The 57,671-nt window shown below is 56.0% G+C and carries 54 protein-coding genes (2 of these 54 cut by a window edge); 21 read left to right on the plus strand and 33 right to left on the minus strand.

Going from position 1 to position 57,671, the window contains the following annotated elements:
• Positions 1-420: the final stretch of an ammonium transporter gene (locus MJ923_RS11405; protein ID WP_338092232.1), read on the plus strand. The gene continues 783 nt to the left of window position 1, outside the view; 420 of the gene's 1,203 nt are visible here — the last part of the coding sequence; its start codon lies beyond the left edge, outside the window; its stop codon occupies positions 418-420.
• A gap of 98 nt (positions 421-518) precedes the next feature.
• On the opposite strand, the gene yqfB is transcribed toward MJ923_RS11405, so the two are convergent.
• Positions 519-830 carry a N(4)-acetylcytidine aminohydrolase gene (gene yqfB, locus MJ923_RS11410; RefSeq protein ID WP_240591189.1) on the minus strand — a complete coding sequence of 104 codons (312 nt, stop codon included), beginning with the start codon at positions 828-830 and terminating at the stop codon, positions 519-521.
• 210 nt (positions 831-1,040) lie between these two features.
• On the opposite strand from yqfB, the gene MJ923_RS11415 reads away from it, so the two are divergent.
• Positions 1,041-1,838, plus strand: a complete 798-nt coding sequence (locus MJ923_RS11415) for a MerR family transcriptional regulator (protein WP_240591190.1) — start codon at positions 1,041-1,043, stop codon at positions 1,836-1,838.
• A 46-nt stretch (positions 1,839-1,884) separates the two neighbouring features.
• Here the strand turns inward: MJ923_RS11415 and MJ923_RS11420 are convergent, their stop codons facing one another.
• The gene (locus tag MJ923_RS11420; RefSeq protein WP_240591191.1) at positions 1,885-2,451 is read right to left on the minus strand and encodes a MarR family winged helix-turn-helix transcriptional regulator; all 567 of its coding nucleotides are present in this window, start codon (positions 2,449-2,451) and stop codon (positions 1,885-1,887) included.
• Positions 2,452-2,542: 91 nt separating this feature from the next.
• Between MJ923_RS11420 and MJ923_RS11425 the strand changes: the two genes are divergently transcribed.
• A complete protein-coding gene (locus tag MJ923_RS11425) occupies positions 2,543-3,289 on the plus strand; it encodes a hypothetical protein (protein ID WP_240591192.1) in 747 nt (248 codons plus the stop codon).
• Positions 3,290-3,299: 10 nt separating this feature from the next.
• The gene (locus tag MJ923_RS11430; RefSeq protein ID WP_240591193.1) at positions 3,300-3,866 is read left to right on the plus strand and encodes a peroxiredoxin family protein; all 567 of its coding nucleotides are present in this window, start codon (positions 3,300-3,302) and stop codon (positions 3,864-3,866) included.
• 77 nt (positions 3,867-3,943) lie between these two features.
• Here MJ923_RS11430 and MJ923_RS11435 read toward each other — a convergent pair whose 3' ends face one another.
• Complete coding sequence (locus MJ923_RS11435; RefSeq protein ID WP_240591194.1) at positions 3,944-5,584, minus strand: DEAD/DEAH box helicase; 1,641 nt, start codon at positions 5,582-5,584, stop codon at positions 3,944-3,946.
• A 209-nt stretch (positions 5,585-5,793) separates the two neighbouring features.
• Here MJ923_RS11435 and MJ923_RS11440 point away from each other — a divergent pair, with 209 nt between their 5' ends.
• Positions 5,794-6,318, plus strand: coding sequence for a hypothetical protein (locus MJ923_RS11440; RefSeq protein ID WP_240591195.1), 525 nt, complete (start codon positions 5,794-5,796; stop codon positions 6,316-6,318).
• A 1-nt stretch (position 6,319) separates the two neighbouring features.
• On the opposite strand, the gene MJ923_RS11445 is transcribed toward MJ923_RS11440, so the two are convergent.
• The 5 genes from MJ923_RS11445 to nirK form a co-directional block, all read right to left on the minus strand.
• Entirely contained in the window at positions 6,320-7,093 is a 774-nt protein-coding gene (locus MJ923_RS11445) for a Crp/Fnr family transcriptional regulator (RefSeq protein ID WP_240591196.1), read from the minus strand.
• 217 nt (positions 7,094-7,310) lie between these two features.
• Positions 7,311-7,799: a copper chaperone PCu(A)C gene (locus MJ923_RS11450; protein WP_240591197.1), complete on the minus strand. Its 489-nt coding sequence runs from the start codon at positions 7,797-7,799 to the stop codon at positions 7,311-7,313.
• Between the two features lie 24 nt (positions 7,800-7,823).
• Positions 7,824-8,450, minus strand: coding sequence for an SCO family protein (locus tag MJ923_RS11455; protein ID WP_240591198.1), 627 nt, complete (start codon positions 8,448-8,450; stop codon positions 7,824-7,826).
• A gap of 19 nt (positions 8,451-8,469) precedes the next feature.
• The gene (locus MJ923_RS11460) at positions 8,470-9,378 is read right to left on the minus strand and encodes a hypothetical protein (protein WP_240591199.1); all 909 of its coding nucleotides are present in this window, start codon (positions 9,376-9,378) and stop codon (positions 8,470-8,472) included.
• Between the two features lie 73 nt (positions 9,379-9,451).
• Positions 9,452-10,633, minus strand: coding sequence for a copper-containing nitrite reductase (nirK, locus tag MJ923_RS11465; protein ID WP_240591200.1), 1,182 nt, complete (start codon positions 10,631-10,633; stop codon positions 9,452-9,454).
• Positions 10,634-10,923: 290 nt separating this feature from the next.
• On the opposite strand from nirK, the gene MJ923_RS11470 reads away from it, so the two are divergent.
• From MJ923_RS11470 to cydC, 3 genes are all read left to right on the plus strand, one after another.
• Entirely contained in the window at positions 10,924-12,186 is a 1,263-nt protein-coding gene (locus MJ923_RS11470) for a DUF3626 domain-containing protein (RefSeq protein ID WP_240591201.1), read from the plus strand.
• 186 nt (positions 12,187-12,372) lie between these two features.
• The gene (cydD, locus tag MJ923_RS11475; RefSeq protein WP_240591202.1) at positions 12,373-14,220 is read left to right on the plus strand and encodes a heme ABC transporter permease/ATP-binding protein CydD; all 1,848 of its coding nucleotides are present in this window, start codon (positions 12,373-12,375) and stop codon (positions 14,218-14,220) included.
• A complete protein-coding gene (gene cydC / locus MJ923_RS11480) occupies positions 14,217-15,944 on the plus strand; it encodes a heme ABC transporter ATP-binding protein/permease CydC (RefSeq protein WP_240591203.1) in 1,728 nt (575 codons plus the stop codon). Before cydD ends, cydC begins: the two co-directional genes overlap by 4 nt.
• Positions 15,945-16,031: 87 nt before the next feature.
• Here the strand turns inward: cydC and MJ923_RS11485 are convergent, their stop codons facing one another.
• The 5 genes from MJ923_RS11485 to MJ923_RS11505 all read right to left on the minus strand — a co-directional run bounded on the left by MJ923_RS11485 (position 16,032) and on the right by MJ923_RS11505 (position 22,472).
• Complete coding sequence (locus MJ923_RS11485) at positions 16,032-16,208, minus strand: helix-turn-helix domain-containing protein (protein WP_240591204.1); 177 nt, start codon at positions 16,206-16,208, stop codon at positions 16,032-16,034.
• Positions 16,209-16,327: 119 nt separating this feature from the next.
• Entirely contained in the window at positions 16,328-19,504 is a 3,177-nt protein-coding gene (gene putA / locus MJ923_RS11490; RefSeq protein WP_240591205.1) for a bifunctional proline dehydrogenase/L-glutamate gamma-semialdehyde dehydrogenase PutA, read from the minus strand.
• 274 nt (positions 19,505-19,778) lie between these two features.
• Positions 19,779-20,351 carry a TIGR04211 family SH3 domain-containing protein gene (locus MJ923_RS11495; RefSeq protein WP_420854460.1) on the minus strand — a complete coding sequence of 191 codons (573 nt, stop codon included), beginning with the start codon at positions 20,349-20,351 and terminating at the stop codon, positions 19,779-19,781.
• A 153-nt stretch (positions 20,352-20,504) separates the two neighbouring features.
• Entirely contained in the window at positions 20,505-21,776 is a 1,272-nt protein-coding gene (locus tag MJ923_RS11500; protein WP_126167883.1) for an inorganic phosphate transporter, read from the minus strand.
• A 15-nt stretch (positions 21,777-21,791) separates the two neighbouring features.
• Positions 21,792-22,472, minus strand: a complete 681-nt coding sequence (locus MJ923_RS11505) for a TIGR00153 family protein (protein WP_126167882.1) — start codon at positions 22,470-22,472, stop codon at positions 21,792-21,794.
• Between the two features lie 234 nt (positions 22,473-22,706).
• On the opposite strand from MJ923_RS11505, the gene MJ923_RS11510 reads away from it, so the two are divergent.
• Positions 22,707-24,170, plus strand: coding sequence for a CYTH domain-containing protein (locus MJ923_RS11510; RefSeq protein ID WP_240591207.1), 1,464 nt, complete (start codon positions 22,707-22,709; stop codon positions 24,168-24,170).
• A 103-nt stretch (positions 24,171-24,273) separates the two neighbouring features.
• On the opposite strand, the gene MJ923_RS11515 is transcribed toward MJ923_RS11510, so the two are convergent.
• The 8 genes from MJ923_RS11515 to MJ923_RS11550 all read right to left on the minus strand — a co-directional run bounded on the left by MJ923_RS11515 (position 24,274) and on the right by MJ923_RS11550 (position 31,019).
• Positions 24,274-25,086: a potassium channel family protein gene (locus tag MJ923_RS11515; RefSeq protein ID WP_240591208.1), complete on the minus strand. Its 813-nt coding sequence runs from the start codon at positions 25,084-25,086 to the stop codon at positions 24,274-24,276.
• Between the two features lie 29 nt (positions 25,087-25,115).
• Positions 25,116-25,445, minus strand: coding sequence for a hypothetical protein (locus MJ923_RS11520; RefSeq protein WP_126167879.1), 330 nt, complete (start codon positions 25,443-25,445; stop codon positions 25,116-25,118).
• Positions 25,442-26,089, minus strand: coding sequence for a DUF4178 domain-containing protein (locus MJ923_RS11525; protein WP_240591209.1), 648 nt, complete (start codon positions 26,087-26,089; stop codon positions 25,442-25,444). Before MJ923_RS11525 ends, MJ923_RS11520 begins: the two co-directional genes overlap by 4 nt.
• 86 nt (positions 26,090-26,175) lie before the next feature.
• Complete coding sequence (locus MJ923_RS11530) at positions 26,176-26,865, minus strand: PspA/IM30 family protein (RefSeq protein WP_126167877.1); 690 nt, start codon at positions 26,863-26,865, stop codon at positions 26,176-26,178.
• A gap of 11 nt (positions 26,866-26,876) precedes the next feature.
• Positions 26,877-27,290 (minus strand): YjfI family protein, encoded by a 414-nt coding sequence (locus MJ923_RS11535; RefSeq protein WP_126167876.1) that lies wholly within the window; start codon positions 27,288-27,290, stop codon positions 26,877-26,879.
• A gap of 101 nt (positions 27,291-27,391) precedes the next feature.
• Positions 27,392-29,119, minus strand: coding sequence for a polyamine aminopropyltransferase (locus tag MJ923_RS11540; protein WP_420854440.1), 1,728 nt, complete (start codon positions 29,117-29,119; stop codon positions 27,392-27,394).
• A gap of 1 nt (position 29,120) precedes the next feature.
• The gene (locus tag MJ923_RS11545) at positions 29,121-30,020 is read right to left on the minus strand and encodes a DUF350 domain-containing protein (RefSeq protein ID WP_240591210.1); all 900 of its coding nucleotides are present in this window, start codon (positions 30,018-30,020) and stop codon (positions 29,121-29,123) included.
• Positions 30,021-30,041: 21 nt separating this feature from the next.
• Positions 30,042-31,019 carry a hypothetical protein gene (locus tag MJ923_RS11550; protein WP_240591211.1) on the minus strand — a complete coding sequence of 326 codons (978 nt, stop codon included), beginning with the start codon at positions 31,017-31,019 and terminating at the stop codon, positions 30,042-30,044.
• Between the two features lie 197 nt (positions 31,020-31,216).
• Here MJ923_RS11550 and glnE point away from each other — a divergent pair, with 197 nt between their 5' ends.
• From glnE to MJ923_RS11565, 3 genes are all read left to right on the plus strand, one after another.
• A complete protein-coding gene (glnE, locus tag MJ923_RS11555) occupies positions 31,217-34,096 on the plus strand; it encodes a bifunctional [glutamate--ammonia ligase]-adenylyl-L-tyrosine phosphorylase/[glutamate--ammonia-ligase] adenylyltransferase (protein WP_240591212.1) in 2,880 nt (959 codons plus the stop codon).
• Complete coding sequence (locus MJ923_RS11560) at positions 34,093-34,746, plus strand: DUF6942 family protein (RefSeq protein WP_240591213.1); 654 nt, start codon at positions 34,093-34,095, stop codon at positions 34,744-34,746. The genes glnE and MJ923_RS11560 overlap by 4 nt, the downstream gene beginning before the upstream one ends.
• A gap of 204 nt (positions 34,747-34,950) precedes the next feature.
• Entirely contained in the window at positions 34,951-35,145 is a 195-nt protein-coding gene (locus tag MJ923_RS11565; RefSeq protein ID WP_126167870.1) for a hypothetical protein, read from the plus strand.
• On the opposite strand, the gene MJ923_RS11570 is transcribed toward MJ923_RS11565, so the two are convergent.
• The 7 genes from MJ923_RS11570 to MJ923_RS11600 form a co-directional block, all read right to left on the minus strand.
• Complete coding sequence (locus tag MJ923_RS11570) at positions 35,135-35,665, minus strand: hypothetical protein (RefSeq protein WP_240591214.1); 531 nt, start codon at positions 35,663-35,665, stop codon at positions 35,135-35,137. The two genes, MJ923_RS11565 and MJ923_RS11570, sit on opposite strands and share 11 nt — an antisense overlap.
• Positions 35,662-36,471, minus strand: coding sequence for an FAD:protein FMN transferase (locus tag MJ923_RS11575; protein WP_240591215.1), 810 nt, complete (start codon positions 36,469-36,471; stop codon positions 35,662-35,664). Before MJ923_RS11575 ends, MJ923_RS11570 begins: the two co-directional genes overlap by 4 nt.
• A 4-nt stretch (positions 36,472-36,475) precedes the next feature.
• Positions 36,476-37,027: an FMN-binding protein gene (locus MJ923_RS11580; protein ID WP_240591216.1), complete on the minus strand. Its 552-nt coding sequence runs from the start codon at positions 37,025-37,027 to the stop codon at positions 36,476-36,478.
• A 44-nt stretch (positions 37,028-37,071) separates the two neighbouring features.
• The gene (locus MJ923_RS11585; RefSeq protein WP_240591217.1) at positions 37,072-37,968 is read right to left on the minus strand and encodes a DUF6662 family protein; all 897 of its coding nucleotides are present in this window, start codon (positions 37,966-37,968) and stop codon (positions 37,072-37,074) included.
• 143 nt (positions 37,969-38,111) lie between these two features.
• A complete protein-coding gene (locus MJ923_RS11590; RefSeq protein ID WP_240591218.1) occupies positions 38,112-39,056 on the minus strand; it encodes a LysR family transcriptional regulator in 945 nt (314 codons plus the stop codon).
• A 66-nt stretch (positions 39,057-39,122) separates the two neighbouring features.
• The gene (locus tag MJ923_RS11595) at positions 39,123-41,216 is read right to left on the minus strand and encodes an alkyl/aryl-sulfatase (protein WP_420854462.1); all 2,094 of its coding nucleotides are present in this window, start codon (positions 41,214-41,216) and stop codon (positions 39,123-39,125) included.
• Between the two features lie 271 nt (positions 41,217-41,487).
• Positions 41,488-41,832, minus strand: a complete 345-nt coding sequence (locus tag MJ923_RS11600; RefSeq protein WP_126167864.1) for a DUF3634 family protein — start codon at positions 41,830-41,832, stop codon at positions 41,488-41,490.
• A 143-nt stretch (positions 41,833-41,975) separates the two neighbouring features.
• On the opposite strand from MJ923_RS11600, the gene MJ923_RS11605 reads away from it, so the two are divergent.
• Complete coding sequence (locus MJ923_RS11605) at positions 41,976-42,158, plus strand: hypothetical protein (RefSeq protein WP_240591220.1); 183 nt, start codon at positions 41,976-41,978, stop codon at positions 42,156-42,158.
• A gap of 76 nt (positions 42,159-42,234) precedes the next feature.
• Here the strand turns inward: MJ923_RS11605 and MJ923_RS11610 are convergent, their stop codons facing one another.
• The 4 genes from MJ923_RS11610 to aptA form a co-directional block, all read right to left on the minus strand.
• Complete coding sequence (locus MJ923_RS11610) at positions 42,235-42,963, minus strand: TorF family putative porin (protein ID WP_240591221.1); 729 nt, start codon at positions 42,961-42,963, stop codon at positions 42,235-42,237.
• A 109-nt stretch (positions 42,964-43,072) separates the two neighbouring features.
• On the minus strand, positions 43,073-43,438 hold the full coding sequence (locus tag MJ923_RS11615) for a cupin domain-containing protein (protein ID WP_240591222.1): 366 nt from the start codon (positions 43,436-43,438) through the stop codon (positions 43,073-43,075).
• 40 nt (positions 43,439-43,478) lie between these two features.
• The gene (locus MJ923_RS11620; RefSeq protein ID WP_240591223.1) at positions 43,479-44,969 is read right to left on the minus strand and encodes a CoA-acylating methylmalonate-semialdehyde dehydrogenase; all 1,491 of its coding nucleotides are present in this window, start codon (positions 44,967-44,969) and stop codon (positions 43,479-43,481) included.
• Between the two features lie 32 nt (positions 44,970-45,001).
• Positions 45,002-46,342 carry an omega-aminotransferase AptA gene (aptA, locus tag MJ923_RS11625; RefSeq protein ID WP_240591224.1) on the minus strand — a complete coding sequence of 447 codons (1,341 nt, stop codon included), beginning with the start codon at positions 46,340-46,342 and terminating at the stop codon, positions 45,002-45,004.
• Positions 46,343-46,771: 429 nt separating this feature from the next.
• Between aptA and MJ923_RS11630 the strand changes: the two genes are divergently transcribed.
• Complete coding sequence (locus MJ923_RS11630; RefSeq protein ID WP_240591225.1) at positions 46,772-48,268, plus strand: aldehyde dehydrogenase; 1,497 nt, start codon at positions 46,772-46,774, stop codon at positions 48,266-48,268.
• A gap of 76 nt (positions 48,269-48,344) precedes the next feature.
• On the opposite strand, the gene MJ923_RS11635 is transcribed toward MJ923_RS11630, so the two are convergent.
• Positions 48,345-49,652, minus strand: a complete 1,308-nt coding sequence (locus MJ923_RS11635) for an NAD(P)/FAD-dependent oxidoreductase (RefSeq protein WP_240591226.1) — start codon at positions 49,650-49,652, stop codon at positions 48,345-48,347.
• Between the two features lie 299 nt (positions 49,653-49,951).
• Here MJ923_RS11635 and MJ923_RS11640 point away from each other — a divergent pair, with 299 nt between their 5' ends.
• The 7 genes from MJ923_RS11640 to MJ923_RS11670 form a co-directional block, all read left to right on the plus strand.
• Complete coding sequence (locus MJ923_RS11640; RefSeq protein ID WP_126167856.1) at positions 49,952-50,500, plus strand: cupin domain-containing protein; 549 nt, start codon at positions 49,952-49,954, stop codon at positions 50,498-50,500.
• A gap of 392 nt (positions 50,501-50,892) precedes the next feature.
• Complete coding sequence (locus MJ923_RS11645) at positions 50,893-51,657, plus strand: gamma-glutamyl-gamma-aminobutyrate hydrolase family protein (protein WP_126167855.1); 765 nt, start codon at positions 50,893-50,895, stop codon at positions 51,655-51,657.
• Positions 51,658-51,661: 4 nt separating this feature from the next.
• Positions 51,662-53,017 carry a glutamine synthetase family protein gene (locus MJ923_RS11650; protein WP_126167854.1) on the plus strand — a complete coding sequence of 452 codons (1,356 nt, stop codon included), beginning with the start codon at positions 51,662-51,664 and terminating at the stop codon, positions 53,015-53,017.
• 51 nt (positions 53,018-53,068) lie between these two features.
• Entirely contained in the window at positions 53,069-54,451 is a 1,383-nt protein-coding gene (locus MJ923_RS11655; RefSeq protein WP_240591227.1) for an aspartate aminotransferase family protein, read from the plus strand.
• Between the two features lie 173 nt (positions 54,452-54,624).
• Complete coding sequence (locus MJ923_RS11660; protein WP_276313068.1) at positions 54,625-55,725, plus strand: polyamine ABC transporter substrate-binding protein; 1,101 nt, start codon at positions 54,625-54,627, stop codon at positions 55,723-55,725.
• Between the two features lie 114 nt (positions 55,726-55,839).
• A complete protein-coding gene (gene potA / locus MJ923_RS11665; protein ID WP_126167851.1) occupies positions 55,840-56,976 on the plus strand; it encodes a polyamine ABC transporter ATP-binding protein in 1,137 nt (378 codons plus the stop codon).
• Positions 56,973-57,671: the 5' portion of an ABC transporter permease subunit gene (locus tag MJ923_RS11670; RefSeq protein WP_240591228.1), read on the plus strand. The gene runs 213 nt beyond the window's last position; 699 of the gene's 912 nt are visible here — the first part of the coding sequence; the start codon lies at positions 56,973-56,975; the stop codon falls past the right edge of the window. Before potA ends, MJ923_RS11670 begins: the two co-directional genes overlap by 4 nt.

The following is a 57,671-nucleotide window of genomic DNA, read 5'->3' on the forward strand; positions in this document are numbered from 1 at the left end:
CTGGCGGGCCTGGTGGCGGTGTGCGCTGGCTCTGACATCATGCATCCCCTCGGCAGCCTGGTGGTGGGCGCTGTGGCTGGCGCCCTGTTTGTGTGGCTGTTTACTGCCACCCAAAACCGCTGGAAGATTGATGATGTGCTTGGGGTGTGGCCGCTGCATGGCCTCTGTGGTGCCTGGGGCGGTATAGCGGCGGGGGTTTTTGGTCTGGAGGCGCTGGGCGGTGCCGGCGGTGTATCGCTGGCGACTCAGGTGGTTGGTACCCTGATGGGGATTGCGGTGGCGCTGCTCGGCGGCCTTGTAGTTTACGGCACGCTGAAAAAGCTCACCGGCATTCGCCTCGATGAGGAGCAGGAATACATAGGCGCTGACCTCGCCATTCATAAGATAAGCGCATCCCCCGAGCGGGAGTCGTTCCGCTGAAGTTTCAGTGATTCTCAAGCGGCAGGCAAAGGCAAGGGCTTCCCTTGCCTTTTTGCTTTTCGGCTTAGTCGAAGATAGTCAGGCGCAGCCGCGCTAGGTCAGGCGAGGCGGTATTCAATCACATACAGCGATTCAATGCCGGGATAAATCTCGCGAATAAGCGGCTTTAGCTTATCCAGCGTCAGATACTCCTGGCGGGCATGTTCCTCGGTCAGTTCATCGAAGTTCACCGGCGTGACCGAGATAATGTCGATATCACAAAACCAGCGGTCTGTTTCCAGTGTGTGCACCGCTACCCGGGTGCCGGGGACGTAGTGGCTCTCGGCTTCATCGCGGATGGTGATGGTCTTGTCGCCAGAGAGAATAATCGGCTCGAACCGCTCAAAAAAAGTAATTTTGGTTGGATGCACCGCAGGCTCCATCTTGGTGTTGAATGAGGTTGCCCCATTGTACCCCTGAAGCGCCTTGGTGGCAGGCCTTTGGGCTATTTTGCCAGGCTGAATCAACAAATCCCGTAAACAGGGTAAAATTTTGCTTGCGTCTCACGTTACGTGAGGCCCAAGACTTGCTGTTGTGTCCAGTTAGGGCGCGGATGTATGGACGGTTTTTAAGGAGAGCCTGTGGCGCTGTACAGTGTCAGTGAGCTGGCCAGATTGGCCGGGGTGAGTGTGCGAACCCTGCATCACTATGATGAAACAGGGATATTGTGCCCCAGTGGTCGCAGCGCGGGCGGTTACAGGCTGTATGGCGACAAAGAGCTAATCCGGCTGCAGCAAATCCTGATGTATCGGGAGCTTGGGCTCAAACTCGCCGATATCAAAGCGTTGATGCATAGCTCTGAGAACAGCCCTGAGCACAGTTCAGATCAACAGATGCTCGCTTGCCTTAAAGGCCAATATCAACAGCTTGGCGGCCGCATCGCCCACTTTGAAAAACTTCGGGGCATGCTGGCATTGACCATCGACAGGCTCGAGAACGGGCCGCAGGAGTCTTGGATGACAGATAAACATGCAGCAACGGCGCTTTTCAGTGACTTCAGTGACAAGGCGCGCAGCGAAGAAGCCCTGCGTAAAGAAGCGGTAGCAAAGTGGGGTGAGGAAGCAGTTGCCAAAGGTGGCAGCGGCAGGGATGGACTGACGCCATCGCAAAAGGCGGTGCTGGACGCAGAAGGTGAGGCCATTGCCAGGGCGCTTGCCGGTTTATTGGGCGAGACGCCTGGATCTGACAAGGTGCAGGCGCTGATGCAGCGTCAGCATCGGTGGCTCAGTGCCAATGGCGAGTGCCCCAGGGCGCGGCTTCCCATGCTGGCGGCCATGTACCTTGCAGACGACAGATTCAGGCAGTTTTACGATCGCTTCGGCGAAGGCACGGCAGCGCTGATGCACGATGGTCTGCTGGCCTATGCGGCGAACGACTGAGTTTGTACTGTTCCAGTAAAACCGGCGTAATGCCGGTTTTTACTTGCTAATCAATACCTTCATATTCACGGCAGATAAGCCGGGTATCCGCCTCAGACAGAGCATCACCGGTCAGACCGCATTGGAAATGCCCTTCTGTTGGGCTTTGGTTGTAGCGGCACTGGCGGCACACACCGAAGGCGCGGCCACCATTGGCCTGTTGCAGCTGCTTTAACAGCTCAGTGAGGGCGCCTTGCAGCCGGGTGTCGACTCCATGCTCTGCGTGCAAAGCACAAAGCAGGGGAGACTGGGTCAGTTCACTGAGTAATGCCAATCCGACGTCTGAAGGTTTGAGGTGCACCACCCGCTTGTCTTTGGCATCGGCCTGGCGCTCAATCAGCCCCTTTTTCTCCAATACCTTCAGCGTTTGCGACACAGTGCCCTTGGTCTGGCCCAGGTATTCACACAGAGCCATCAGGGTGTCCGAGTAGCGGTTGCACTCTCCCAGATAGCACAGGGCATCGAACTGCACCGGAAGCAGCCCCAACTCGACTAATTTGTTTCGCCTTTCGCCGCGCAGCAGCGCCGCAATGCGTTCCAGCAACTGCTGGATCTGGATGGTTTCTGACGTCATGAAATAATTGTATCGCCTCGAAACTATGTTGACAAGACTGGATCATTTTGGTTTTAATTGTTTCGACTCAAAACAATTAAGGAGATCCACAATGAAACCGTCACAACTCGCCATTGCAACCCTGTCAGGTTTGCTGTTCAGTGCAGCCGCCATCGGCCACGGCGCTCATCAGGGCGGCATTCAGGCCAAAACCGATAAGGCGATAGAATCCACCTTTGACATAGTGCATGCCAAAATCACCACCAAGGGCAATGTGGCAACTTTCCACATGGGCGTGGAGGGGGAGGCCGGTAGCCTTATTCCCAAGGCCGGTGGCAAGCTCGCGGGCGCTTCGGCCTTTGCCTATGTGTGGCCCACCAGTATCGACAGTGGTGAAGTGGGCTTTGACGCCGGGGCTGGCATTCTGGCGCTGGCGGTGGCGAGCCACCCGGACTTTGACGATACGCCGCTGTTTGATGAAAACGGCGATAACAATACCGACAATGATGGCGACCTGTGGCACAGCCATTGGGTGGTATTGGTAGCCGATGACGCGTGCGGCCCCGGCAAGCTCAAGGTGAAGGATATACCCGAAGGAGCGCGCCCCAAGCTGCCCAAGACCTGGCCCGGTTTGCCCCTGTATATCGACAGCCCCGGCTTTGACCCGCTGCTGAGCGGCGACAGAGTCGAGGTGAAGGTGCCGTTCGACAATATCGATGTTGTGACGTCCGCCAGTTTTGATGGGGTGACGTCGGGGCTTAGAGTCAGCGCCAATCTGCATGCGCCGCTGTTTTGCGTGGTGGATGTGTTCGATGTGGCCTCTGGCGACCTGAGTCTGCCGGGCAAGGTGAATCATTAAGGAGCCTTTTATGTCGCACATCGAATTTCCGCTGGCGCCAGAGCTTGCTGTCAGTGGCTGGCTGAATACGCCAAAACCCTTAAGCCTTGAGGACTTTCGTGGCAAGCCACTGCTGATTTACGTCTTTCAGATGCTGTGTCCCGCCTGCATCAGCCATGGTCTGCCGCAACTTGCCCGGGTGGCGAGTACCTTCGGTGATGACATTGCCATTATAGGGCTGCACTCGGTGTTTGAGCATCACGGTGTCATGGGGCCTGAGGCGCTGCAGGCCTTTGTGCATGAGTATCGGCTCAGGTTTCCCATCGCTATCGACCGTCCGGCGGGACGCATTCCCGAGACCATGGCCCGCTGGGGATTTCAGGGCACGCCGACTCTGGTGCTGCTGGATGCGGACGGGCGGCAGAGGATGCAACATCTGGGGCCGCTGGAAGATATGAAGCTCGGTAAGGCGATAGGCGCTCTGCTGATGCAAGAGACCCTGCTGGCACGGCAGTTCAATCACCGTGAGGCTTCAGAATCTGGCATGTCAGCCGATTCAGGTGCTGAGTTATGTGACGACAGGCTCTGCCAGTTATAACAAGCCGCCTCGGTGACGCTTGTCTCAAACAAAAAACCGGCCAATGGCCGGTTTTTTTATGGTCTCGCCGGGCAAGATTAGCCCTGATTGCGATCGCCACCTTTGGCATTGCTGCGCGGGCGCTGCTGGCCTTGTGGGTGCTGGCCTTGAGCGCGATTGCCGCTGCGGGGTTTGCTGTTGGCAGCTCTGTCTGTCTTCGCGCGGTCATTGCGAGCGCCGCTTTGACGGTTGCTGTCGCTGCGGGAACTGTCATTACGGGAACTGTCATTACGAGCTTTGTCGCTGCGGCCATGCTCTGCACGGGGGCGATCGCTGCGGGGCTTATCAGTGCGCGGCCTGTCACTTCGCGGATGGTCAGTGCGAGCCTGGTCGTTACCGGCTCTTTCGCGGCGTGGCTGTTCGCTGCGGGAGTGGCTTCTGTCCTGCTGGTTGCGCTCTTCCTGAGCCCGGCTGCCCTGACGTTGCTTGGGCTGAGCATTGCGGCCCTGGCCCTGAGGTTTACGGCCCTGGCTGTTATTGCCGGGCTTGCCACCCTGCTTATTGCCTGGCTTGGATTTACCCTGATTTTCGCTGGCTGGCAGGCCGTGAACCGGCTCAAAACCGACAAACTCTTTGCGCGGCAGCGACTGCTTGATCAGTCGTTCGATATCCCTTAATTGCTTGGCTTCTTCACTGGATACCAGTGATGCGGCTTCACCGCTGGCACCGGCGCGGCCGGTACGGCCAATGCGGTGTACATAGTCTTCCGGCACGTGGGGCAGTTCGAAGTTCACTACGTTGGGCAGTTCGTTAATGTCGATACCACGGGCGGCGATGTCGGTGGCAATCAGCATCCGAATGGCGCCGCGCTTAAAGTCGGCCAGCGCCTGGGTGCGGGCGTTCTGGCTCTTGTTGCCGTGAATGGCGGCGGCCTTAATGCCTTCGGCGTCCATTTGGCGTACCAGACGGTTGGCGCCGTGCTTGGTGCGGCAAAATACCAGCACCTGCTGCCAGTGATAGAAGCGGGTCAGCTCGGCCAGCAGTGCCGGCTTCTTGGTTTTGTCCACCGGCACAATCCACTGCTTGACGGTTTCGGCGGCACTGTTTTTCGGCGTAACAGATACCTCGGCTGGGTTGTGCAGCAGTCCGTGGGCCAGGGTGCGGATTTCTTCCGAAAAGGTGGCAGAGAACAGCAGGTTCTGACGCTTGGCTGGCAGCAGCTTGAGGATGCGGCGAATGTCGTGAATAAAGCCCATGTCCAGCATGCGGTCGGCTTCATCCAGCACCAGAATATCCAGCCCGGAAAAGCTCACCACACCTTGCTGGTGCAGGTCGAGCAAGCGTCCGGGGGTGGCCACCAGAATGTCTACACCGCGGCGCAGGGTGGTGATCTGCGGACCAATGCCCACGCCACCGAATACCACTGTGCTCTTGAGTGGCAAAAACTTGCTGTATGCGTGGATATTTTCACCGATTTGTGCGGCCAGTTCGCGGGTTGGCGTCAGAATAAGTGCCCGAACCTGCTTGGGGCCGGCCTTTTGGGTTTGAGACAGTAATTCCAGCAAGGGCAGGGTAAAGCCGGCGGTCTTGCCGGTACCGGTTTGGGCTGCGGCAAGCAGGTCCCGTCCTTTCAGTACCACAGGAATTGCCTGCGCCTGAATGGGAGAGGGGGTTTTATAGCCCTTATGATCGAGGGCTTTGAGGATGGGAGCCGACAGTCCCAGAGAGGCAAAACTCATGCAGTGTACTCTTGCTGGCAGGAAAAGTGCCCGCTGCAAAGGCCAGTCTTTACGCGGGGGCGCAAGCTTACCAAAGCATAGGCCTTACCGCCATCGCAGGGAGGGAATTTTGCGATTGTTCAGTGCCTTTTCAGTTTCATCCCCGTTTAATGGGGATCTGAAACACTGATTGGCAATACCAACTGACTGTCAGCAACAAAGGATGAAACATGAAATATCAGCTAATGACTGCCGCCGCAGCGGCTCTGGCATTGTCGGGCTGTGGCTGGTTCGGTGGCGATGAAAAAGCGGCACTCGAGCAGGCCTGGCTTAACAAGGATGTGGAAATAAAACAGGCGGTTGAGCAAATTCGTACCCAGGGGCTGGAGGCGGTGGCGAGCAGCGCTCAGGCAGGTTCAGTGGCCGCCTGTGTGGCCGACCGACTGGCGAAAGACCCACTTGGGGAACTCGCCACCGTAGAAGGCGCGCTGGCTGAGTCTGCCAAGGTAGCTGAGCTTCTGGCTGAGCTTGAAAACCTGATGTCGCAGGAATTCAGTTTCGATAGCGCTGCCAGCTTGCTGCAAAAGGGTGCCGATATGGCCGCCTATGCCAAGGTGTTGATTGAAGAGCAAGGACTGGAGGGCGCTTCCAGGAGCCTCGCCGCCATGGCCACTCAGGCAGAATCTTTTGCCCAGCAAGACCTTGGCGCTCATTTTCAAACCCTTATCGAAGGTTGTAAAACCAGCGCCAACTGAGTCATTCGGCCTTGGTGGGAATGGTGCTTTGGCGTCTGGGCTCCCTCGCCATCGCCATGGGGCAGCGACCGCAACTGCTGCTGGCAGGCTGTTGAATATTGGCGTAAAGCTTGGCCAGATCGGGAATATTGATAAGCCCTCTGGACTCTTCGATGATGCCTTCGCTGTTCATCTTTTTAATCAGCCGGGAGAAGGTTTCCGGCTGAATCGATAGCCGTGACGCCAGCGTTCGCTTGGGCACATCCAGCGTCAGCTCGCCGCTGTTGGCGCCGGAGCGCTTGCTGTGGCGCACCAAAAACAGCATCAGTCGGTTTTCGGCATTTTGCAGGGTCAGGTTTTCGATCTCCTGCAAATCCTTGTGCAGACGCATGCTCATGGTCGCCATCACCGCCAGGCAGGCTTCGGAGTTTTGCTTCAGCAGCCCCAGATAGGTTTCGGCATCGAAGCTGATTAGCTCGCAGCCCTGCACCGCCTGAGCCGACACCGGATAAAACGGCTGCTGGTTGAATATCAGCGCTTCGGCAAAAGTGTTGAGGGGGCGAACCACCTCCAGCACCTTGAGCTGCCCCTGGCTACTGGTAATGTACAACTGCAGATTGCCTTCCATCACCAGATAAAAGCGCCGTGCCTCGTCCTGGCGATGAAACAGATGTTGCTGCGGCGCCAGATGAATACGGCTGGCGCTGCTCATCAGCACTGCCAGCTCGTGGCTGTTGAAGGAAGAAAACAGGTGGTGCGCCTGGATCCTTTGGCTGGTTTTGGTATCTGTGATCATCTTGCTCCCCCGGTGATTCGCGAAAAGTTGCGCTGCTGCACACCGTGGAATCGGGTATCTATTAAATAAAGCGATACGGGTATTCATCTGGTAAAGCAGGGTTTTATTTGCATCTTTTCCTTTGGGCAAGCTAAGTCACATTTTGATTTGATTCCTTGATCTGGATCGCCTGTAGCGCGATAGCAGCACAGGCATCCTTAATGGTTGCCGTTTGGTGTCAGTGATGATGCTCATGCCCGGTTGCACCTGAGGCATCTGCCGCAGGCCCCTTGATGACTTTGGCTTCAATCTGACGTTCACTGCCATCATCGAAGTGGGCGGTGAACTGCAGGGATTCGCCCTCGGCGGGCACCCGTGACATCGCCATAATCATGCCGTGCAGCCCCATGGGCGCCAGGCTGACCATGGCATGGGGCGCAATGTCTATCTGCTCGACCCGCTGCATTTTGATGCTGTCGCCCTGATGCACGCTTTGGTGCAGTTCAACCCGACCATCGGCAGTGGTGATGGCGATGAGCGCAACTGGCGTGTCGGCGCCGTTGTGCAGGGTGAGATACAGCGGCAAAGCCCGCGCAGATGGCGGCATGGCACGCACCCAGGCGTCATGCACCATCACATCGGCGGCCATGGCGGATGTGGTGAACAGCAAGGCGGCGAGGCATCCAAGGTTGAACAGTTTTGCAGGCATAGTCAGCTTTACAGACATAATCAGCTCCGTTTGTAAAAGTTATCAGGCGCCAGGGGCGGCAAGCAGCGCCGAAAGTTCGGTCTGCATTTCATCCAGCGGGGTGCCGGTGTAGAAAAAGCCTCTGACCCGCCCTTTGGGGTCGAGCACAAAAATCTTGGCGGTGTGGGAGTAGAGATACCCCTTAGCCCCGGTGTCCTTGGCTTCCAGGCTGAGTTTTTTGTACTCGGTGGTCACCTTATCGTCGGCAAGTTTGCTGTAATCGGCGTGGTACAGGGCTGCCACTTGGTCGGTTTTGGCGCGCTCGTCCACCAGACCGATAAAGCTTGGGTCGAAGTAGCTCAGGTATTTGTTCAGGTGCGCCGGGGTGTCGTAGTCGCTGTCGATACTGACAAACAGCACCTGGATCCGGCTGCGCTCATCATCGGGCATGCGCTGCATCAATTGGCTCACATGGGCCATGGTGGTGGGGCAGATGTCGGCGCAGTTGGTGTAGCCGAAGAACATCATGACCACCTTGCCACGAAAGTCGGTCAGCGAGACGGTATCGCCTCTGCTGCTTTGCATACTGAAATCGCCGCCTATGCCCTTGAGTACCGGCATCCCGGCGAGCGCGGCTGAACTTGCCAGCCCCAGTGCGGCTGCCAGGGGGATGAGAGTGCGAAGTTTCATCTTTGGTCTCCTTTGAAAATTAACAGCGGATTTCGGCGCCAAGGTCGGTCACAGGTGGCAGATAGGTTTCGCGGTACTCCTGCGCCTGCGCCTCGCCATCCTCGATTAACACTGTCATTTGCACCTCAATCTGAGCCAGCTCTTCTTCCCCTTCGGCGTTCCACGCCCGCCATTGATACTCAAATCCAACCCGATACATGCCGGGCTGCTCCGAGGGTTGCAGGTTGAAGTTCTTGATTTCGCGCCGACTCCTGACGTAGTGCAGCGACTGCAAAAAACCGAGGTAGCCTGCTGCGTCCGCCGGACCTTTCTCGGCCGCCACAAAGCCCTGTGTGCCTATTTGCTTTGTGACCGGGGTGATTGTCTCCGGATTATCGAGCTGCTCAGTCCAGCGAAACACCAGTGCTTTGATGAGGTTGGTCTCGCTGGCGCTGCGGTAGTTGGAGTCGAAGTCGTCAATTTCATGCACCTGAGGGGTAAGGGCGCTGAGTTTCAGCGTTTGGCTGTCGAACACAAGCTCGGCCTCCAGATAATGCCCGCGGGTCTCGCCGCTGTTGCTGCGGGGCAGGAATTCCAGCGTTACTGCGACCCGTTGCTGACGGCTGTCGTGGCGGTTCTCGTCGCTATCTTCGGGGGTTACCGACAACAGATGATGGGCGCCGCCAGCGGAGCTTTGTGCATATTCCGGCAGTGAGATCTCGGCATTGGCGTTGGTCAGCGTGGTTGGGATCTGCCCCTGATCCAACTTGCCATACCACTGATACACGGCAGCATTGATGGCGTAATCACGGCCATTTTCTTCGGCGGCATGGGCGACGCTTATTAAGCACAGCAGAGGCAAACACAGCAGTGACAAATACAGAAGCGATAAGCCCGGTAATGCCAGGTTTTGCCGAATTGCTGGCAAAGCACTCAGGAGTCTGACCATGACGCCTCCTTCATTTTGCGGCTGAATGCGCCGGGCCAAAGCTGGCCCGGCAATGGCGGGTAACGCCCTTTACTCAGGCGATGGCAGAAGGCTTTCTCACCTGTACCATCAGGTTGTCGTCCCACTCTCCATCCACCTTGATGTGGGCGGCGGCGCCTTTCATGATGGCTTCAATCAGATTGTGGTTAACGTAGGCATGCAGCCCGGGTTGACGGAAGGTATACAGAGCTGCGGCCGCGCTGCCACCTGCGACCATCCAGGTTTCCAAATCCCGTTGTGGCCGGTCACTGAAAGAGCCTGCTGCCCAGACATAATCGCCATGGCCGCCGATGATATGGGGACGGGTGTCGCGGTTGGCCTGGGAGTGAATAAACAGCACCGACTCGCCCACTTTGGCTGGCATGGCATTCTTGCCGGTGAGGGCACCCACGGCGCCGTTGAACACGATGTGGGATGGCGTCAGGGTCTTCATGGCGGCCAGCACTTCTTCCATGCTTTCCATCAACAGCTTGTATTGCTTGTATTGGCCTTTTTCATCCTTGGGCACGTAAAAGTCGGCTTCGCCAATGTAGTAAGCGCGGTCGTAGTGCAGTGGGTTGCCGTCGCCATCGCTCAGGCCTTCCCGTGGCAATACCATGATGGCACCGTGCATGCCCATGGCCACGTGCCAGGGGATCATGATGCCGCCGGGGGCGCAGTGATACACAAAGGTGCCGGCCTTGGTGGCCTTGAAACGGAAACACACTTCCTGACCGGGTGCGACCAGGGTCAGCTCGCCACCACCCAGGGCGCCGGTGGCGCTGTGCAAATCGATATTGTGGGACAACACATTGGTCTTGGGATTGACCAGTGTCAGCTCTACATAGTCATGCTGATGGCACACAATCAGTGGGCCTGGCACGCTGCCATTGAAGGCGCACACCCAGGCTTTTACGCCATTTTCGAGCTCAATTTGCTTCTCTTCGACTTCGAGCCGTACCTCGATGACCTTGGGTTTGCCGCTGGCCACCTGATCATGTTTGGGCACCATTGGCGGCGGCACCAGTTCCTGCTTTACCCTTTCCAGTTGGTCGGCGGTGTAATTGGCCATGCGGTCGCTTTTGGCCTTTGCGCTGGCCGTTGCCGCCTGAGCGCCTGAGCTCATCAAACCTGATGCCAGCCCCAGCCCTACCATTCCGGCACCCACTGAACCGCCGAGGAACTGGCGGCGCTGTTGATTGAATTCGGCAGGCTGCTGCTCTATTTTGTCTTTCATAAATGACTCCACTCGATTATGTCGCTTATTGTGTGGGCCTGTGGCCCTTGTGATGGTGAAATTTGCATCGATTGGTGTCTAAATTAACGCCGCCATGGCAAAAGCAATTGATGCAAGTCAACTGGCGAAAAAAACTTTCCCCTGACGTTAGCGGTAGCGCTAAGTTGATGAGCTAAATGAATAAAATTAAAAGGATTAAACTCCTTTAATATTCATGGAGCTTAGGGCCATCCTTTGCTATCTTGGCGGTAATTCTCATCGCCAACGGGCATGTCCCGGGAAGTACTGCAATGCCCACGGCCCGCGCGCCCCATTTTGCCGCCATCGATAATCTCAGCCACTACGCCCGCAGTCGTCGGGACGGGGCGCTGGCGATTATTCGCAATGTGCTGCAGATGTCGGATATTTCCCCCGCCCGCTTTAATGCCGCCATGCAGGCCATTGCCAGCCATGGTCAGGTGGCGCTGCATTTTCATCCCGACAGGTTCGACAGCCGTGGCCTGATGGTGGCCGAGGGCCTGGCGCAGGACGGCCGTTACCGCTGTCAGTTCGAGACCCGGGTTTCCAGCGGTTTGTTGTCGCCGGAAATTGGTGGTGCCCGCGATCATTGGGAGCGCAGCTTTTTTGGTGAAGTGAGTAACGAGTTAACGGCCAGGCCCAAATATGGCGCGCTGGATCTGCTGCGAGCCCCCAACGGCCCGGCGCCCCGATTCGGCAGTTGCTATCTATTGACCAAGCCAGAAGTGCTTGAAAGAGCGACCTTTTGCTTTCACGACTCCTATCGCAACCCCTGTGACAAGGGCACTGCCGAGGCGTTTGAGCTGGTGATGGCCGCGCTTTTGACCGAGAGTTTTGAGCGCCGTTATGCCCTGGGGGAATACGGTCTGTCGCCGGGCAAATTGATAGAAAGGTTGCTGATTACCCTGAATGAGGATGTGCAGCATCGCTTCATGCGGCCGCTGGCGGGCAATCTGGATCACTACATCGAAGCGCAAATTCATGGGCCTGTGCTGCTTGGCAACGATATCGACGCATTGGTGGCCGACCCAAGTTTCAGGGGCACCGAAATTGAGCCGCTGCTCAATACCCTGGCGAGCCGTTATGACATTAATCTGATGTGGCATCGCGGGTTGTCGCTGGCGGTTGAGGATGTGGTAAGCGATTTTCGTGGCCCGTCGATGCCAACATTGGCCAGGCGGGTTGCGATTGACGGCCAAATCAATGCCTACGCCATCGGCGTTGCCGCAAGAGAAGTGAGCCGTTTCCCCACCCGCTGGCGTGACCGGGGGCATCAGGCTGATGTGCTCAGTGAGCTTAAATGGCTGTGGCATCTGCTGGTACGTTATGGCTCTACCACCGACTGCTGCGCCCCTGAGCCTGATGGGTATGGCGCTGACATCGACCTGCCGCCGGAGCAGGAAGCTGGTGGGGAAAGTGGCGTTGGGGAAAGTGGCGTTGGGCAAAGTGGCGTCGGGGATACAGCAAAGCCACCCGTTACTGACTCCAGTGCCAAGGCGGATGAAGCCGTGCCCGACAAGCCGAGCCGGCAGTAACTTCCTTAACCCAGACTTAAGGCTTTTTTTGATCTGGCGCAAATTTTGTGAATCCCTTAACAAATCAGTCTGCTCGGGTTTATTCGTTAAGAAAACGCTGAGATACTGCCTCCCTGCCGTCGTTTCCGGTCCAGTTGTTGGGCCCAGGTGCAGGGCCCCAATATCGGGCTTGGATGCAGGATATTCATGGACAAATCCCTCGAAAAACAACTTTCCCAGTGGCTGAAGAGTCGCAAAGGCGCCTGCGGTCCCTTTTTGGCATTCAGCGTCGCCCTCGGTGTGCTTGGTGGCGTGCTGCTGATAGCGCAGGCTTTTGTTATCGCAAGCATTCTTTCGGCCGTGGTTATGGAAGCCGCCACGCCATCTTCCTTTGTCAGCGAGTTTGGCGCCCTGGCGGCATTGATTGTGGCCAGAGCCTTATGTGCCTGGGGCCGTGAGCGGCTGGGGTTTGAGGCCGGGCGCCGACTGAGACTTGGCTTACGTCAGCAGGTGCTCACCCGGCTGACCGAACTGGGGCCCGCCTTTGTCAAGGGCAAGCCCCTTGGCAGTTGGGGCGCTGTGGTGATTGAGCAAATTGAAGATTTGCACGACTTTTACGCCCGCTACCTGCCGCAGCTGTCGATTGCGGCGCTGATCCCGCTGATTATTCTTGCCTGCGTATTCCCGATGAACTGGGCGGCGGGCCTTATCCTGCTCGGCACTGCGCCGCTTATTCCACTGTTTATGATCCTGGTGGGTATGGGCGCCGCCGATGCCAATCGCAAGCATTTCTCGGCGCTGCAGCGGCTCTCCGGCCACTTTATGGACCGGCTAAAAGGGCTGGTGACACTGCGGCTGTTTCACCGCGCCGACGCCGAAGGCAAGGCCATCGAAAAGGCCTCGGATGAGTTTCGAAGCCGCACCATGGCAGTGCTTAGGATGGCGTTTTTAAGCTCGGCAGTGCTGGAGTTTTTTGCCGCTATCAGCATTGCGTTGGTGGCGGTGTACTTTGGTTTCAGTTATCTCGGTCATCTGGATTTTGGCCACTACGACCTCGGGATAAGCCTGTTTACCGGCCTGTTTGTGCTGATGCTGGCACCGGAGTTTTATCAGCCGCTTCGGGACATGGGCACCCACTACCATGCCAAGGCGCAGGCAGTGGCCGCGGCCGAAGCCTTATCTGAGCTGCTAAGCCTTGAAAACAGTGCCCATCGGGGCAAGCAGCCTGTGCCGCAGCAGTTTGAGATTGTGTCGAAAGACTTAATCATTCACAGCCATCAGGGCGCCAAACTCGCAGGCCCTTTAAGCTTTACCCTGAAGCCGGGGGAGCGACTTGCGATTGTTGGGCCTTCTGGTTCGGGCAAGACCAGCTTACTCAATGCCTTACTGGGCTTTTTGCCCATAAGCGGTGAGCTTTCTGTGGGCGGGGTGAACTTCCATGAACTGGACATGGGCGACTGGCGCCGAACCATCGCCTGGCTTGGGCAGGAGCCGCATTTGTTCCACGGCAGCTTAAAGGACAATATCGCCATGGGCCGCAGCCTTGATGAAAAGGCATTGCTGGGGCTGTGCGACAAGGCGCAGATTGGCGACTATGTTGCGTCGTTGCCAAAGGGGCTTGAGCATCCCATCGGCGAAGACGGTGGCGGCCTGTCGGTGGGGCAGGCCCAGCGTTTTGCGTTGGCGCGGGCGCTTGCCGGTGAGCCGGAACTCTTCTTGCTGGATGAGCCCGGTGCCAGCCTGGATGTGGACAGCGAGCAACGGGTGATGGCGGCTATCCATGGCGAAAGCCTGGGTAAAAGCCTGCTGATGGTTAGCCACCGCCTGGATGAGCTTGAGCGCCTCGATGGGGTGCTGGTGATGGATGCCGGGCAAATCGTTGAGCGTGGCACTGTGGCTGAGCTCAGTGCATCAGGTGGGCTTTTTGCATCCCTGTTGGCCGAGTCTGGATTGGCCGAAGCAGGAATGCCCGAAGCAGGAATGGCATGGCCAGGTTCAGAGCTGGAAGTACAGGCACAGGAACAGGAACCGCAACTGGGAGGAGATGCATCATGAGTCTGTTCAAGCTCTTCTTACCACTGCTGAAACGCCAATGGCTGATGATGTTCACCGGGCTGCTGCTTGCCATCACCACGCTGCTTGCGGGAATTGGACTGCTGTCGCTTTCCGGCTGGTTTTTATCGGCCACGGCGGTGGCGGGGCTCAGTGTTGCCACAGCTCAGGCGTTTAACTTCTTTACCCCCGCAGGCGGGGTGCGTTTCTTATCCATTGCCCGTACTGCCAGCCGTTATGGCGAGCGTTTGGCGACCCACGAGGCCACGTTCCGCCTGCTGACTGAGCTTAGGGTAAAGGTGTGGCGCGCGCTCATGCCCCTTGGCGATCGTGAGCTGAGTCGTTTTCGCCGTGGTGAGCTTTTGAATCGGCTGGTGGCCGATATCGATACCCTGGATCACTTCTATCTGCGATTGATGGTGCCCATGGGCGCCTTTTTGGCGGTGTTGCTGGCGCTGTTTGCCTTTATTGGCTGGTTCGATACCAAGCTTGCTCTGGTGCTTTGTGGCGGCTTGCTCGCCTGTTTGCTGCTTATCCCTGTAACCTTCTATTTGCTTGGTCGAAACAGTGCCGCTGCCGTGGTAAACGGTAAGCGCCGTTACCGGGTGCTTACCATGGAATACCTTGGCGGTATTGCCGAGCTGTCGCTGTTTGGCGCTTTGGTGGGTTATCGCAATAGTCTCGATGGCGCTGAGACAGATTGGCAAAAAGCCCAGGCGCGGATGGCGAGTCTGCAGGGCCTGTCCCAGGCGGTGATTATTCTCGCCCACGGCGCGCTGGTGCTGACAATGCTGTATCTGGCCGCATCCGGTGTGGGTGAGCGGGTGCCTCCGGGGCCTCTCGCGGCCATGGTACTGTTTGCCTCACTGGCGGTAATGGAAATGATGATGCCGCTGGCTGGCGCCTTTACTCAGCTATCAGGCTGCCTTGCAGCCAGCGATAGGGTGAAGGCACTGATAGATACCGAGTCTTCCATTGCCTTTGGGCCGCAGCCTCAAGCCGCCAGCGGTGACCTGCGCTTCGATGCCGTGTATTTTGGCTATGATGCCAATACCCAGGTGCTCAGCGGCCTTGAGCTGACCGTCCCTGCGGGCTCACGAGTGGCAATTCTGGGTAAAACCGGTGTGGGCAAGTCGAGCCTATTTACCCTGCTGACCCGGGGCTATGATGCCGACAGCGGTCGCATTTCCATCGGCAATACGGATATTGGGCAGCTCTCGGAAGCGGCGCTGCGGGCATCGATGACAGTGGTGAGCCAGCGGGTGCATCTGTTCGCAGGCTCGCTTCGGGATAACCTTGCTATCGCCTGTGAGCACAAACCAAGCGATGAGGCGCTGCTGGAGGTACTTGCCAGGGTGGATTTGGCCTATCTTGCCGAGGGGGAAGAAGGGCTTAAGGTCTGGATAGGTGAGGGCGGCCGTATGCTCTCTGGCGGTGAGCAGCGCCGGATTGGTATTGCCAGGGCTCTGCTCAGGGACACGCCCTTGCTGCTGCTTGATGAGCCCACCGAAGGCCTCGACAGACGCACTGAGCGGCGGATGCTGGCGCAGCTGTTTGCCCACGCCGAAGGCAAAACCCTTGTCATGATCAGCCACCGCCTGACCGCCATGGCTCAGATGGACGCGATTCATTTGCTGGAAAATGGCCGGATTGTCGCCAGTGACAGCCATGATGAGCTGCTTGGCAGTCATCCGGAGTATCGGGCGCTTTCCCTCGCCAAGGGCTAAAAAGCGGTTAATTCGACAATAAAAAACAGGGCCTTTGCCCTGTTTTTTGCCTCTTGGTTAGTCCAAACCGGGTTAGTCCAAACCGGGTTAACCAAGCCTTTTTGAAAACTCAAGGTAGCGCATTACTTCGTCTTCTTTGAACATCAAATCATCACCTTCTCCCTGAGCCGAGAGCAGGTTTTCCCGTGCATAACGCTTGATGGTGATGGGTTTTTGGTTGAGGATTTTCGCGACCTCATCCAATGTCAGCATTTTATCGCTCATCTGGCCTGTCCTGTGTGGGTTGCTACTGGGGATTTTTCAAGTATAGACAAAGTCTGCTTAAGGCAAGAAAAACAAAAAGCCGGGCATCAGCCCGGCTTTCTTTTACGCGAAATGCGTTATCAATCAGCGTCACCCAGCGACAGCAGGGTGGCGTTGCCGCCGATGGCGGTGATGTTGTTGGTGCGGGTCTTTTCGGTCACGAAACGAGTCAGGTAGTGTGGACCACCGGCCTTTGGACCGGTACCAGACAGGCCCTGACCACCGAATGGCTGCACGCCAACCACGGCACCAATCTGGTTGCGGTTGATGTACACGTTACCCACGTTCACCTTGTCGGCAACTTCCAGGGCATGGCCTTCGTTGCGGCTGTGGATCCCCAGGGTCAGACCGAAACCGGTAGAGTTGATTTCGTCGATAACCTTGCCAAGGTCGGCAGCCTTGTAACGCACCACGTGCAGGATAGGACCAAAGTTTTCTTTGCTCAGCACCTTGATGGAGTCGATTTCCACCGCGGTTGGCGCCACGAAGTGACCGTTCTCGGTACCTTGTGGCAGACGCAGCTGGTGAATAGGACGACCCACTTGGTTGATGTGGTCGATATGGGCGTTCAGGTTGGCCTTGGCGGCAGCATCGATAACCGGGCCCACGTCGGTTTTCACCGAGTTGGGGTTACCCACAGTCAGCTCGTCCATGGCGCCTTTGAGCACCTCAAGTACGCGATCGGCAATGTCTTCCTGCAGGTACAGCACCCGCAGTGCCGAGCAGCGCTGACCGGCGCTGGTGAAGGCAGAAGAAACAACGTCATTCACAACCTGCTCAGGCTGGCTGGTGGAGTCAACCACCATGGCGTTCTGACCACCTGTCTCGGCAATCAGCGGGATAATGGCGCCTTCGCGGCCAGCCAGGGCACGGTTGATCACCTTGGCAGTCACGGTAGAACCGGTAAAGCACACGCCGCCGATACGCTCATCAGCGGTCAGCTTGGCGCCTACAAGGGCACCGGTGCCTGGCAGGAATTGCAGCACATCTTTTGGAATACCGGCTTCGTGGGCCAGCTGTACGGCGCGGAAACCAACCAGACAGGTCTGCTCGGCAGGCTTGGCGATAACTGTGTTACCGGTTGCCAGCGCGGCAGCCACCTGGCCGAGGAAGATGGCCAGCGGGAAGTTCCATGGGCTGATACACACGAAGGGGCCACGGCCCTGGAGGAACAGCTCGTTCAGCTCGCCTGTAGGGCCAGGCAACAGTTCGGGCTTGCTCATCATCTTCTTGGCCTGAACGGCGTAGTAGCGGCAGAAGTCCACGGCTTCGCGCACTTCATCGATACCGTCCTGAATGCTCTTACCGGCTTCACGGGTACAGAGGGCAATCAGTTCTTCGCGGTTTTCTTCCAGCAGATCTGCCAGCTTTTGCAGGGCATTGGCGCGGGTTTCAACCGGAGTACGGCACCAGGAAGCAAACGCGCGGTCGGCACCTGCCAGTGCCTGCTCAATGGCAGTCTCGTCGGCGAAGGCGACCTGACCCACCTTCTGGGTGGTGTCGTATGGGCTTAACACGTCACGGACTTCGCCGGACAGGGTTTCACCGTTTACCAGCGGGCCAGCGGTCCACTGAGTGTCCTTGAACTTCTCCAGGGCGGCGAAGAAAGGCTCGGATTCGGAAATGATGTTCATATTGAGTCCCTTGGAGTTTTTGCGCTCAGCACCGAAGATGTCGGCGGGCTGTACTATCTTGTTGTTTGCCAGGGTCTTGTAGCCTTGCAGGGTTTTCAGCGGGTGGGTCACCAGCGACTCGATTGGCGTCTTGGGATCAACCAGCTTGTGTACAAATGAGGTGTTGGCACCGTTTTCCAGCAGACGACGCACCAGGTAAGGCAGCAGGTCTTTGTGGGCACCGATAGGGGCGTAGATACGCACCGTGGGTACGGCTGCTTCGGCCAGCAGGGTGTCATACAGCTCCTGACCCATACCGTGCAGACGCTGGAACTCGTACTTGCGATCGCCAACCATGGAGGTGATGGCGGCCACGGTTTGTGCGTTGTGGCTGGCAAACTGCGGATAGATCACGCCGCGGGTAGCCTCAGACAGCAGATAACGGGCACAGGCAAGGTAAGACACGTCGGTAGCGGCCTTGCGGGTAAACAGCGGATAGCCGCCTTCGCCGGCCTGCTGAGCCCACTTGAGTTCGCTGTCCCAGTAAGCGCCTTTCACCAGGCGCAGCGGGATTTCATCACCCTGTTCTTTGGCAAGGCGAGTCAGCCACATCAGCACTGGCAGGGCGCGCTTGGAGTAAGCCTGCACCACGATACCCAGCTGACCCCAGCCTTTTGAGGCATCGGACTGATACAGCTTCTTGAACAGCTTCAGTGACAGCTCGAGACGGTCAACCTCTTCGGCGTCGATCTGGATACCGACATTGAGGCTGCGCGCCTGCTGCACCAGCTTAACCAGGGTGTCGTACAGCTCGGTCATTACCCGGTCTTCGTTGGCCACTTCGTAGCGTGGGTGCAGCGCAGACAGCTTGATGGAGATGGTTGGACGCGGGGCTTCGGTTTCGTCGAACTGGCCTGTGCCCAGCGCCTGAATGGCGTTGGAGTAGTCGCGGAAGTACTTGTCGGCGTCCTTGGTGGTCAGGGCCGCTTCACCCAGCATGTCGTAGGAGTGGGTGTAACCCAGCTTGCGCTTGTCGACCGCGTTTTTCAGACCTTCTTCGATGGTGCGGCCCAGTACGAACTGCTTGCCCATGATCTTCATGGCGGCGTACATGGCCTGACGAATGACAGGTTCGCCAAGACGGTTAACCAGACGGCTCAGCAGGTTGCTTGGCGTGCCGTCCATGTTTTTGTCGAGTTTGACAATCTTGCCGGTCAGCATCAGACCCCAGGTAGAGGCGTTTACCAGCACAGAGTCACTCTTGGACATGTGCTCGTCCCACTTGGCACCAGAGAGCTTGTCCGCGATCAGGGCATCGGCGGTCTCGGCATCGGGAATACGCAGCAGGGCTTCGGCCAGACACATGAGAATAATGCCTTCCTGGGTTTCCAGGGAGTACTGCTGCAGGAAGGCATCGATGCCGACCATTAGGCCTTTCTTCTCGTACTGACGTACTTTAGCCACCAGATCGTGGGCACGACTGGTGACGCGTGTGATCTCTTCGTCGCTCGACGGAACCAGCGCGATCAGCTCCTTGAGGTAGGCTTCCTCATCAACGATGTAGTTATGACTGATCAGACTGAACAATTCGTCGAGATTGGCGTTGTCGTAACGACCTGCCAGTACTTCACTCGCTTTGAACATAGTTATCTTTCCATCTGGGCCGGTTAAGGGGTAATCGGGTAGTACGGCTCGGCTTCACCCGAAGCTCCGGCGGACGTCTTTTTCATTTTGTATACAATTTGACGCCTCGGGCGCGTGAATTATACATGCAAAATGTGATCGGTGACACTGGACGGCGAACTAATGTGAAGATTGTTTGATTTGGATTAATCGAGGCGGGCGTAACGCACAATTGACAAGGCCCGGTCGTTTGAAACTGGCCGGGCCTTGGGGATTTTTAAGGAGGATTTCGCGGTTAATTCATCCAGCGACCGGCGCGTTTGCGCTGGGGTCTTGGCAGGTAAACCAGAATCACACCAAGGAACAAACCGATAGCGGCAATAATGCCCCCTTCCTGCCAGTGACGGATGCGCTCGTTGTCACGCAGGGACTCGGCTTCGGCCTGGGCTTTGTCGCGGGCTTCTTCGGCGCTGGCCTTGTCGGCGGTGGCGGCACGCACCAGCTCATCGGCACGGGCCAGTTGTTCACGCAGGTTGCCAATGGTACCGGCGCTGTCTTTGAATTCTTCGCGAACTGATGCCAGCTCAGCCTTGCTGTCACTGAGGGCCTGCTCGGCTTCTTCCAGCTTTTGTCTCAGGCTCTTGTCGCTGCTCAGGGCATCGGCACGTACCCAGCCTTCACGGCCACGGTGGTCGACGATTTTGGCGTAGTCGTTGGAGGTTTCGCCGGTGAAGGTGACTGGCGTACCGGCGCTGACACTGCCCAGAATACGGAAGCTGGTGCCCGGGCCATTGTGCAGATAGACGTAGATATCATCGGAGATTACACGGGACTGGCCCTCGGCCATCAGCGCGGGAGAAAGGAGCAGGGCTCCGGCAAGAAAAAGGGGTCTGAGCACAGATAACATCTCATCAGCAAAAGTGTGCCACCATGCTAGGGATTTGGGGCGCTCAATGCAAGAGGGAAGTCTTGCGACTTCCCTCTTGATTTTGGCTCTTGTTCAGTGAGTTAAACTGACGTGTCAGCCGCCGAAAATACCGCGGATGATATAGAAGAACACGATGGACAGACCGGCGCCCGCAGGCAGGGTAACAACCCAGCTGACTACGATGTTGCGCACAACGCCCAGGTTGATAGCCGCAATACCACGGGCCATACCTACACCCAGTACCGCACCCACCAGAGTCTGAGTGGTGGAGATTGGCAAACCGGTACCCGAGGCGATAACCACGGTAGAGGCAGCCGCCAGCTCAGCGGCAAAACCACGGCTTGGGGTCAGGTGAGTGATGTTCTTGCCGATGGTTTGCATTACGCGCTTACCAAAGATGGCCAGACCAAACACGATACCGAAGGCGCCCAGAGGCAGAATCCACCAAACCAGTGCAGACTTGGAAGCGATTTCACCACCGCTGTTCACCACAGATACTACGGCAGCCAGAGGGCCGATGGCGTTGGCCACGTCGTTGGAGCCGTGGGCGAAAGCCATACAGCACGCAGACACAACCATCAGCACGGCAAACACTTTTTCCACGTTGGCAAACTGGGTGTGGCGATCAGCTTTATCGGCCATTTTCAGGCGGCTGATAAAGATTTTACCCACGATAGCCACGGCAATACCGATGGCGATGGCCAGCGCATAAGCCTCAACGGCAGAGAAGTGCAGACCAACGTGCTTCAGGCCCTTCTTGATGGTCACCAGTGACATCACAAAACCAGCCAGTGCCATGTAGAAGGGCACGAAACGCTTGGCGTTGTCGAGCGGATTATCGGTATTGAAAATCAGCTTCTGCGCACTTTGGAAAATCAGGAAGGCGATAAAACCAGAGATGGCCGGGGTCACAATCCAGGAGCCCACGATACCGGTAACCTTACCCCAGGCTACCGCTTCGGTGCCCACACCCACAGCGGCAAAGCCGATGATGGCGCCCACAATAGAGTGGGTGGTAGATACAGGCCAGCCCAGAGCGGATGCCACAACCAACCAGATCCCGGCAGCCAGCAGCGCCGAAATCATGCCGTATACCAGCAAATGTGGTACTTCGGCAAAATAACCGGCATCGATAATGCCGTTACGGATGGTGCTGGTTACTTCGCCGCCAGCCAGATAGGCGCCGGAGAATTCAAAGATCATCGCAATGATGATCGCCTGCTTGATGGTAATGGCGTTGGAACCTACAGAGGTACCCATGGCGTTGGCTACGTCGTTAGCGCCAATACCCCAAGCCATCAAGAAACCGAATGCAGCCGCAATGCCAATAAGCCAAGGGCCATAGGTGACAAAAATATCAACCATAATAGAAAACCTTCGTTATACGCGAGCCAACATCAGCTCTAAACGGGAACCGACTCGCTCGGCCAGGTCAGCCAGATCGCCAACCCATTCGATGATTTTATAGAGGAACATCACGTCAACGGCGCTCATGCCTTCTTCGATGGCATACAGGCCGCGGCGGACGGCGATTTGCAGATCGTCAGTGTCTTCTTCGATAGCGTCGAGTTCACGGACCATCTTTTCAACCAGGGCCACTTCACGACCACGGAAACCGGCTTCAAGCAGTTCGTCGAGTTCGTTGATGGCTTCTTTGGCCAGTGCTACCGCGTCCAGACAACGCTTGAGGTAGGCCATAAAAGGTTCCTGGATCGGGGCAGGGATAACCAGGTTGCGGCCGATAATACGACCAGAGATGTCTTTTGTTTTATTGGCAATCTTGTCTTGCTGGGTCAAAAGCTCCAGCAGATCGGTTCGTTCAACGGGCATGAACAGACCGCCAGGCAAGGTCAGACGGATTTCACGCTTCAATGCGTCCGCTTCTTTTTCTGCCTTGTTGATTTGCTTGCGAAGTTCGGTTGCTTTATCCCAGTCGCCTGAGGTTGTGGCTTCAAAGAAGGGAACCAGGATATTGGCACACTCGTGCACTTTGTCGATGTGCTCTTGCAGAGGCTTGATTGGCGATTTTGCAAACACGCCCAAAATGGAGTTTACTGGCATAGCCGTTTACCTATGTAGGTTATTCCACTATTGGAAAATTGCGGGCGCATGGTAACTCATGCGTCCCCGTATTGAAACTGTGTTTTTACCTAAAAAACGTCAGTCTTTATACTATCGGGTTATAACCTAACCCGCGGCGCAAATCATACTGACGAATTATGACAGCTATGTGACATTATGACGCCAAGGTGTCAGTTCGATGAATTTTTGATGACGCAGTAAGGCCTTGACCCCATGGATGCCGAGATAGAACTCAAGCTTTTTTTCCTTCCTGAATTTAAAGATACCCTCATTACTGAGATCAATCACCTGTTTGTAGAGACTTTTCAGACAGATGTCATGCTCAGTAATGGTTATTTCGATACAGACGCACTGCAACTGCGCAGTTGGGACATGGGATTGCGGGTCCGCGGCCGAAACGGCAAGCGGGAGCAAACCATCAAAACGGCCGGAAAAGTGGTCGGCGGCATTCACAGCCGTCCCGAATATAATGTCGATATTGACACAGATACCCCGGATCTTACGCTGTTCCCAGCACGTATCTGGCCTGAGGACGCCGACCTTGCCGATACCCAGGCCAAGCTCAATTGCGTGTTTCACACCGACTTTCGCCGTCTGACCTGGCTGGTGAGCGAGGGGGCAAGCCAAGTCGAGATTGCCCTCGATGAAGGCACTGTTCGCAGTGGGAATCGTGAAGAGCCCTTATGCGAGCTCGAATTTGAACTGATGTCAGGTCAGGCCGCTGATCTGCTGACGTTGGCTGAAAAGCTGATGGCCAGGGTGCCGATGCGACTGGGTAAGGCCAGTAAGGCGCAGCGTGGCTACCGTTTGGCCGGGCTGGGTGCCAAACCCATGTTGGCACAGCTCGATACTGTGCCACTGCCGCCCCAGTGCAGCGCTGCCGAGGCTTTTGCGGCAACACTTGAAACTGCGCTTGAGCGTTGGCAACTGCTGGAAGATGCCATAGCTCAGTCGGCCGCCGATCCGCAAAGTGCGGCGCCGCTGTGGGCAAGGCTGCGCACCTGCATTGGTTTGCTTGAGGCCGGTTGCCGTCAATTTGGTGCCTTGAGTGACAACCTGCAAAGCGGCTTTGGCCAGGTTCGCCGTGCGCTCGCCTTTGTGGATGATGCGGTGGCACTCTCGGCCATTGCCGAAAACCGTGACTCCCTGTTTGGTCGGCGTCCCGATGCGCAGCGCTGGCAAACTGAAGCGCAAAACTGGATGGCTCAGGAGAGTGTCCAGGCCAGGCTCGAATCACTTTGGCGCCTGCCGGCCTATGGCAAGGTGCAGCTCGAGCTGGTGACCTTGCTGTTTGGCAATCCAGTAGAAAGCGATTTGGCTGTTAAGCAGGTGGCCAATCAGTTGCAACAGGCCTCTTGGGAGGGCATTCAGCAACTGATGCCCGCTAAAGCGTCTACCACTGACTTTCTTGCACTGGGCGCTGCGCTTGATGATGCGTTGCTGGTTGGTCTGGCTTACGGCGAGCTCTACAGTGCTGATGCCCGCAGGCAGTACCGTGCCCCCTGGCAGGACCTGCGCCGGGGTATAGATGCACTGCGCGCCTATGTGCTGCTTGGTGATATGGCGGGCCCTGATGCCGAAATGCAGGACTGGCTTGAAGACAAGGCGCTGAGTTTGATGCATGCCCTTGAGCAGAGCCATAAGAGCGCCCTGGCGCAGCCGCCCTATTGGCGTTAAGCACAGCAGCTAACAAACCCGGAAAAGTGCTTAAAAACAACAAAGCCCGCCGAAACAGGTGGGCTTTGTTTTAGCGCAGGACCTTGATAAGCGTTTAAGGCGTTTACAACTCGTCATCCCCATCGCTGCGCACATCTTTAATCGCCCGGCGCAGTGCCGCCATTTCCCTTAACATAATTGCCTGATTCTCTTCCATGCGTTTCAGCGCCTGCTCCATCTCCTGGCGCAGGTTTTCGGCGTGAGCTTCCTGACGCTCTTCCTCGTCCGGTGCCACAAACACCGAGGCCATATAACCCGAGATGATACCGAAGAAGCTGACGCCGCAGACAATCACCATGGAGCCGACGATGTGGCCAGCGGTGGTCACAGGATAATGGTCGCCGTAGCCCACGGTGGAAATCGTAACCATAGCCCACCAGATGGCTTGCTCGGCGGTGAGTATGTTGGAGCCCTCGGCGGGGGATTCAACCAGCAAAATCGCTACCGATGACAGGGTGAGTATGGTCACCAGGGCCACCAGCAGGCTGGCGAGGGTGGCTTGTTTGCGTTGACGCAATACCTGCGACAGCAGCGAGCGGCTCATACGGATAAGGCGGATAACCCGCAAAATCTGGAACAGCCTGGCAAAGCGCAGCGCCTCGATAGCGGGAATACTGGCGACAAAATCAATCCAGTGATGGCGGATAAAAAACAGCTTGTCTTTGGCGCGGAACAGACCGGTGAAGAAGTTCAGCATAAAGATGCTGCAAATCCCGGTGTCTATCATAAACAGCAGTCGGTAGGTTTCTTCATCGAGCCGACCAAAGGTCATGACCAGCACCACTATAACGGCCAGCAGTGACAGCAGCATCATCGCCAGTTCAATGGGCGCTGGTGCCTTGATGCGTTTCACGTGGCCGTGTGTTGGTTCAGACATCTGACTCCCCCAAGTCATATTGGATCTGTTCAGTCTTCGGAAACGAACTGAACCAGGTCTTCCAGTACCCGTTTTTTTATCTCAAGCTGTGCATCGGCGCTGAGGCCGTATTTCTCGGCCAGTGCCACATAGTCTTCAGGGCTCAGAGATACCGTCAGTCTTGGCCGGGTAGGGCGCTTGGCCACCGGCAGCCCCAGAATGGCGCGAATTTGATCCGAGGGGCTGCGGTTGGCATCCAGTGCCGCCTTACGGATTTCGTATTGGAACTTTTCATCCAAATCAAAGGCCACCTGGGTCGCCTTGGCGGCCTTTTGGTTTTGCAGCCAGGTTTCCGGCAGCGGGTGTTTGGTCTTGGTCATGGGTGATTTCCTGGCCAGTACTCGCGAATAAGGCTGAGCGGTTTTGTCAGGCCAACGAGAACATCGGTTTCGCCGCCTTCAAACACTTCCACTTCGAGGCTGAATTGTTCGCTGTCGTCTTCCAACTCGTAACGCTCAAAGGGCTCGCCGGTGGCGCCATTGGCATCCTGGGGCGGTTTGAGGCCGCGATAATCCTCTCGGTGAAAATAGCCAAACAAGGCGAAGCTCACTTCATGGTATTGATTTCCAAGCCACTGCTCAAGCCTCTGCGGAACGGTTTGGACGGTGAGACTCGCCTGGCTGTCCTCCTCAAAAATCTCACCAAAGGCGTCGAGTCCAAACAGGGTTTCGACTTCGGGGCGGCTGATTTTGAGGCTGAAATGCACCTGGGGTTCATCGTCATCAACCAGGGTCATAAACAGGGTATCGCCGCCAGCGCCCTTGAGTTGCCACTCGATTTCCTGACTGCGCTCGAACTCGTAGGTGTTGATGGCGATAACTTCCAGTGACTGACCACGAAGCTGCGCTGGCAAACCAAAGTCGTTGTCCAGGCTGATGATATCGCCCCGCATTAATTCACGGGGGTGACGAATAACCCTGGCCTTGGGCGGTTTATCGCCAAACAGGCCTTTAAGAAAGCTCATTGGGTGCCTCCATGTGAAGCGAATGTGTGCCCTGAAAACCAAACGACAACACCCGGCACTGTGACCGGGTGTTATCAAGCGGGCGCTTAGCCCTTACGGGACTTGAGCCTTTCGAGTACCGCGTTGGCGTCACTCTTTTGCTCACCAATGCCGGCCTCGGCCAGTTTGGCGGCAAGCGACTTGTCGCTGTCCTCGGCTTCCAGCGTCTCGGCGGCCTTCATGCGGTCGTCAAACTGCTGCTGACGGGCCTTGATGCGCTCAAGCGATTCTTTGGCATTCAGCAGCTTGGAGTTGCTGGAAGCAAAGGAGTCGGTGATAGAGGCGGTCGCTTTCTGTACGCTTTCGGTGGTTTTGACCATCGACAATTGACGCTGATAATCGGCCAGCTGACGTTCGGTCTTTTTCACCAGATCTTTCAGCTTGGCGGCGTTGTTGGAGAAAGCTTCGTTTGAAGACTGCTGCTCGGCCAGCTCCATTTCCAGCTGGGCGATTTTCTCAGCCACTTCCAGCGCCAGTGCTTCGTTGCCTTTTTCCAGCGCCTGGGTGGCATAGCCTTCGTGTTCGCTAATGGCACGCTTGAGGCGATCCACTTCGCGGGCGGCGGCCATTTCTTTGGCCATCACTTCGGTCAGGTCGCGCTTGGCTTTGGTCAGGTGTTTTTCGGCGTCACGGATTTCCTGCTCGAAAATGCGTGTGGCATTGGCGTCGACAATGCTTTGGCCTACTTCGTTTGCACCACCGCGAAAGGCGGTCAGGATCTTGTTGAGAATGCCCATAATGCAGCTCCTTAGTTCAGGTAATCGGCCATTTCGGCAATAACTTCGAGACAGTTATCGGACAGGACGCTGAGCTCCTGCTCGATTTCGGCCATGCTGGATTTGAGTGACAGTGCGCCATACACCACATATTTGTCGTCGATTTTGGCAAAGGCCGACAGTGGCATGGGAATGTTCAGCTCCAACATGGTTTCAAACATATCGGCACGGGTTTCGGGTTTGACTTCGTCTTCGCCCCACAGATAGCTGATACACAGCACCTGGTTATCGGTAACCGACACAAAAATCGGGATCTCCTCCCGGCCTACGATATTGACCTGCAACACCTCCACGTCACCTTCAATGGGATAGCAGTCAAACCGGAAACCGGTCTGGCTGTTGTCACCCAGTCCGTTAAGGTGATTGGCGATAGCGTGGATATTCATAGTCGTCCTCTCTGACATATTATGTCTGTGTTTCAAGATAACACCGGGACATAATATGTCAAGCGTTATCTTGGCCGAAATTTCGCCGCCTTGGCGAGTCCCTAAAAAAGGTTGATACCGCTCTCTTCTTTCCAGGCTTCCAGATGGTATTGATAAATCACCTGGGTGCCGAAATGGTTTATGTCCACCTCTTGTTCACGCAGCAGGAACCCCGGCGGGAAGGCAAAGGCTGCGCCAATCATTTCTTTGTTCACCCAGGGGTGAGCCGGAGCCGTGCCGTCCAGAACCCGCTGCTCGGGTGAGCCATTTAGGGTGCCCAGGGTCCAGCCCCATTCGCCGAAGCTCGGCACATTCTGATGATATCTTGCCACCTTAAAACCCGCCGATTCGAGGGTTTTGCCAATGCTTAAAAAGGCGCGGGTGGCGTGCCATGGCGACGTGGACTGAATGGCAATGGCGCCATCGTGGCTGAGCACTTCTTTGAGCTTGCGATAAAACAAATCCGAATAGAGTTTGGATAAGTCCGGATGATTGGGGTCCGGCAGGTCCACCAAAATCACATCGAAGTGTTCACCGGCTTCAATCAGACGGTCGATGCCATTAAAGGCATCATCAAAGATAAGCCGTACCCGCGGGTCATTGAGGGCATTGGCATTTTGGTGGATAAGCCGCTCGGCAAGGCGTCTTGGCATGGTCTGCGGCGGCGATTGAAACAGCTTCACCAGCCGTTCATCCAAATCCATCAGTACCAGTTCCTGTGGGTTCCAGCGCAGTGCATCCCTTGCTGCCAGGCCGTCACCGCCGCCGACAATCAATATCCGCTGCTGGCGTGCAGCGGCCATCATCGGTGGCCACACCAAAAAGCCATGGTAGATATGCTCATCCTGGGTGGAAAATTGCAGCCTGCCATTGAGGTAAAGGGAATACACAGGCTCTGCCTGACCCCGTGGGCGTTCGGTAAACACCAACTGCTGAAAGCGGGTGGCCTCAGTGTAGATAACCTTGTCTTTGTAGAGCAGATTATTGAAGTCCTGCTCCAGTGGCGGCCCTTTTACCGCGAGCAGCACCAGCGCAAAGGATGCCAGAATATGCCCGGCAAGCAGCCAGCCAAAACCTCTCAGGCGTGCACGAAAACGGAAAATAAAGGCAAAGCCCGCCAACAGGTTAACGCTGGCAGTGAGCGCTGCGGCCAACTGAATATCCATTGCCAGCATCAGCCCGACCCAGATGGCAGCGCCTACGCCTGCACCTATGTAGTCGGCGCCGTAAATGGTGCCGGCGTTATGCAACAGGTGCTCATCTGACAGCGCCTGACGCACCCGGGCAATCAACGGAATTTCCATGCCAATCATCAGCCCCAGCGATGTGCCTACCACATAGGGCAGATACTGGGCAGCTTTTTGCAGCGCGCCCAACAGGCCGCCATTTGGCATCAGATCCGGCGGCAGGCCAAAGGTATCGGCGAGCAATTGTGGCAGGGTTTGCGTGAGGCCAATGGCTGCGGCGCACAGCAGCACACTGCCGGCCCCGAGCAGCGCTACTGCCAGTTCCAGCAGGGCAAAGCCAACGAAAGGATTGCGAATGGCTCTGGCGGCAAAGGCGCCCACACCCATGGCCACAATCATCAGACCAATCATGGTATAGATGGCCGCTTCCATGGCGCCAAGGATGCGCCCGGCATAGTGGCTCAGCAGATACTCGTAAATCAGACCGCAGCCTGCGAGCGCCGCCATAATGCCAAGCAGCAGCGCATCATCGGCCCGGCCAAGGTGTTTGGCCGGGATTTTGATGTCGGCTGTGGCCGACACCCTTTGCGTCTGGTTACTCACTTCAGGCCATCAGCCCGGTGAGGATAAGGGCAATAGCAATGCTGATGGCCACTTCCACCGCGGCAAGACCCACGTTGTGCTGACGCTCCACTTCATCGGCAAGATTAATACGTGCCAGAACCAGCAGCTTCACCAGCTTAAGCAGCAGGCTAAGCACCAGCAGCATTACCACTGAGAAGCACAGCCAGCCAAGCAGGTTAACCACATAGGCCGTGGGCTCAAACACAATAAAGTGGCTGGCGGCATTGAAGGTGAGTGCCATGGCGAGCATGTGTCCCGAGTGACGGATTGCAAGCGCCGTATGGCCTTTGGCCAGCGCTTCTTGCATACAGGCGCCCTGATTGCGGGCGCTGTAGCGGCTTTCACGCATCCGCGTCAGCAGCACCAGCATCAGCTGCGACACCACAAAGGCGGTGGTGATGGCGATAAAGGTGTTGATGGTCAGGTCGTCCACCCACAGCAGGCTCGCGCGAATGATAATAGCGGTGGCCACAGCCGCGGCGGCATCCACCAATGCCACAGACACATTGCCTTTGAGGATGTGGGCGTTTTTGTCGATGTTGTTGAGGGCGATTTTGTCGTGCATCACCCGGCCAACTTTAATCAGCAGCATGCCAAACAGGCCATAGGTGCCCATGCCAATGGCTTCGGTGGCATAGTTGGGGGCCGCGGCGCCTGTTATGGCACCGGTCAGTACTATCCCAAGTGCCAGCACGGCGCCTGCTGTGCTGATCCCGAAGGCGAAATTGTCTTTTTCGGCCAGTTCCTTGCTGCTGTTTACCTTGACGCTCCAGCCTTGCAGATAACGCATGGCGGTGAGCAGCAGAACAGCGATGGCCAGATCGATGGCCAATATGATCAGCAGTTCCTGAGTCAGGCCATAGTCTTGTAACAGTGTCATCTTTCAATCCTTATTCTGTTCTCACTTGCCACGGCGGGAGCTGCGGCTGGTGCGGTTTCCGGAATCGCGGAAACTGCTGTCCTTGGCGTAGTTGGAGCGAAACTTCTGCCTTTCGGTGCGGGCCCTGCTGGCCTGAGCCACGCTGGGGGCCTGCTGGCTCTGACGGGACAGTCCGGTCGCGCCGCTGCGGGTCTTGGCGTAGGGGCTGTCGAAGCGTTTGCCCTGATTGTCGAAGCGCTTCTTGGTCTGCGTAAATACCTGTTGCTGCTTGAGCACATCTCTGGGTGAGCTGTAACGGTAGCGGCCGACATCGTGGTAGTAGCTGTAATGACGACGGCTCGACCAGTTGTCGTAATACACAGGGCGATGGAACAGGTTGGAGAACATGGCGTACATGCCATACCAGGCCCAGAAAGAGGTGCCATTGCTGCCAGTCTGCCACTCGCCGTAGGCGGGGTTGCCAATCAGCTGGCTGCCGGGGCCAAAGTCGTCACCAAGGCTTGCCAGCTCTGATTCACGGCTCACTGCATTCACCCGCGGCAGGCTGCCACCTGACATGTCGGCGAGGGTGTTTAACGGGTCAGACAACATATCGTTGTAAAGCGCCGGGTCGGCGGCCTGATAGAGGTTTTCAAGCTCATCGAGGCGCATGGCTTCATCAACAAAGTTGGCGGGATTTTTGGCCTCATCGAGGCGGCGTTTCAGGCTCTCGAACAGAGGGCCTTTGCCTGCGTCGGTGGCCAGCGCCGAGACAATCGGTGCCAGTGACGGGTCCTGTTGATTCAAGCGCTCGGCATAATGCCCGATAAGGGTGGCGTTACGGATTTCGCCCTTATCCAACATGGCACCGAGGGTTGCCAGACGGCCTGCGTCCAGCTCAAGGTATTTTTCAATTTGCCTCGCTTGTTCGGCCGCCCCGTTATCGGAACAGCCGCTCAGCGTCAGCATCAGCATCACGGCTCCCAGCGGGAACAGTATGCGGCTAAGCCATCCTGCCATTTTATCTCCATCTTTCCTGCCATTTACCGGCGGGAACCTGACTAAAATTCAGGGAATATTATCGGTCTAGGTCATCCCCGGCTGTTTATAGTAACCTTAACCGGGCACCGGCGTCCCGGGTTTATCCCAAGGCCGGAAATGCATTACCTATATCACTCTTGACATAATATGTCGATACTCGGTCGCCAGGGATTAGTATGTCGCACACGCAGCAGCTGGAAACACCACAGGAAATTCTCGAACAGGGCAACAAATGGCTGGCATCGCTGGCGATCCAGTGGCCCGATGGCCTGGCCGCGCTGAGTGCCGGGCAGAAACAGGAGCTGTGCCAGGTGGCCGGGCTGAGTGATTTTATTGCCCGTGAATTGCTGCGCCACCCCGAGCGCATCAGCGCGCTGTTTGCCGGTTTGCTTGATACTGTAGACAGGGCCAGTTTCGACCGGGAATTGCACGCCCAACTTAAAGATGTGAGCAATGAAGAAGAGGCCAAAGCGGTGCTGCGCCGTTATCGCAACTTCCAGATGGCCCGGCTTGCCTGGCGCGATTTTATGGGCAAGGTGGCACTGAAAGAATCGCTGCTGGATATTTCGGCTCTGGCCGAAGCGCTGATTGTGGCCGGTCGCGACTGGCTGTACCGCGACATGTGCCAAAGCCTGGGCACGCCCTGCGACAGCGAAGGCAAACCGCAGCCGCTGATGATCCTCGGCATGGGGAAGCTGGGTGGCCGCGAGCTTAATTTCTCCTCCGATATCGACCTGATTTTTACCTTCCCGGAGCACGGCGAAACCCAGGGCGGCCGCCGGGCGCTGGATAATCAGCAGTTCTTTATCCGCATGGGCCAGCGGCTGGTAAACCTGCTGGCGCAGGTCACAGTGGATGGCTTTGTGTTCAGGGTCGATATGCGCCTGCGCCCCTACGGCGACAGTGGCCCGCTGGTGGTCAGCTACAGCGCCCTTGAAGATTACTATCAGGAGCAGGGCCGTGACTGGGAGCGTTACGCCATGGTCAAGGCCCGTGCCCTTGGCCCCTGGTGCGGTTACAGCGATGAGCTGCACAGTTTGCTGCGCCCCTTTGTGTATCGCCGCTACATCGACTTTTCGGCCATCGAATCCTTACGGCGGATGAAACAGCAAATTGCCCAGGAAGTGCGCCGCCGTCAGCTGACTGACAATATCAAGCTTGGCGCCGGCGGCATTCGCGAAGTGGAGTTCGTGGTGCAGAGTTTCCAGCTTATCCGCGGCGGCCGCGAGCCTAGCCTGCGCACCCAAAGTCTGTTTGGCGCCATCGACACCCTCTACAGCCTGGGGCAACTCGAATACCTGGCGGTGGATGAGCTGAAAAATGCCTATGTGCTGCTAAGAAGAGTGGAAAACCTGCTGCAGGCCATTGACGATAAGCAAACCCAGACTCTGCCGGACAATCGTCTTGATTGGCAGCGACTGTGTGCGCCGCTGGACATGGCCAATGAGATTGACCTTCGCACCCATATCGAGGCGGCCATGGGCAAAATCCACCGCCATTTTCGCGACACAGTTGGCGGAGAAGAAACCGAAGAAAATCATGAGCATTGGACCTGGCAGTTCTGGAATGTGCAGGAAGAAGATCACGCCGAGGCGCTGCTGAAAGATCAGCAAATCGACGATGAAGAGTTCTGGCCATTATTGAAGGGGTGGCGCGAAACCATGGCCAGGCGCCCCATAGGCCCCCGCGGCCGCGAAACCCTCGACCGGCTGATGCCCAAACTGCTTGGCGAGCTGGTGGCCATGCCCCGGCCGTCGGCCGCGTTTGCGCCCGTGTTCAATGTGGTCGAGCAGGTGCTGACCCGCACCACCTACCTTGAGCTTTTGTGTGAAAACCCCGGCGCCCGCGCCCAACTGGTCAGCCTTTGCTGCGCCAGTCCCTGGATTGCCGATCAGTTGGCCAAGTTCCCTATGCTGCTGGATGAGCTTATCGACCCGGCGGCGCTGTACGACATTACCTCGCTGGATGATTACGGCAGTGAGCTGCGTCAATATCTGCTCAGGGTACCGGAAGACGATATGGAGCAGCAAATGGAGGCGCTGCGCCAGTTCAAACTGACTCAGCAACTGAAAATTGCCGCTGCCGATGTGACTGGCGTTTTGCCGATTATGCAGGTGAGTGACCACCTGACCTTCCTCGCCGAGGCCATTATCGAGCAGGTAGTGCATCAGGCCTGGGGACAGGTGGCGGCCAGGCACGGCGTACCATCGCATCTGGAGCCGGGCGAGATGGGCTTTGCCGTCATCGCTTACGGTAAGCTGGGCGGCATTGAGCTTGGCTATGGCTCGGATCTGGATTTGGTGTTTTTGCACAATCATCAGGGCAGTGGCGTTACCAATGGTGATCGCCAAATCGACATTGGCCACTTTTACGTCAAGCTTGCCCAGCGGATTTTGCACCTGTTTTCAACCCGCACCACATCGGGCGAGCTGTATGAAGTGGATATGCGTCTGCGGCCGTCCGGCGCCTCAGGGCTCTTGGTCAGTGAGATTGAACGCTTTGGTGAATATCAGCGCGATGAGGCCTGGACCTGGGAGCATCAGGCGCTGGTGCGCTCGCGTTTTGTGTTCGGTGACAATCAGTTGGCGGGGCAATTCAGCCGTATTCGCGCCCAGGTGCTGGGGCAGCAGCGCGACCCTGGCAAATTGCAGCAAGAGGTGCGGGAGATGCGCACCAAGATGCGTGAGCACCTGCTGAAGGTGGACGAGAGCATGTTCGATTTGAAGCAAAGCCCCGGTGGCATCGCCGATATCGAGTTTATTGCCCAGTATTTGGTTTTGAAAAACAGCTTCGAGCACGATGAGTTAACCGTTTGGTCTGACAATGTGCGGATTTTCCAGACAGCCGCCGAACTCGACATTCTGCCGCTGAATCTGGCCCAGCAGTTGATTGCGGCTTACTGCACCCTGAGGGATGAAAACCACCGTCTGACGCTGCAGCGGGAGGCGGGTCAATTGCCGTTTATTGCGGTATCGGATCACAGTGAGCGGGTCCTGTCGATTTATCGGGACATTCTGGGTGATGAGCAGCCAGGCCAGGCGGAGAGGGGCGAGTGAGCTGTGGATTGGGGGATTGCCAGTATCTGATTGCGGCCTGCATCGATAAGCGTCCGGCCTTTATGCACCTTGAGCAGCTTGAGGGCTGGCAGGGCATGGTGGATGGGGAGATTGCGGCCATCGGCAATGCCTGCGGTAACGGCTGGCGCAAGGTCTTTAATGTGTACGCCAAGCTGCTGTGGGCGCTTGCAAAAGACCCCGTGATTGCCAAGGCGCTGCGTCCGGCATTATCGTCCGTTGCCAATTTTGACCGTTGGCAGGATTACCGCGACGCTTGCCTGCTGCGTTCTTACTCAGGTACGGCACTGCTGTTTTCCGAGCCCTGTTTTTCAGAGCCCACCTCGTCAGGCTCAGTCTTGAACGAGACAGGTTCAGTCTTGAAAGAGCCGGGCTCTGTCTTGAAAGCTCCGAGCGAGGGGGCGGAAAACCAACCCCTGCATATCATCATGGGCAGGGGATATGGTAAGGCGCTGGCCTGCAAAGCCGAGGCGCCCTATAGCCTGGAGTGGCTCAATGACGCCTTCGCCATCGACCGTCACCGGCGGGTTATTGTCTGCCCCTATTTTGATTATCGACAGCTCAGTGATGCCCGCATCGACACCCTTGTAGGCCTGGTGAAAAGCCTGTCTGCCCAGGATAGTGGTCGCTGAGAAAAGGATGTGTGAACGGACTTATCTGAATTTACTCAACATTTTTATCCAGCATTATTTACCCAGGATTGTCAGACGCCATTCAGCTTGAATGTGTTACTTACAAAGGTTAATGGTAACAAGTGTATCTGCAGTGCGGGGTTATCTGCGATGATCCGGGCGGCGATGCCAGTAAATGATGTAACAAACGACAGGAGTTGAAGCGTGAAAAAAGCAGTGGTACTCATGGGTGTGTGTCTGGCGAGCCTGGGGCTCGGCGGCTGCGAGAACCTCACCTGGGTGGAACCCAAACCGGCAAAGGAAGTCAATCAGCCACAGATCCCCGAACAGGATGGCATGGTGCAGGACAACGAGCGCATTCTGGAAGAGGCACGCCGCGACGGCAGACTTAATCGCTGAACGGCTCGTTTGGCGCCGCCGGGCTTAAGCCTGGCTTGGCGGCCCGGAGACGATGTTTAGCCTGGGCCGCGCGAAGATGTCCGGCGCGAATTTGATGACCCCGACCCCAATGCCATACAAAGCTTAGCGACAGCCCCAACCCCAGCAGAGAGTGCAGCACGCTGGCCACCAATTGGCTGTCGCTGCTGCTGAGATAATAGAGTCCTATCCCGGTTAACATCAGCAAAAGCAGCGCCAGCGCCATAAAGATGCCACTGAGATGGTTTTCCCTTCGGCGCCATCCGGCGCGAATATGCACCTGCCACAGGGCGCCAAGCAACATCAGCAGTACAGATGCCGCCAGGGTGTGGGTGCTCACAATTCCGAGCCTGAGGCTGCCCGGCAGGTTGAAGTCCAGTTCCCACTCCAGTTTGAATTCCATCACCCAGGGGTACATGGCAATTCCGGTGAGGCTGCAGGCAAACATGGCTGCAAGCAGTAAGTAGAAGAACCCGTCCGGGTAGCCATTCAGACGTTTCATGCGCTGTTTCTCGCGATTATTTCCGTTGGTAATTGGCCGCCCAGAGCGCGGACAAGGCCGGGCTCACCAAAGGCGGCTATCTTGGTCAGGGCGTCGGCGCGCCAGGCAAAAGGGGCAATCACAGTGTGCAATTCTGCCTCGCCGGGCGCCGGACGGTCGGTAAGCACCAGTGCCGGATAGTTGGTCGTTGGCGCAGCGCCGTGGCGAGAGCTTGCCAGCGCTTGATTGCAAAGGTAGAGACTGACGCCAAAGCCCTTATCGGAGCGCAGTTGCACCCGGGTGGGTATATCGCCAAAGGCTTTCAGATCGCCGCCTGCATTGACTGAGCCTGACCGGACGCCGTAGCGCTTAAGACAGGCAACAGCCAAATCCACTGCATAGCCTTTGGCGATGCCATCCAGAGTAAGCAGAACCGGACGTTTGAGCCGGGCTTTATTCGATGCAAGTTCAATGTCTTGCCACTTGCCCCGTGGCAAAAAGTGGCCGTGCTGATGCTGGGGCAGAGCGCCGCGACTGACCAGCTCGGCACCGAGGGTCACGTTAAAGCGATTGGCGCTTAGCTTGCCAAGGCTTTTGGCGAGCCTGAGCAGTCGCATGCTGTGACGACTGAGCTCAACCCAGTTGCCGGCGCCCGCGTTCAGGCGCGACAGTTCGCTGTCCGGCCGGTGGAATGACAAGCCTTCATCGATTTGTTTTATAACGGCAAAAGCCGCCTCAATGGCGGCTTGGGGGCTGGCATTACCTGCGTCGCTGATGCAAATTTCGCAGAAGGTGCCAAGCAGTGGCCGGGCGCGCCTGATGCTCATGGCGTCAGGCTTGCTGGCTTAAAAACAGTTGATGGATCACCAGCAGCCGTTTGACCCCGTCGAGCAGGTTACGACAGCTCAGGGTGGCGCCACTGATGTTGGGCACATCCTCTTCCAGCTTGAAGGGATCCTTCAGGGTCTTGCCCTGAAAGTTGGCGCGCCAACTGGCTTCACGCACCTCGCCGCCATGGGTTTCACGGTAGCTCAGTACTTCAATGCCAAGCACTTCGCCACTGGGGCTGATGGCGGTGGCATAGGTGATGTACTCATGCTTGCCAATCACGTCATCGACAATAAACCAGCCTTGCAGTTGGCCGTCTTTTTCTGCCCGCCAGATTGGCTGGCTGCCCTGGCGCTGGCGGGTGCCTGCGTGGGACTTGATGGCGCTGCGGGCGTTGCTGTCAAACAGGGTGGGGCGCTCGACAAAGCTGCTGGCGCCAGGGAACAGCAGCTGCTGCGCCTGGGGGATGCTCAGGTAATCGGCGGCCACGGCGGGCGCCGCCACAAAACCCATGGGGATAAACCACAGGCTGTTATTGAATACGGAATTTGACATGGAAGGCTCCGATAGGGGGCATGGCGGCCATGCCCCGGTCAGCATCAGAAGTTATAGGCGACCTTAAAGCGCCATTCCTGCTCGGTTTTTTCAATCAGGTGCAGGCTGGTGTCCTGGCCATCAAACTGTTCGCCGCCACCGGCAAGCTGCGGGAACCAAGTGAGGGTTGCCCACCAGTTGGCGCTGCCGTAGTGAATAGATGGACCGGCAAACCAGGACCAGCGCTCCTGACCCACTTCGGTTTCAAACTCGGTTTCGTACAGCACTTCGGCGCTGACAAACCAGTTTGGCGCGAAGCGGTAACTCAGACCCGTGCCGAATTTAAGCTCGATTTCCATTTCAGGATCGGTCGGCCAGTCGAAGTCTTCAGGCAGATTGTCGATAGGAGCGCGATCGGCGTAGGTAGTTTCCACCGCCAGGTTGCCAAGCCACACCAGCTCGCCTTCGAGCAGGTACTTCTGCGTTTGCAGACCAAGCTCCAGCGACAGGGTGTCTTTGTCGTAGCCAGAGTGCTTGTCAATCCAGTCATAATCCAGCGACAGGCTGGCCTGCAGGCCCAGCGTCTCCATGGCGGGGCTCAGGAACATGTAAGCCATGCCCACTTCTACGCCAGAAGCTTTGAAACCTATATCCTTGGCGCCGGGCAGATAGCCATCAATCGAGAGGCCTTCGGTGTCGAGCGACATAAACTTGGCCGATACCGAGGAAGAAAACTTGCTGGATACGCCGTATTCGTATTCGGTTTCGAAATCGATGCCCTGATACGAACCCTGACTCTTGCCATCACGCACAGTGACTTTCTGATACAGCTCGGAAGCGCCCTTTGGCAGAGCTTCGGCGCCTTTGAGGTAGCCAAACAGATCTTCACCGGCAACGCTTTGCTGGCTGACAGCAGCGGTCAGCAGGGCAAGTGTGCACAGCCCAAGTTTTGTTGCTTTCATGTTCATTCCCATCTTGATGTTATGTTCAAACTGCTGCGCATTTTAGATAGTAAAGATATAAATGAAAATAGTTTGCATTAAACTTTGGTGTGGGTTTTATGGTATGTCTTTGATAAATATGATTAATAAATTTTAAGATTATTTTAAGTTTGTTGGCTTGATACTGCGTGGCTGAGAATTTCCCTTAACCAGCGGTGGGCGGGTTGGTTGTCGACCCGCCGTGGCCAAACCATGTAAACCGGAATGGGGCGGCTCTTGAAGGGGAAGGGCAGCACCTGTAATTGCAGTAAAGGTGCGTAGGCGTGGGCCAGTCTGGAGGGGGCGATGCCGATGGCTTCGCTGCGGGCAACACTTGCCATCATGCTGATTTCACTGCTGTTCTCACTGTATAGGCGCCGCTGGGGCAAGGGCTCTTCGCAGAAAATCTCTCCCAGACTCAGGCCGTGGCGGCTCAGATTGAGCACGCAGTGGCGCTCGGCGGCAAATTGCCCGGCTGAGAGATTGCCACGAATGCGGGGGTGCTTGCCGGCGGCCACGCAGACAAAGTGCTCTTCAATCAGCAGTTGGCTTTTAGTGCTGTTGCCAGAGGGCGGGAGTATGTCTATCACCATGTCGGCGCTGCCACTGTAGAGCGCCTGATAGACACCTTCGGGATCGGCTGTCATGTCTTTAAACACTATGCCGAGCTTAAGGCCGCGCAGCAGAGGCTCAAGCAGGGGTTGCAAGGTATGGGTTGCCGCTTCATAGGTGTATACCGTGAACTGGCGGGTGCTGGTGGCCGGGTCAAATGCCTTGAAGGCATCCAGGGTAGCGGCAATGTCTTCCATGGCGACAGATAAACCCTGATACAGCTGATGGCCTGCGGCGGTGGGGGTAATGCCGCGTCCGGCGCGTACAAACAGCTCTTCACCTATCTGGGCTTTGAGTCTGGCAATGGCGTTGCTGACCGACGATTGGGTCAGCCCGAGAATATCCGCCGCCCGGGTGAATGAGCTGTGCTGATAAACGCACAGAAACACCCGTAGCAGGTTGAGATCCAGTTTGCCGTAGTCGCCCATGTAACCCTGTATTTGTTTCAGGTAAAACAATAAGGTAACTCCAATAGTGGCATAAAAAAAGAGGCAGCACCTGCTGCCTCGATGGGCGTTTTTTAGTTATTGCTGATGCCTGCGGCCCCAGTGCTTGTCGCTGTGTGCCGGACTGGCCTGATAGTAGATGCTGCGATTGGCTTCGGCGGCAGCTTCGCTTGGCAGCGGCACAATCTCAAATCGTGGGTCGAATTCCACCATCAGGCTTTTCAGGGTGGCCAGCACCTGGGTATTGCCCTCTGAGCTGGCTTTGCCGGTCTCAAACAGCTGCTTGAGGCTGACCTGGCCCAGATTCATGGCGATGGCATCACGATTGTTGAGGGTCAGTGTAAGGTCGGCCCCGGCTTTGGGCTGCTCAACCCGGATGTTATTCAGGTTGCCGTTGGCAAGCTCGACATAATAGGTTTCCCCGATGTCCGGCAGTACCAGATTCATGCCAAAGCTGTGATGCTGCGCCTTGAGTGAGTCAATCCGGGTCGCCATATAGTCGAGCAGACTGCCGATAGGCAGGTTGGCAATCACATCGGCAGAGGCCGATTTCAGCTCACCATCCTGAATCCCGACCCTGAGCTCCTGGGCCCCGGACAGATAGACGTTGCGCCAGCCCGCGCCTTCGGATTGATAGCCAAGCTGCTCGTAAGTATCGGCCAGCAGATTACGGGCCTCGAGATTCCCGGGCTCAGCAATCACTACCTTGTTCAGCGCAGTGGCGACAAAGTTGTATTCACCCTGGCTGTAATCCTTTTTGGCTTTTTTCAGCACCGATTTGGCGCCGCCCATGTACTCCACAAATTTAGCCGCTTCTGCCTTGGTAGGCAGGGGATTGAGATTCGCCGGGTTCATATCGAAATAGCCAAGATACATGTTGTACACCGCGCGGGCATTGTGGCTGTAAGTGCCATGGTAGCCATTGGTATGCCAGGCTTTCTGGATGCTGTCAGGCAGCACTTTTTCGATTTCCCAGCCGATGTCCTGCATCACCACGCCTGAGTTGGCCAGTCGCAGCGATTGGTTATGCACAAAGCCGTAGTTGTCGCGCTGCAGCTTCATATAAGCCTGAATATTGTCCTTGTCCCATACCGGGGCACTGTGGGCCGAGAACAGAAACTCGGCATTGCCACCCCAGGCTTCCAACATCTGGTTGATGGTCTTGGACCACTTGAGCGCATCTCGCACCTTGGCGCCGCGCAGGGTGTAGATATTGTGCATGCCGTGGTACATCACCTCGGCGCCCCAAATGGTTTGCATCGACGGAATATAGGCCACCGCCTCTGACGGTGCTTCGGTGCCCGAGGCGTCCATAAAGATGATGTCGAGGCCGTCGATGTTTATCTTCTCGAACTTCTGGCCCTGCGCGTTGGTTTCAAAGTGCGGCACTATGTAAGTGATTTCGCCCTTGGCGATGCCGTTGGAAAGTGCTGCATCCACAATGCCGGTGTCGTTGTAGGACAAGGTGGCACCGTACTGATACGAGGTTCTGCGCGCCATGGCATTACCCGCCAGCACATTCTCATCCACCATTTCGGAAGTGATGTTGTGGGAGCCGTAAATCTTCACCTGTGGGAAGCGCTCGGCCACAGCCCGTGAGCCGCCAAAGTGATCGGCGTGGGAGTGGGAGTACACCATGGCGACTACCGGCTTATCACCGCCGGGCAGGTGTTTAAGGGCAAAATCCAGGGATGCCTTGGCCGACTCATAGGTAGTCAGCGGATCGAACACAATCCAGCCATTGTCGGTGCGGACAAAACTCATGTTGGCAAGGTCGGTACCACGCACCTGATAGATGCCGTCTCTGACCTCATACAGACCATAGGCTTCGTTGTTGAGCTGGGCCTGACGATAGAGTGACGGGTTCACGGTTTCCGGTGTTTTGTCACCGATAAATTCAAACTTGTCAGCCAGTTGTGCGGCGCTGGCATCGTCGAGTCTGGCAATCAGCTTGGCGCGGGTGTTGTTAAAGGCGGCCTGGTCGGCAAAGTTGAGTTTGGCCTCAACGGCGGCGTTGTGGGTTAGGGTGGCTTCGGTGGCCGGTTTGCCCTTATAGCTAAAACTGGTGGTCAGGGCATGCTCATCCTGCCCTGCACCATGGCCTGTATCCGCATGGGCGGTAGGGGTTGATAAGATTGCAATGACAGCCACAGAGACAACGGAAAGTTTCAGCATCTTGGTGCTCCTTGTGAAATTGGCATTTGCCGATAGCACCGAGTTTAGAAAGACTGCATATTTCAATAAATGCAGGTAACTATGGTTTTGTTATTTATATTGTGAATGTGTGGTAAAGAGTAACGCTGGGTGAATTGCGCCCCCGGATTGGCGCTGAGGATACGACCGCATCCCTGTTAAAACGCACCTCAGACAACAAAGACGCCGGCAGAGAAACGAAAACGCCGACCCTAAGGTCGGCGGAATGGCAGTGATTCAATCAAGCTTGTCAGAGGCTTTGTTTGCTGTGGTCGACCGATTTACGATCGTACAGCTCAAACGGAAACAGATTGCGGATCCGCTGGGCAACGCTGTCGGCCACGTTGGCTGAGATGTGCAGTCGCACATCGCCGGCGCGCTCGGCTCTGATGGTGCCGGTGAGCTTTTCAGACTTGGCCAGTTGACGACATTCCCGCTCGAACTTCTCCGGGATCTTGCCTTTGTGGCTGGTCATACGGCCATCTTTGAAATGGATTTCGAAGAGTGTCAGGCCCTTTTTATTGCTGAACACCAGTCGATACAGAATATAAATGCCAATAGCAATAAACAAAATTTTCAGGAGGTTAGCGGTCATATCATCTTCCCTTGCCGTTTTTGTTTAAGATACGCCTTAAGTTATCGTCTGAAAAGTGGCCCAGATCGCATTTGTCAGCTTGAGAAAAGCTGGCTTGGGCACTACATTTTGCTGTAGGAACACTGCCCGTTAAGGATGACGATATGCCGCTTACCAACGCCCGCGACTGGTCACTGATGTGTGACAAACAAGCCAAACTGATTGAAAGCATGCGCAGCCATTTTCCGGAGCGCCATGAGCCGCTGACTGAACTCAGTCGTCATTGGCGGGAACTTAAGCAGCAGCTCGACAGTGGTGCCATTCCACGGATGACAGGTGTGAAATAGCGCCGATCCGATACAGGCAATAAAAAACCGCCAATAAAGGCGGTTTTTTTAGGCGGGAAGGGAGAAAGACCGGGGCTTAGAAAGCGTAGCTTACGCTTGCCAGCACAGTCCCTTCACTGTTGAACAGGTCATCTTTGATGGTCACGTCACTGTCGATGTTGTTATCCAGCCAGGCCAGAGACAGACCAAAGCCAGCCACTTCGGTAGACACACCGATGGAGTAATCGATAAAGCTGTCACCGAAGCCGAAATCTTCATCTTCAATGGCATCGCCGAAGTTGTTACCTACGTGCAGATCCAGGCTCCAGTTCTCGGCAAATTCCCAGCTGTAGTTCAGCTCGAGGTAGTGGTAATCGTAGTCTGAACCACTGTAGTCATTGGTGTACCAGTAGGCCGCACGGAAACCGTGGAAATCGGCACCTATGGTACCTTCAAAGTAATCGTAGTCGCTGGTTTCACCGAAGTAGTTGTAGCGATACAGGGTCACATCAAATGACAGATCGTCATTCACTTCATGATAGTAACCGGCATAGATATCCAGTTCGATGTTGGTGTCATCATCGGGACCGAAGTCAACGTTGCTGGCCCAGGCGCCGACAAAGAAACCTGAATCTGTGGAGTAGTCGATACCACCGGAAACCTGCAAACCGCTGTCGGTTTGAGAGATGCCACGGAAGCGGTAGTCGTTGGCAATGCCCACTTCACCGGTCAGTTCGCCGGCATTGGCCAGGGGTGACAGCAGCGCACCTGTCAGAAGGATCCCAGTCAGCTGTGCAAGCTTGTTTTTATTGAAATATTTATCCACGCTTGATTCTCCATTTTACTTTTGTTGACAGGGACGACGCCGAGGCGTCCGTCCTCATTGATTGCCAAACATCAGCACAGGGCTGCGACCTCATGGCGGGTTTTACGAATCAGTTTTGCTCAAAAATTACATAGACCTTTTTGCAATGTTCAACCACTTCCCATGTGCCTTGAAAACCGGCGGGGATAACGAACTTGTCTCCAGCCTCCACGGTCAGACTGTTACCGTCAGCGTCGCGGATAATGCTGCACCCTTCGAGGATGTCACAATATTCGTGTTCAGTATAGTTGACATTCCATTTACCGCCAGCACTTTGCCAAATCCCCACATGAAACTGGCCGCAACCACTGGAATAATGATTGGTAAGTGCTTGTTCAGGATTGCCCTCTATTCGCTTTTCATCGGCGAGGAAGTAACGCTCCGTTTCAGTTTTTGCATTGGAAAAGTGTTGAATATCTTTGACCGAGATAGCCATTTTTTACTCCAAAAGGGGCGCACAGGCGCCCCATCGGGTTTTACTTCATGGTTGGCATAACAAACTCAGCGGCAAGTTGTTTGCCCTGAGGCCAGCGTGCGGTGATGGCCTTGCGCTTGGTATAGAAGCGCACGCCATCCGGGCCATGCATATGCAGCGGGCCAAACAGTGAACGCTTCCAGCCGCCGAAGCTGTGGAATGCCATTGGCACGGGAATGGGCACGTTTACCCCGACCATGCCCACCTGAACGTGATGGCAGAAGTGGCGTGCTGCTTCACCGCTCTGGGTGAAGATGGCTGTACCGTTACCAAACTCATGCTCGTTCACCAGCTGCAGGGCACTGGCGTAGTCTGGCACTCGTACAATGCAAAGTACCGGGCCGAAGATTTCTTCCTTATAGATAGTCATCTCGGGAGTGACCTCATCGAATAGGCAGGCGCCGAGGAAGTAGCCATTGGCCTTGTCTTCCATCGACAGCGTACGACCATCGACCAACAGCTTGGCGCCTTCACGGACGCCCGCTTCCACATAGCCGGAAACCTTGTCCAGATGCTGGGCCGAAATCAGCGGACCCATCTCCATTTCAGGAGTCAGACCGTTGCCCACCTTGAGGGCAGCAATCTTGGGCAGTAGTTTTTCCACCAGGGCGTCACCCACGTCGCCCACAGCCAGTACCACAGAAATCGCCATGCAACGCTCACCGGCAGAGCCGTAGGCGGCGCCCATCAGCGCATTGACGGCTTGATCCAGATCCGCATCCGGCATCACCAGCATATGGTTCTTGGCACCACCAAGGGCCTGCACCCGCTTGCCGTGAGCGGAGGCGGTGGCATAGATGTACTCGGCAATCGGCGTGGAGCCCACGAAGCTCACTGCCTGCACATCTTTATGGGTCAGCAGGGTATCCACGGCTTCTTTGTCGCCGTTAACCACGTTGAACACACCATCTGGCAGACCGGCTTCTTTGAGCAGCTCGGCAATACGCATCACTGAGCTTGGGTCTTTTTCAGACGGCTTCATGATAAAGGTGTTGCCGCAGGCGATGGCGATGGGGAACATCCACATGGGGACCATCACAGGGAAGTTGAACGGGGCAATACCGGCCACCACACCCAGCGCCTGGTTCACGGCCCAGGCATCTACACCTGTGCCCACCTGAGCTGTGTGTTCGCCCTTGAGCAAATGCGGAATGCCGCAGGCAAATTCCACCACTTCGAGACCACGGATAAGCTCGCCCTTGGCATCATCGAGCACCTTGCCGTGCTCGCGGGTGATAAGCTCGGCCAGTTCGTCCATATTGGCTTCAACCAGTGCCTTGAACTTGAACAGAATGCGGGCGCGGTTGAGCGGGGTCATCTGTGACCAGCTCTCGAACGCGGCCTTGGCGACGGCGATGGCGTCACTTACTTCCTGGGCACTGGCCAGGGATACTTCGGCGCGTGTTTCACCGGTGGCGGGTTCAAATACTGATTGGGTACGGGTGCTCTTGGCAGTGTGCTGACCGTTTACAAAATGAGTAATGCTTTGCATGGTTATCTTTGGCTACCTATTAATTCTGTTTTTCAGCCGATGGCCTTGATGGCATCTGCCAGGGTATTGATCATCTGGTCGATATGTTGCTTTTCGACAATCAGTGGTGGAGACATGGCGATGATGTCGCCGGTCACACGCACCAGGGTGCCGTTCTTAAAGCAGTGCTCGAATACCTTGTATCCGCGTCGTCCAACGCCTTCGGCATTGGGCGCCATTTGTATCCCAGCCACCAGACCTATGTTGCGGATGTCAATCACATTGGGCAGATCTCTGAGGCTGTGGACTGCATCTTCCCAATAGCCTTCCAGCTCTTTGGTCCGATCAAACAGTTGCTCTTCTTTATAGATATCCAGGGTGGCCAGCGCGGCAGCGGCAGCTACCGGGTGACCTGAATAGGTGTAACCGTGGAAGAATTCAATCAGCTCTTCGGGGCCGGTCATGCAGGCATCATGGACATCCTGACTGACGAACACAGCGCCCATGGGGATGGCACCGTTATTCAGCGCCTTGGCGGTGGTCATCAGATCCGGTGTTACTCCCCAGCGCTGGGAAGCAAAGGCGTCGCCCACACGGCCAAAGCCGGTAATAACCTCGTCGAAAATCAGCAGGATGCCGTACTTCTGGGTGATGTCACGCAGACGCTTGAGGTAGCCTGCAGGAGGCAGAATTACACCAGCGGAGCCTGACATGGGTTCGACAATCACCGCGGCAATATTCTCTGGGCCGTGGAGAGTAATCAGCTGCTCAAGCACTTCGGCCTTTTCCAGGCCATGGGCTGGGAAGCCGCGGGAGAAAGCGTTCTTGGCAATGTCCAGAGTATGGGGCAGGTGATCTACACCCTGCAGCAACTGCTGGCTGAAGGTGCGGCGATTGTTGCCGATGCCGCCAACGGAGATGCCACCAAAGCCTACGCCGTGGTAGCCGAGTTCGCGGCCAATGAAACGGGTGCGGGTAGGTTGGCCATTGGCTCTGTGGTAGGCCAGGGCCATTTTCAGCGCTGTGTCGACAGACTCACTGCCAGAGTTGGTAAAGAAGATACGGTTCAGACCGGCCGGGGCTATCTCGGCCAGGCGGCTCGCCAGCTCAAACGCGAGCGGGTGGCCCATTTGGAAAGACGGCGCATAGTCGAGCTCGCGGATCTGGCGGCTGACCGCTTCGCTGATCTTCTGTCTGCCGTGGCCTGCGTTGCAGCACCAGAGGCCGGCAGTGGAGTCGAGTACGGGCTTGCCGTCAACGTCTTTATAAAACATCCCTTCGGCACCAGCCAGCAGTCGTGGGCTGGCCTTAAACTGGCGGTTTGCCGTGAACGGCATCCAGTAATGCTCAAGGGATGGTGTGTCGTGTCCTGTAGATGCGCTGATGTCGATCATACATTTACCTTGATCCTGATGATTATGTGGGTGTTGTGGTGGTTAATATTCGCTATGCTATGTCAGAAATAATGAACATGGAATACCTTTGTGCATTTATTTGTGCCAAAAAAGCTGCTTTTGTAAAAAATATTGAAATAAGTAAGGGCTGCGCGTAATCTGGCACCAAAGGCTTTTGCGCCTCCCATTTGAGAGGGGATCCGGCGCAGGGGCGTAAATCCCCGCACTTTTACTGCTGTTTGGTTGCAGTTCCTCTATAAATAGCTGCAACGCCACTTATATAGAGCACAAGACATAAGTGCTCCGCCGGTGGGCAGCAGCTGGCGTAGGGTGGCGAGCCAACGCCTTGGGCGGAACGCAGACGTGATGCCGCGTCTGACAATCGGTAAACATTAATAAACATAATAATCAAGTGGATACGAGGTCATCATGAGTACACCCCAGAGCCGCAGCGAGTGGGAAGCACTGGCACAGCGTCTTGAGATCAATGGCAAAGCCTTTATTAACGGCCAGTATTGCGATGCCGTGGGCCAGGAAACCTTCGAGTGCATCAGTCCGGTAGATGGCCGGGTGCTGACTCAGGTTGCCAGCTGCCAGCAGGCCGATGCGGATCTTGCCGTGGCCAATGCCCGAGTGACCTTTGAGTCGGGCGTGTGGTCACAGCAGTCACCGGTGAAGCGCAAGCAGGTGATGATCCGCTTTGCCGATTTGCTGGAAGCCAACGCCGATGAGCTGGCGCTGCTTGAAACCCTCGACATGGGTAAGCCCATTGCCCATTCCAAAGCCGTGGATGTTGCAGGAGCTGCCCGCGCCATCCGCTGGTCAGGTGAGGCAATTGACAAGATTTATGATGAGCTGGCGCCAACCCCCCATAACGAAATCGGTATGATCACCCGCGAGCCCGTGGGTGTGGTGGCCGCTATCGTGCCCTGGAACTTCCCGATGCTGATGGCCTGCTGGAAGCTAGGTCCTGCACTTGCTACCGGTAACAGCGTGGTGCTCAAGCCTTCAGAGAAGTCGCCACTCACCGCCATTCGTATGGCGCAGCTTGCTAAAGAAGCCGGTATTCCCGATGGGGTGCTGAACGTGCTGCCGGGCTTTGGCCATACCGTGGGGCAGGCGCTGGCGTTGCACATGGATGTGGATACGCTTGTATTCACCGGCTCGACCAAGATTGCCAAGCAGCTGATGGTGTATGCGGGTCAATCGAACATGAAGCGGGTGTGGCTGGAAGCGGGCGGCAAGAGCCCCAATATCGTATTTAACGATGCGCCGGATTTGCAGGCCGCAGCCGAAGCTGCAGCGTCTGCCATTGCTTTTAACCAGGGGGAAGTGTGCACTGCCGGTTCCCGTTTGCTGGTGGAGTCAGGTGTCAAGGATGAGCTGCTTAAACTTATCGTCAAAGAAATGGAAGCCTGGCAGCCGGGTCATCCGCTGGACCCAGCCACCACTTGCGGTGCCGTGGTGGACAAGCAGCAGCTCGATACCGTGCTCAGTTATATTAAGGCCGGCCACGATGAAGGCGCCAAGCTGCTCTGTGGCGGCGAGCGCAAGCTTGAGGAAACCGGTGGCGTGTATGTGGCGCCTACGGTATTCGACGGCGTGACCAATCAGATGAAAATTGCCCGTGAGGAGATCTTCGGCCCGGTGATGTCGGTGATTACTTTCGATGGCATGGATGAAGCCGTTGCCATTGCCAACGACACCATCTATGGCCTGGCCGCCGGTGTCTGGACCTCGGATATCAGCAAGGCCCATAAGACTGCCAAAGCACTGCGCAGCGGCATGGTGTGGATTAACCACTATGATGGCGGCGATATGACAGCGCCATTCGGTGGCTATAAGCAGTCCGGCAACGGCCGTGACAAGTCACTGCATGCCTTCGAGAAGTACACCGAAATCAAAGCGACCTGGATAGCGCTGTAACACCGCTGACTTTCAGACATAAGAAACCCGCCAATCGGCGGGTTTCTTTTTCATTACGCATTGATATGGCAGCTAATCAGAAGATGTCCATAAAGCGGTGATACAACATGCCAGCTGCCAGCAGCGGTGAGCGCAGCGCCGGACCGCCGGGGAAGGTCATGTGCTTTACCTTGGCAAACACATCAAAGCGCTCTGTATCGCCCGCTATTGCTTCAGCCAGCAAGCGCGCCGCCATATGGGTAGCATTCACGCCGTGGCCGGAATAGGCCTGGGCAAAATAGATGTTGGGCGCATCCGGCAGGGTACCAAGCTGAGGCAGACGGTTGGCGCCAATACCTATCATACCGCCCCATTGATAATCGATACGCACGCCTTTGAGCTGCGGGAAGACCTTCTCGAGATTGGGGCGCAGTGCCGCCTCAATATCGGCAGGATCTTTACCTGAATAGGTACACAGGCCGCCAAACAGCAAGCGACCGTCGCTGGAGAGGCGGAAGTAGTCGAGGGCGATACGCATGTCGGCGAACGACATATTTTTTGGAATGATTTGCTGGCACATCTCCGCTGACAGAGGTTCGGTTGCAAGCAAATAGCTGCCTGCTGGCAGTACCTTACCGCCCACGTATGGCTCAAGCTTGTGACCTATATAGGCATTACCCGCGAGCACCAGTTGGTTGCAGCTGACTTCGCCGCGTTCGGTCAGTACCTTGGGCTTATCGCCCTTGATGATTTTGGTGGCTGCGCTGTATTCAAAAATCTGCACACCCAGTTCGCGGGCCACTCTGGCTTCACCCAGGGCAAGGTTCAATGGATGTAAGTGGCCGCTGCCCATGTCCATCAGCGCGCCCTGATAGCAATCAGAGCCTATCACTTCACCTATGTCGGCCTTCTCCAGCAGCTTGAGTTCGTGGCGATAACCTACCGATTGAAGATGCTCCAGCTCTTCGGCCAACTCCTTCATATGGCGGGGTTTTACCGCTAAATCACAGTAGCCCATGGTCAGGTCGCAGTCGATGTTGTGGGCCGCAACCCGCTCACGCACTATATCCACCGCCTCAAAACCCATCTGGGTGATGGCGTCCACGCCTTCCTGGCCGATATCGTTTTTAAACTGCTCCAGCCCATGACCAATGCCGCGGATAAGCTCACCGCCGTTGCGGCCAGAAGCGCCCCAGCCGACCCGTTTGGCTTCCAACAGGGCTACGCTGAACCCTTTTTGTGCCAGTTCAATGGCCGTATTCAGGCCACTGAATCCACCACCCACAATGCAAACGTCCACCTCCAGAGCACCGTCCAATACAGGATACTGATATATCTCTTTGGCGGTCGCAAAATAGAAGGATTCCGGGTACTTGTCGCTGTGTATGGGTGAATTGTTTGCCATAAGGGCTCCGACACTGGTTTTTATTGTAAATTGGACTTGTCTCTGTATACTCATCACACTTTTTGCGGATTAATTTACAGTGTTCGTTTTATTTAACACGCAATGCCGCTAGAATACAATCTGTATCTGCGCCGTCCTTTTGGAGACGCTTGTGCCTTTAGGTAGCTCAGATACTTGAGTTTGCTTGATAAATTATAGTTTTCGAACATGGGGTTTCTTGGCAGTGCTCAGGTTCGGAATACACAATTTGCACTTTATCTGCTGTGCAGATAACTGAACCTGTTTGGGGGGTGACAAATTTGGATATCGGAGCCAGTCTCAAAGCTGTTCGAAAAATGAAAGGCTTGTCCCAGCGTGAGCTGGCCAAGCGTGCCGGTGTAACCAACAGCACCATCTCAATGATTGAGAAAAACAGTGTGAGCCCTTCTGTCAGCTCGCTGAAAAAAGTGTTGTCAGGCATACCCATGTCGCTGGTTGAGTTCTTCTCGATAGGTGATTCTGCATCGGCAGAACAAAAAATCGTATACCGCGCCAACGAGCTGTTGGATATAGGTACCGGACCACTGGAGTTTAAACTCATTGGACGGGACTATCCCAATCGCGCCATGTCAGTGATGAGCGAAACCTATCCGCCAGGCGCGGATACAGGTGAAGAGATGCTTAAGCACGTGGGCGAAGAAGCGGCGCTGGTCATTTCGGGCAAGTTTGAACTGACTGTCGGCGACGATGTATTTGTCCTCGAAGCAGGCGACAGTTATTACTTCAACAGCGAACTGCCACACAGATTCAGAAATCCCTTCGACGAACCCTGTCAGCTGGTGAGTGCTACTACCCCGGCAAACTTCTGATGTGATTATCCACTGCGGCCCTTACAGGGCCGCAGTCGTTTCTGCCTTTTGTTAATCTTCTCTCTGCCCGCGATTTGGCTGCATTTTAAACGCCAATGTAAATAATTTTAACCAATCTGAGCCCAAAGCCTCGCCACGCCTGAGCCCTGCTGGCCGTCATGCTCCCGCCTCGTATCAGCGTCAATTTGTATCAATATTTTCAACAAATTTAACTACTGCCTATTCTAAGTTTATGAATTTATTTGGTTAAAAATTTGTTGGATTAAAAGTGGTTCGAACAGGGGGAAGGGCTATTGCCTCGTTCAATATTTCGGTGTACTGTGTGAAAAAATGAACGCCATGTTTGAGGGCGATCACAAAACTCAAACATTGACCCACATGCAAGGTGAAGTATGTCTGACGCCACGATACCCGTGATTGGTGTCTCTGCCTGCAATGCCCCACTGGGATTGCAAACTTTTAATATCGTAGGAGAAAAGTATTTATTGGGTGTGATCAACGGGACAGGCGGTTGGCCTCTGATCATTCCCTCCGTCGGTGAAGGTATACCGATGTCGGTGATACTGGAACGCCTGGACGGCATTCTTTTTACCGGTTCGCCCTCCAATGTAGAGCCCCATCATTATGCGGGGACTGCGAGCGAGCCGGGTACTCACCACGATCCTCGTCGTGACGCCACCACACTGCCACTGATCAGAGCGGCGATTGCCGCCGGTGTGCCAGTGCTGGGAATTTGTCGCGGCTTTCAGGAAATGAATGTGGCCTTCGGTGGCAGCCTGTATCAAAAGCTCCACGAAACAGGCAAATACATGGAGCACAGGGAAGACAAACAAGCACCGCTGGAGGTGCAGTATGGTCTGGCCCATACGGTTACCCTGGAGCCCGGGGGGGTGATTTTTGAAGCCTGGGGCCGCAGCTCGGCGGAAGTTAATTCCGTCCACACTCAAGGCGTTGAGCGCCTTGGAAACGGGTTGCGGCCAGAAGCGTATGCTCCGGATGGCTTGATTGAAGCCTTTTCCGTAAAAGAAGCCACAAATTTCGCCCTTGGCGTGCAGTTTCACCCTGAATGGAAGGTAGCCGACAATGCATTTTATCTGTCGATTTTCAAAGCCTTCGGTGATGCGTGCCGACGCAGGGCCCAAGACCGAGTGAGATAACAAGATGGAAAAGCTAATCGCGTTTTTGAAAGAAAAGAAAATTACCGAGGTGGAATGCGTCATCAGTGATATGACAGGCATTGCCCGTGGCAAAATCGCCCCGGTAGACAAGTTTATTGCCGAGCAGGGCATGCGTCTGCCAGAAAGCGTGCTGCTGCAGACAGTGACCGGCGACTATGTTGATGACGACACCTACTATGAGCTGCTGAACGAAGCGGACGTCGACTTTCTGTGTGTACCCGATGAAAACGCCGTGTTCGAGTTGCCCTGGTGTGTGGAAGCTACCGCTCAGGTGATCCACGACGTGTACGACCGCATGGGAAATCCCATCGAGCTGTCGCCACGTAACGTGCTGAAGAAAGTGCTTAAGCTTTATGAGGACAAGGGTTGGGAGCCTGTGATTGCCCCCGAGATGGAATTCTATCTGGTGGCGCGCAACGGGGATCCTGATCTGCCGCTGAATCCGCCGCTGGGACGTTCCGGCCTTCCTGAAGCAGGTCGTCAGTCGTTCTCTATCGATGCTGCCAACGAATACGACCCGCTGTTTGAAGACATGTATGAGTGGTGTGAAGCCCAGGGCCTGTTTATCGACACCCTGATCCACGAAGACGGCCCGGCGCAGATGGAAATCAACTTCAGCCACGGCAATGCGCTGTCGCTGGCCGACCAGGTGTTTGTGTTTAAGCGTACCCTGCGTGAAGCGGCGCTCAAGCACAACGTGTGTGCCACCTTTATGGCCAAGCCGGTGACCAACGAGCCAGGCAGCGCCATGCACATTCACCAGAGCGTAGTGGATAAAAAGACCGGCAAGAACATTTTCACCAAAGAAGATGGCACCAAGAGCGCCAACTTCCTCGGTTTCATCGCTGGTCTGCAGCGCTACATTCCCGAGTTTCTGCCATTGATGGCGCCCAGCGTGAACTCGTTCCGCCGCTTCCTGCCCGGTACTTCTGCGCCGGTAAACCTGGAGTGGGGCGAAGAGAATCGCACCTGTGGTCTGCGCATTCCTGAATCATCGCCGCAGAACCGCCGCATCGAAAACCGTATTCCAGGCGCCGATGCCAACTGTTATCTGGCCATTGCCGCGAGCTTGCTGGCCGGTTACATCGGTATGGTGGAAGGCCTTAAGCCAACCAATCCAGCCCTTGGCCGCGCTAACGAGAGCCGTACTGCTGAAGCCAACCACCTGCCACTGACTTTGGAAGAGGCACTGGTGGCGCTGGGTGAGAGCGATGCAGCACGTAAATATCTGGGTGATGCCTTCACCACCGGCTTTGTGGCGGTGAAGCAGGCGGAACTGGAAAACTTCAGGCGCGTGGTCAGTGCCTGGGAGCGTGAATTCCTGCTGTTGACGGTATAACAAGCACAACGAGCCGGGGCTTGCCCCGGCACTGAAAGGGGAAGGGCGAAGATGCAACAACAAAAGCAACATCACATCGGCGCACTGCAGGAGATGGATGCCAACCATCATCTGCATCCATTCACTGACACAGCCGATTTGGCGCAGCGTGGCACCCGCATTATCGAGCGTGCCGATGGTGTCTATATCTGGGATGCCGAAGGCAACAAACTGCTCGACGGTATGGCCGGTCTCTGGTGCGTGAATGTGGGCTATGGCCGTGAAAGCATTGCCAAAGCTGCCTTTACCCAGCTCAAAACCCTTCCTTTTTACAACAACTTCTTTCAGTGCACCCATGAGCCGGCCATCAAGCTGGCGGCCAGGATTGCCGATCTGGCACCTGGGCACATGAACCGGGTGTTCTTTACCGGCTCGGGCTCCGAGGCCAACGACACCAATCTGCGGATGGTGCGCCGTTATTGGGATCTGAAAGGCAAGCCCGGCAAGAAAACCATCATCAGCCGCAAAAATGCCTACCACGGCTCCACCGTGGCCGGTGCCAGTCTTGGCGGCATGGGCTTTATGCATCAGCAGGGCGACCTGCCCATTCCCGGCATAGTGCATATCGACCAGCCTTACTGGTTTGGCGAAGGCCGTGATATGTCTCCCGAGGATTTCGGCATCAAAACGGCCCGGGCGCTGGAAGCCAAAATCCTGGAGCTTGGCGAAGACAAGGTCGCAGCCTTTATTGCCGAGCCATTCCAGGGGGCCGGTGGCGTAATTATTCCGCCAGCGAGCTACTGGAATGAAATAAAAAGCATTTTGGCAAAGTACGATATTCTGTTTATTCTGGACGAAGTGATCAGCGGATTTGGCCGAACCGGTAACTGGTTCGCGGCGCAAACGCTGGATCTCAAACCCGATTTAATCACCATCGCCAAAGGCATGACCTCAGGGTATATCCCCATGGGCGGGGTGATTGTGTCCGATCGGGTGGCCGATGTGCTCGTCACAGAGGGCGGTGAATTTGCCCACGGCTTTACCTACTCGGGCCACCCGGTTGCCGCCGCGGCGGCGCTGGAAAATATCCGCATTCTCGAAGAAGAAGGCTTGGTGGATAAAGTGAGACAGGATACCGGCCCCTACCTGCAGGACAAGCTGCAGACACTGGCGGCTCATCCTTTAGTGGGCGAAGTGCGCGGTATGGGCATGGTGGCGGCTATCGAACTGGTGGCAGATAAGGACACCCTGGCCAGATTCGAGAATGAAATCGGTGCCGGAATGCTGTGCCGTGAGGCCTGTATCGCAAGCGGTTTAGTGATGCGCGCTGTGGGTGACACCATGATTATTTCGCCGCCACTTTGCATCAGCCGCGATGAGATTGACGAACTGATTTTTAAAGCAAGTCAGGCACTTTCACTGACGCTTGAGAAGATTGCAGCTCAGGGTAACTGAGTGCATATTAAAAGCCTGCCAATGAGGTAAAAGAGGTACTGGGCAGCAGCAACTGCCGATGCAGTTTTTCAGGTTGTAGCATTGGTCCTAACAATAAAACTAAAGCCGGCCGCGCCGGCGACACAATCAGAGTAATTGGCTTTCAATTACGGCTACCTGCAAAAGGAGATAGCATGAAGTTATTACAAAAAATGACCGCTCTGGCATTGGCGACCGCCGGTATTATGGGCAGCGCTGCGGTATCGGCCGAAGAAGTGGTTCGGGTGTACAACTGGTCTGATTATATTGCCGAAGACACCCTGGAAAACTTCCAGAAAGAAACTGGCATTCGGGTGATCTACGACGTGTTTGACACCAACGAAGTGCTGGAAGCCAAGTTGCTCTCCGGTCGCAGTGGTTATGATCTGGTGGTGCCTTCTGCGCACTTCCTGGCCAAGCAGATCAAAGCCGGCGCCTTTATGAAGCTGGATAAGTCCAAGCTGCCAAATGAGAAGTACCTCAACCAGAACCTGATGACCCAGCTGCAAAAGAGCGACCCGGGTAACGAGCACGCCGTGCCTTACCTGTGGGGCACCACCGGCATCGGTTTTAACGTAGCCAAGGTAAAAGAAGTGCTGGGCGAGGATGCGCCAGTGGATTCATGGGAACTGATTTTCAACCCAGCCAACGCCGAGAAATTGGCTAAGTGCGGTATCGCAGTGCTGGATTCACCTGATGAAATTCTGCCACCTGCGCTGAACTACCTGGGTCTGAACCCTAACAGCACCGACCCAGCCGACTATGAAAAAGCCGGTGAAGTTCTGCTGAAAATTCGTCCATATCTGAAGTATTTCCACTCTTCACGCTACATCTCAGATCTCGCCAACGGCGAAATCTGTGCTGCTATCGGTTGGTCCGGTGACGTGCTGCAGGCTCAGGCCCGCGCCGAAGAAGCCGGTAACGGTCAGGAAGTGGATTACCGCATCCCTAAAGAAGGTGCACCACTGTGGTTCGACATGATGGCTATTCCAGCCGATGCCGCCAACCCAGGCAATGCGCACGCCTTCATCAACTACCTGATGCGTCCTGAAGTGATTGCTTCCATCAGTAACTACGTGGCTTATGCCAACGCCAATGATGGTTCAACCCCTATGCTGGACGAAGAAGTGGCCAAGAACCCCGCTGTGTACCCATCAGAAGAAACACTCGCCAAGCTGTACCTGGGTGAAGTGCGTCCAATGAAGACCCAGCGTGCCATGACCCGCATCTGGACCAAGATCAAGTCTGGTCAGTAATCGACATTTGGGGCAGCGGATGGCTGCCCCACCTTTGACTCTATATTGCACAAGTAAACCGAGTTCCAGAAGGCCGGAGGCTCGTTCTGGCGCAGTTTGGAATGGAGAAGTATTATGGCTATGACCTCGGGCGTCACCAACAAACCAACGACAAAGACGCAGGAAGAAGTGCTGCTCAAAATTGAGCGGGTAAGCAAGCTGTTTGACGATGTTCGCGCCGTAGATGACGTGTCGCTGACCATCAATAAAGGGGAGATTTTTGCATTGCTCGGCGGCTCAGGCTCGGGCAAATCCACCCTGCTGCGGATGCTGGCAGGCTTTGAAAGACCCACCGAAGGACGCATTTTCCTCGACGGTCAGGACATTACCGACCTGCCGCCCTACGAGCGTCCGATCAACATGATGTTCCAGTCTTATGCGCTGTTCCCTCACATGACTGTGGAGCAGAACATTGCCTTTGGTCTGAAGCAGGACAAACTGCCAAAGGACGAAATTGCCCAGCGGGTGCAGGAAATGCTCAAGATTGTGCATATGGAGCAATATGCCAAGCGTAAGCCACACCAGCTTTCCGGTGGTCAGCGTCAGCGTGTGGCTTTGGCCCGTTCGCTTGCCAAGCGCCCCAAACTGCTGCTGCTCGATGAGCCGATGGGCGCGCTGGATAAGAAACTGCGCACCCAGATGCAGCTCGAAGTGGTTGAAATTCTTGAGCGTGTAGGCGTGACCTGTGTGATGGTTACCCACGATCAGGAAGAAGCCATGACCATGGCTGGCCGTATCGCCATCATGAGTGATGGCTGGATTGCCCAGGTAGGCAGCCCCATGGACATCTATGAGAGCCCCAACAGCCGCATGATTGCCGAATTTATCGGTACCGTGAATCTGTTTGATTGTGAAATCATCGAGGATGAGGCCGACCACGCGATTCTGCAATCGCCCACCTTGCCGCAGCCTTTCCTGATTGGACACGGTGTAACCACCAGTCTTGAAGACAAGCATGTGTGGCTGGCGGTGCGCCCCGAGAAGACCCACATCAGCCGCGAGCAGCCTGAAGGTCAGTACAACTGGGCCAAGGGCAAGGTACATGACATTGCCTACCTCGGCGGTCTGTCGGTGTATTACATCAAGCTGGAAGACGGCAAAATCATCCAGTGCTCCATGACCAACACCGAGCGCCGTGCGGATCATCCCACCTGGGAAGATGAAGTCTACATCAGCTGGGAGGCCACCAGTGGCGTGGTATTGAGATCATGAGCAAACGAAAGAAAGGTTTTCGCTTTGCCATTCGTGGCAGGCACTTTACCCTCGGCTTTCCCTTCCTGTGGCTGACTCTGTTCTTTGCACTGCCATTTGCGATTGTGCTCAAGATCAGTTTCTCCACCGCGGCGATCGCCATTCCGCCCTACGAGCCTACGTTCACCTACGTGGATCAACTGCTGAATGTGGCCTTGAACCTCGGCAACTATTTGTTGCTATTGGACGATTCGCTCTATTACACGGCCTATCTTGGATCGCTCAAGATGGCGGTTGTGGCAACCCTCGGCTGTTTGCTGCTGGGCTACCCCATGGCCTATGCCATCGCCCGGGCGCCGGTGAAGATGCAGACGGTATTGCTGCTGCTTATCATGCTGCCGTCCTGGACCTCGTTCCTTATCCGTGTGTACGCCTGGATGGGCTTGCTGGCTGACACCGGCCTTATCAACAATGTGTTGATGTGGCTTGGGGTGATTAGCGAACCGCTGAAGATAATGAACACCAACATCGCAGTATACATAGGCCTTATCTACGCCTACCTGCCGTTTATGGTGCTGCCGCTGTACGCCAACCTGGTGAAGATGGACGTGAGCCTGCTGGAAGCTGCGGCGGATCTCGGTTCCCGAAGCATTAACACCTTCTGGCAGATCACCTTGCCACTGTCCAAGGGCGGTGTGATTGCCGGCTCTATGCTG

The organism is Shewanella zhuhaiensis (assembly GCF_022484835.1).
In the GTDB taxonomy this organism is placed as follows: Bacteria; Pseudomonadota; Gammaproteobacteria; order Enterobacterales; family Shewanellaceae; genus Shewanella; species Shewanella khirikhana.

Excerpts from the sequence above, each read along its gene's own strand:
- MJ923_RS11420 (WP_240591191.1), bottom strand. The coding sequence starts at position 2,451 with ATGACGTCAGAAACCATCCAGATCCAGCAGTTGCTGGAACGCATTGCG.
- MJ923_RS11425 (WP_240591192.1), top strand. The coding sequence starts at position 2,543 with ATGAAACCGTCACAACTCGCCATTGCAACCCTGTCAGGTTTGCTGTTC.
- MJ923_RS11430 (WP_240591193.1), top strand. The coding sequence starts at position 3,300 with ATGTCGCACATCGAATTTCCGCTGGCGCCAGAGCTTGCTGTCAGTGGC.
- MJ923_RS11435 (WP_240591194.1), bottom strand. The coding sequence starts at position 5,584 with ATGAGTTTTGCCTCTCTGGGACTGTCGGCTCCCATCCTCAAAGCCCTC.
- MJ923_RS11440 (WP_240591195.1), top strand. The coding sequence starts at position 5,794 with ATGAAATATCAGCTAATGACTGCCGCCGCAGCGGCTCTGGCATTGTCG.
- MJ923_RS11445 (WP_240591196.1), bottom strand. The coding sequence starts at position 7,093 with ATGATCACAGATACCAAAACCAGCCAAAGGATCCAGGCGCACCACCTG.
- MJ923_RS11450 (WP_240591197.1), bottom strand. The coding sequence starts at position 7,799 with ATGTCTGTAAAGCTGACTATGCCTGCAAAACTGTTCAACCTTGGATGC.
- MJ923_RS11455 (WP_240591198.1), bottom strand. The coding sequence starts at position 8,450 with ATGAAACTTCGCACTCTCATCCCCCTGGCAGCCGCACTGGGGCTGGCA.
- MJ923_RS11460 (WP_240591199.1), bottom strand. The coding sequence starts at position 9,378 with ATGGTCAGACTCCTGAGTGCTTTGCCAGCAATTCGGCAAAACCTGGCA.
- nirK (WP_240591200.1), bottom strand. The coding sequence starts at position 10,633 with ATGAAAGACAAAATAGAGCAGCAGCCTGCCGAATTCAATCAACAGCGC.
- MJ923_RS11470 (WP_240591201.1), top strand. The coding sequence starts at position 10,924 with ATGCCCACGGCCCGCGCGCCCCATTTTGCCGCCATCGATAATCTCAGC.
- cydD (WP_240591202.1), top strand. The coding sequence starts at position 12,373 with ATGGACAAATCCCTCGAAAAACAACTTTCCCAGTGGCTGAAGAGTCGC.
- cydC (WP_240591203.1), top strand. The coding sequence starts at position 14,217 with ATGAGTCTGTTCAAGCTCTTCTTACCACTGCTGAAACGCCAATGGCTG.
- MJ923_RS11485 (WP_240591204.1), bottom strand. The coding sequence starts at position 16,208 with ATGAGCGATAAAATGCTGACATTGGATGAGGTCGCGAAAATCCTCAAC.
- putA (WP_240591205.1), bottom strand. The coding sequence starts at position 19,504 with ATGTTCAAAGCGAGTGAAGTACTGGCAGGTCGTTACGACAACGCCAAT.
- MJ923_RS11500 (WP_126167883.1), bottom strand. The coding sequence starts at position 21,776 with ATGGTTGATATTTTTGTCACCTATGGCCCTTGGCTTATTGGCATTGCG.
- MJ923_RS11505 (WP_126167882.1), bottom strand. The coding sequence starts at position 22,472 with ATGCCAGTAAACTCCATTTTGGGCGTGTTTGCAAAATCGCCAATCAAG.
- MJ923_RS11510 (WP_240591207.1), top strand. The coding sequence starts at position 22,707 with ATGGATGCCGAGATAGAACTCAAGCTTTTTTTCCTTCCTGAATTTAAA.
- MJ923_RS11515 (WP_240591208.1), bottom strand. The coding sequence starts at position 25,086 with ATGTCTGAACCAACACACGGCCACGTGAAACGCATCAAGGCACCAGCG.
- MJ923_RS11520 (WP_126167879.1), bottom strand. The coding sequence starts at position 25,445 with ATGACCAAGACCAAACACCCGCTGCCGGAAACCTGGCTGCAAAACCAA.
- MJ923_RS11525 (WP_240591209.1), bottom strand. The coding sequence starts at position 26,089 with ATGAGCTTTCTTAAAGGCCTGTTTGGCGATAAACCGCCCAAGGCCAGG.
- MJ923_RS11530 (WP_126167877.1), bottom strand. The coding sequence starts at position 26,865 with ATGGGCATTCTCAACAAGATCCTGACCGCCTTTCGCGGTGGTGCAAAC.
- MJ923_RS11535 (WP_126167876.1), bottom strand. The coding sequence starts at position 27,290 with ATGAATATCCACGCTATCGCCAATCACCTTAACGGACTGGGTGACAAC.
- MJ923_RS11545 (WP_240591210.1), bottom strand. The coding sequence starts at position 30,020 with ATGACACTGTTACAAGACTATGGCCTGACTCAGGAACTGCTGATCATA.
- MJ923_RS11550 (WP_240591211.1), bottom strand. The coding sequence starts at position 31,019 with ATGGCAGGATGGCTTAGCCGCATACTGTTCCCGCTGGGAGCCGTGATG.
- glnE (WP_240591212.1), top strand. The coding sequence starts at position 31,217 with ATGTCGCACACGCAGCAGCTGGAAACACCACAGGAAATTCTCGAACAG.
- MJ923_RS11570 (WP_240591214.1), bottom strand. The coding sequence starts at position 35,665 with ATGAAACGTCTGAATGGCTACCCGGACGGGTTCTTCTACTTACTGCTT.
- MJ923_RS11575 (WP_240591215.1), bottom strand. The coding sequence starts at position 36,471 with ATGAGCATCAGGCGCGCCCGGCCACTGCTTGGCACCTTCTGCGAAATT.
- MJ923_RS11580 (WP_240591216.1), bottom strand. The coding sequence starts at position 37,027 with ATGTCAAATTCCGTATTCAATAACAGCCTGTGGTTTATCCCCATGGGT.
- MJ923_RS11585 (WP_240591217.1), bottom strand. The coding sequence starts at position 37,968 with ATGAAAGCAACAAAACTTGGGCTGTGCACACTTGCCCTGCTGACCGCT.
- MJ923_RS11600 (WP_126167864.1), bottom strand. The coding sequence starts at position 41,832 with ATGACCGCTAACCTCCTGAAAATTTTGTTTATTGCTATTGGCATTTAT.
- MJ923_RS11605 (WP_240591220.1), top strand. The coding sequence starts at position 41,976 with ATGCCGCTTACCAACGCCCGCGACTGGTCACTGATGTGTGACAAACAA.
- MJ923_RS11615 (WP_240591222.1), bottom strand. The coding sequence starts at position 43,438 with ATGGCTATCTCGGTCAAAGATATTCAACACTTTTCCAATGCAAAAACT.
- MJ923_RS11620 (WP_240591223.1), bottom strand. The coding sequence starts at position 44,969 with ATGCAAAGCATTACTCATTTTGTAAACGGTCAGCACACTGCCAAGAGC.
- aptA (WP_240591224.1), bottom strand. The coding sequence starts at position 46,342 with ATGATCGACATCAGCGCATCTACAGGACACGACACACCATCCCTTGAG.
- MJ923_RS11630 (WP_240591225.1), top strand. The coding sequence starts at position 46,772 with ATGAGTACACCCCAGAGCCGCAGCGAGTGGGAAGCACTGGCACAGCGT.
- MJ923_RS11635 (WP_240591226.1), bottom strand. The coding sequence starts at position 49,652 with ATGGCAAACAATTCACCCATACACAGCGACAAGTACCCGGAATCCTTC.
- MJ923_RS11645 (WP_126167855.1), top strand. The coding sequence starts at position 50,893 with ATGTCTGACGCCACGATACCCGTGATTGGTGTCTCTGCCTGCAATGCC.
- MJ923_RS11650 (WP_126167854.1), top strand. The coding sequence starts at position 51,662 with ATGGAAAAGCTAATCGCGTTTTTGAAAGAAAAGAAAATTACCGAGGTG.
- MJ923_RS11655 (WP_240591227.1), top strand. The coding sequence starts at position 53,069 with ATGCAACAACAAAAGCAACATCACATCGGCGCACTGCAGGAGATGGAT.
- MJ923_RS11660 (WP_276313068.1), top strand. The coding sequence starts at position 54,625 with ATGAAGTTATTACAAAAAATGACCGCTCTGGCATTGGCGACCGCCGGT.
- potA (WP_126167851.1), top strand. The coding sequence starts at position 55,840 with ATGGCTATGACCTCGGGCGTCACCAACAAACCAACGACAAAGACGCAG.